Origin of the sequence: Paraburkholderia youngii (assembly GCF_013366925.1) — a bacterium.
Lineage (GTDB): Bacteria > Pseudomonadota > Gammaproteobacteria > Burkholderiales > Burkholderiaceae > Paraburkholderia > Paraburkholderia youngii.
This window is the reverse complement of sequence record NZ_JAALDK010000001.1, coordinates 3,270,672-3,326,270: the sequence shown is the minus strand read 5'-3', so window position 1 is coordinate 3,326,270 and position 55,599 is coordinate 3,270,672. Positions and strand designations below refer to the sequence as shown.

General features: G+C 65.7%; 57 protein-coding genes (2 of these 57 running past the window's edge). 25 read left to right on the top strand and 32 right to left on the bottom strand.

Translation table 11 applies throughout. From position 1 onward, the window contains the following. The 3 genes in view from G5S42_RS15250 to G5S42_RS15240 are tightly spaced (each overlapping or abutting the next) and all read left to right on the top strand, a layout consistent with a single transcriptional unit that may run on beyond the window. Positions 1 to 601 carry the 3' end of a sigma-54-dependent Fis family transcriptional regulator gene (locus G5S42_RS15250; RefSeq protein ID WP_176107503.1) on the top strand. 1,463 nt of this gene lie to the left of the window's left edge, so only the last 601 of its 2,064 coding nucleotides appear in the window; the start codon falls outside the window, past its left edge; the stop codon is at positions 599 to 601. Beyond that, complete coding sequence (locus tag G5S42_RS15245; protein WP_176107501.1) at positions 598 to 1,218, top strand: flavoprotein; 621 nt, start codon at positions 598 to 600, stop codon at positions 1,216 to 1,218. Before G5S42_RS15250 ends, G5S42_RS15245 begins: the two co-directional genes overlap by 4 nt. Continuing rightward, positions 1,197 to 2,579, top strand: a complete 1,383-nt coding sequence (locus tag G5S42_RS15240; RefSeq protein WP_176107499.1) for a DUF6513 domain-containing protein — start codon at positions 1,197 to 1,199, stop codon at positions 2,577 to 2,579. The genes G5S42_RS15245 and G5S42_RS15240 overlap by 22 nt, the downstream gene beginning before the upstream one ends. Positions 2,580 to 2,592: 13 nt before the next feature. On the opposite strand, the gene rpe is transcribed toward G5S42_RS15240, so the two are convergent. From rpe to G5S42_RS15200, 8 genes are all read right to left on the bottom strand, one after another. Next, positions 2,593 to 3,300, bottom strand: a complete 708-nt coding sequence (gene rpe, locus G5S42_RS15235; RefSeq protein WP_176107497.1) for a ribulose-phosphate 3-epimerase — start codon at positions 3,298 to 3,300, stop codon at positions 2,593 to 2,595. Between the two features lie 22 nt (positions 3,301 to 3,322). After that, on the bottom strand, positions 3,323 to 4,360 hold the full coding sequence (gene fba / locus G5S42_RS15230; RefSeq protein ID WP_176107495.1) for a class II fructose-bisphosphate aldolase: 1,038 nt from the start codon (positions 4,358 to 4,360) through the stop codon (positions 3,323 to 3,325). Between the two features lie 93 nt (positions 4,361 to 4,453). Continuing rightward, on the bottom strand, positions 4,454 to 5,326 hold the full coding sequence (locus G5S42_RS15225; RefSeq protein WP_176107493.1) for a phosphoribulokinase: 873 nt from the start codon (positions 5,324 to 5,326) through the stop codon (positions 4,454 to 4,456). Between the two features lie 66 nt (positions 5,327 to 5,392). After that, positions 5,393 to 6,496: a class 1 fructose-bisphosphatase gene (locus G5S42_RS15220; RefSeq protein WP_176107491.1), complete on the bottom strand. Its 1,104-nt coding sequence runs from the start codon at positions 6,494 to 6,496 to the stop codon at positions 5,393 to 5,395. A 27-nt stretch (positions 6,497 to 6,523) separates the two neighbouring features. After that, the gene (cbbX, locus tag G5S42_RS15215; RefSeq protein WP_176107489.1) at positions 6,524 to 7,519 is read right to left on the bottom strand and encodes a CbbX protein; all 996 of its coding nucleotides are present in this window, start codon (positions 7,517 to 7,519) and stop codon (positions 6,524 to 6,526) included. 59 nt (positions 7,520 to 7,578) lie between these two features. Beyond that, a complete protein-coding gene (locus tag G5S42_RS15210) occupies positions 7,579 to 8,007 on the bottom strand; it encodes a ribulose bisphosphate carboxylase small subunit (RefSeq protein WP_176107487.1) in 429 nt (142 codons plus the stop codon). A gap of 117 nt (positions 8,008 to 8,124) precedes the next feature. After that, a complete protein-coding gene (locus tag G5S42_RS15205) occupies positions 8,125 to 9,624 on the bottom strand; it encodes a form I ribulose bisphosphate carboxylase large subunit (RefSeq protein ID WP_176107485.1) in 1,500 nt (499 codons plus the stop codon). A 148-nt stretch (positions 9,625 to 9,772) separates the two neighbouring features. Next, positions 9,773 to 10,045: a hypothetical protein gene (locus tag G5S42_RS15200; RefSeq protein ID WP_176107483.1), complete on the bottom strand. Its 273-nt coding sequence runs from the start codon at positions 10,043 to 10,045 to the stop codon at positions 9,773 to 9,775. A 79-nt stretch (positions 10,046 to 10,124) separates the two neighbouring features. Here G5S42_RS15200 and pqqA point away from each other — a divergent pair, with 79 nt between their 5' ends. The 3 genes from pqqA (at position 10,125) to G5S42_RS15185 (ending at position 11,689) form a co-directional block, all read left to right on the top strand. After that, a complete protein-coding gene (pqqA, locus tag G5S42_RS45745; protein ID WP_113062024.1) occupies positions 10,125 to 10,199 on the top strand; it encodes a pyrroloquinoline quinone precursor peptide PqqA in 75 nt (24 codons plus the stop codon). A gap of 105 nt (positions 10,200 to 10,304) precedes the next feature. Next, entirely contained in the window at positions 10,305 to 10,904 is a 600-nt protein-coding gene (locus G5S42_RS15190; RefSeq protein WP_176107481.1) for a DUF447 domain-containing protein, read from the top strand. Between the two features lie 41 nt (positions 10,905 to 10,945). Then, positions 10,946 to 11,689, top strand: coding sequence for a (5-formylfuran-3-yl)methyl phosphate synthase (locus G5S42_RS15185; protein ID WP_176107473.1), 744 nt, complete (start codon positions 10,946 to 10,948; stop codon positions 11,687 to 11,689). A gap of 7 nt (positions 11,690 to 11,696) precedes the next feature. On the opposite strand, the gene G5S42_RS15180 is transcribed toward G5S42_RS15185, so the two are convergent. The 3 genes from G5S42_RS15180 to G5S42_RS15170 all read right to left on the bottom strand — a co-directional run bounded on the left by G5S42_RS15180 (position 11,697) and on the right by G5S42_RS15170 (position 14,599). Continuing rightward, entirely contained in the window at positions 11,697 to 12,287 is a 591-nt protein-coding gene (locus G5S42_RS15180; RefSeq protein ID WP_176107471.1) for an amino acid kinase family protein, read from the bottom strand. Between the two features lie 162 nt (positions 12,288 to 12,449). Then, a complete protein-coding gene (locus G5S42_RS15175) occupies positions 12,450 to 13,559 on the bottom strand; it encodes a hydantoinase/oxoprolinase family protein (RefSeq protein WP_176107469.1) in 1,110 nt (369 codons plus the stop codon). Then, positions 13,556 to 14,599: an ATP-grasp domain-containing protein gene (locus G5S42_RS15170; RefSeq protein ID WP_176107467.1), complete on the bottom strand. Its 1,044-nt coding sequence runs from the start codon at positions 14,597 to 14,599 to the stop codon at positions 13,556 to 13,558. Before G5S42_RS15170 ends, G5S42_RS15175 begins: the two co-directional genes overlap by 4 nt. A 16-nt stretch (positions 14,600 to 14,615) precedes the next feature. Between G5S42_RS15170 and G5S42_RS15165 the strand changes: the two genes are divergently transcribed. The 12 genes from G5S42_RS15165 (at position 14,616) to G5S42_RS15110 (ending at position 26,170) form a co-directional block, all read left to right on the top strand. Beyond that, positions 14,616 to 15,365 (top strand): HisA/HisF-related TIM barrel protein, encoded by a 750-nt coding sequence (locus G5S42_RS15165; RefSeq protein ID WP_176107466.1) that lies wholly within the window; start codon positions 14,616 to 14,618, stop codon positions 15,363 to 15,365. Positions 15,366 to 15,660: 295 nt separating this feature from the next. Further along, positions 15,661 to 17,040 (top strand): molybdopterin-binding domain-containing protein, encoded by a 1,380-nt coding sequence (locus tag G5S42_RS15160; protein WP_176107464.1) that lies wholly within the window; start codon positions 15,661 to 15,663, stop codon positions 17,038 to 17,040. Next, entirely contained in the window at positions 17,037 to 18,731 is a 1,695-nt protein-coding gene (locus G5S42_RS15155; RefSeq protein ID WP_176107462.1) for a formylmethanofuran dehydrogenase subunit A, read from the top strand. Before G5S42_RS15160 ends, G5S42_RS15155 begins: the two co-directional genes overlap by 4 nt. 10 nt (positions 18,732 to 18,741) lie before the next feature. Continuing rightward, positions 18,742 to 19,713: a formylmethanofuran--tetrahydromethanopterin N-formyltransferase gene (gene fhcD / locus G5S42_RS15150; RefSeq protein ID WP_176107460.1), complete on the top strand. Its 972-nt coding sequence runs from the start codon at positions 18,742 to 18,744 to the stop codon at positions 19,711 to 19,713. Next, complete coding sequence (locus G5S42_RS15145) at positions 19,710 to 20,546, top strand: formylmethanofuran dehydrogenase subunit C (protein WP_176107459.1); 837 nt, start codon at positions 19,710 to 19,712, stop codon at positions 20,544 to 20,546. Before fhcD ends, G5S42_RS15145 begins: the two co-directional genes overlap by 4 nt. Before the next feature lie 79 nt (positions 20,547 to 20,625). Then, positions 20,626 to 21,210: a cytochrome b gene (locus tag G5S42_RS15140; protein WP_376776878.1), complete on the top strand. Its 585-nt coding sequence runs from the start codon at positions 20,626 to 20,628 to the stop codon at positions 21,208 to 21,210. After that, positions 21,207 to 22,247: an alpha/beta fold hydrolase gene (locus G5S42_RS15135; RefSeq protein ID WP_176107457.1), complete on the top strand. Its 1,041-nt coding sequence runs from the start codon at positions 21,207 to 21,209 to the stop codon at positions 22,245 to 22,247. Before G5S42_RS15140 ends, G5S42_RS15135 begins: the two co-directional genes overlap by 4 nt. Next, positions 22,244 to 23,158 carry a pyrroloquinoline quinone biosynthesis protein PqqB gene (gene pqqB / locus G5S42_RS15130; RefSeq protein WP_176107456.1) on the top strand — a complete coding sequence of 305 codons (915 nt, stop codon included), beginning with the start codon at positions 22,244 to 22,246 and terminating at the stop codon, positions 23,156 to 23,158. Before G5S42_RS15135 ends, pqqB begins: the two co-directional genes overlap by 4 nt. 76 nt (positions 23,159 to 23,234) lie before the next feature. After that, positions 23,235 to 23,993 carry a pyrroloquinoline-quinone synthase PqqC gene (gene pqqC, locus G5S42_RS15125; RefSeq protein ID WP_176110533.1) on the top strand — a complete coding sequence of 253 codons (759 nt, stop codon included), beginning with the start codon at positions 23,235 to 23,237 and terminating at the stop codon, positions 23,991 to 23,993. Continuing rightward, the gene (pqqD, locus tag G5S42_RS15120) at positions 23,990 to 24,268 is read left to right on the top strand and encodes a pyrroloquinoline quinone biosynthesis peptide chaperone PqqD (protein WP_176107454.1); all 279 of its coding nucleotides are present in this window, start codon (positions 23,990 to 23,992) and stop codon (positions 24,266 to 24,268) included. The genes pqqC and pqqD overlap by 4 nt, the downstream gene beginning before the upstream one ends. A gap of 4 nt (positions 24,269 to 24,272) precedes the next feature. After that, complete coding sequence (gene pqqE, locus G5S42_RS15115) at positions 24,273 to 25,511, top strand: pyrroloquinoline quinone biosynthesis protein PqqE (RefSeq protein ID WP_176107453.1); 1,239 nt, start codon at positions 24,273 to 24,275, stop codon at positions 25,509 to 25,511. Continuing rightward, a complete protein-coding gene (locus G5S42_RS15110) occupies positions 25,508 to 26,170 on the top strand; it encodes a response regulator (RefSeq protein WP_013091038.1) in 663 nt (220 codons plus the stop codon). Before pqqE ends, G5S42_RS15110 begins: the two co-directional genes overlap by 4 nt. On the opposite strand, the gene G5S42_RS15105 is transcribed toward G5S42_RS15110, so the two are convergent. Further along, complete coding sequence (locus G5S42_RS15105) at positions 26,140 to 27,138, bottom strand: histidine kinase (RefSeq protein ID WP_176107451.1); 999 nt, start codon at positions 27,136 to 27,138, stop codon at positions 26,140 to 26,142. The two genes, G5S42_RS15110 and G5S42_RS15105, sit on opposite strands and share 31 nt — an antisense overlap. Positions 27,139 to 27,317: 179 nt before the next feature. Between G5S42_RS15105 and G5S42_RS15100 the strand changes: the two genes are divergently transcribed. Beyond that, positions 27,318 to 29,705 carry a TonB-dependent receptor gene (locus G5S42_RS15100; protein WP_176107450.1) on the top strand — a complete coding sequence of 796 codons (2,388 nt, stop codon included), beginning with the start codon at positions 27,318 to 27,320 and terminating at the stop codon, positions 29,703 to 29,705. A gap of 284 nt (positions 29,706 to 29,989) precedes the next feature. On the opposite strand, the gene G5S42_RS15095 is transcribed toward G5S42_RS15100, so the two are convergent. From G5S42_RS15095 to G5S42_RS15085, 3 genes are all read right to left on the bottom strand, one after another. Further along, a complete protein-coding gene (locus G5S42_RS15095; RefSeq protein ID WP_176107449.1) occupies positions 29,990 to 30,490 on the bottom strand; it encodes a lysozyme inhibitor LprI family protein in 501 nt (166 codons plus the stop codon). 74 nt (positions 30,491 to 30,564) lie between these two features. Beyond that, complete coding sequence (locus G5S42_RS15090; protein WP_176107448.1) at positions 30,565 to 30,936, bottom strand: hypothetical protein; 372 nt, start codon at positions 30,934 to 30,936, stop codon at positions 30,565 to 30,567. Between the two features lie 357 nt (positions 30,937 to 31,293). Then, the gene (locus G5S42_RS15085) at positions 31,294 to 32,421 is read right to left on the bottom strand and encodes a YVTN family beta-propeller repeat protein (protein WP_217709897.1); all 1,128 of its coding nucleotides are present in this window, start codon (positions 32,419 to 32,421) and stop codon (positions 31,294 to 31,296) included. Between the two features lie 179 nt (positions 32,422 to 32,600). Between G5S42_RS15085 and G5S42_RS15080 the strand changes: the two genes are divergently transcribed. The 5 genes from G5S42_RS15080 (at position 32,601) to gph (ending at position 36,303) form a co-directional block, all read left to right on the top strand. Beyond that, positions 32,601 to 33,392: a TonB family protein gene (locus G5S42_RS15080; RefSeq protein ID WP_246392001.1), complete on the top strand. Its 792-nt coding sequence runs from the start codon at positions 32,601 to 32,603 to the stop codon at positions 33,390 to 33,392. Between the two features lie 67 nt (positions 33,393 to 33,459). Next, positions 33,460 to 34,230, top strand: a complete 771-nt coding sequence (locus tag G5S42_RS15075; protein ID WP_176107446.1) for a MotA/TolQ/ExbB proton channel family protein — start codon at positions 33,460 to 33,462, stop codon at positions 34,228 to 34,230. Beyond that, complete coding sequence (locus tag G5S42_RS15070) at positions 34,221 to 34,643, top strand: ExbD/TolR family protein (RefSeq protein WP_176107445.1); 423 nt, start codon at positions 34,221 to 34,223, stop codon at positions 34,641 to 34,643. The genes G5S42_RS15075 and G5S42_RS15070 overlap by 10 nt, the downstream gene beginning before the upstream one ends. A gap of 149 nt (positions 34,644 to 34,792) precedes the next feature. After that, the gene (locus G5S42_RS15065; protein ID WP_176107444.1) at positions 34,793 to 35,620 is read left to right on the top strand and encodes an HAD family hydrolase; all 828 of its coding nucleotides are present in this window, start codon (positions 34,793 to 34,795) and stop codon (positions 35,618 to 35,620) included. Further along, a complete protein-coding gene (gene gph / locus G5S42_RS15060) occupies positions 35,611 to 36,303 on the top strand; it encodes a phosphoglycolate phosphatase (RefSeq protein ID WP_176107443.1) in 693 nt (230 codons plus the stop codon). Before G5S42_RS15065 ends, gph begins: the two co-directional genes overlap by 10 nt. A gap of 9 nt (positions 36,304 to 36,312) precedes the next feature. Here gph and G5S42_RS15055 read toward each other — a convergent pair whose 3' ends face one another. From G5S42_RS15055 to G5S42_RS45185, 8 genes are all read right to left on the bottom strand, one after another. Further along, positions 36,313 to 36,975: an ankyrin repeat domain-containing protein gene (locus G5S42_RS15055; RefSeq protein ID WP_176107442.1), complete on the bottom strand. Its 663-nt coding sequence runs from the start codon at positions 36,973 to 36,975 to the stop codon at positions 36,313 to 36,315. Positions 36,976 to 36,990: 15 nt separating this feature from the next. Beyond that, on the bottom strand, positions 36,991 to 37,611 hold the full coding sequence (locus G5S42_RS15050) for a c-type cytochrome (RefSeq protein WP_176107441.1): 621 nt from the start codon (positions 37,609 to 37,611) through the stop codon (positions 36,991 to 36,993). Continuing rightward, a complete protein-coding gene (locus G5S42_RS15045) occupies positions 37,608 to 39,341 on the bottom strand; it encodes a pyrroloquinoline quinone-dependent dehydrogenase (protein WP_176107440.1) in 1,734 nt (577 codons plus the stop codon). The genes G5S42_RS15050 and G5S42_RS15045 overlap by 4 nt, the downstream gene beginning before the upstream one ends. Before the next feature lie 445 nt (positions 39,342 to 39,786). Beyond that, entirely contained in the window at positions 39,787 to 40,659 is an 873-nt protein-coding gene (locus G5S42_RS15040; RefSeq protein WP_176107439.1) for a VOC family protein, read from the bottom strand. An 87-nt stretch (positions 40,660 to 40,746) separates the two neighbouring features. Further along, positions 40,747 to 41,175 (bottom strand): RT0821/Lpp0805 family surface protein, encoded by a 429-nt coding sequence (locus tag G5S42_RS15035; protein ID WP_176107438.1) that lies wholly within the window; start codon positions 41,173 to 41,175, stop codon positions 40,747 to 40,749. Between the two features lie 18 nt (positions 41,176 to 41,193). Then, positions 41,194 to 42,945 (bottom strand): SulP family inorganic anion transporter, encoded by a 1,752-nt coding sequence (locus tag G5S42_RS15030; protein WP_176107437.1) that lies wholly within the window; start codon positions 42,943 to 42,945, stop codon positions 41,194 to 41,196. 82 nt (positions 42,946 to 43,027) lie between these two features. Continuing rightward, positions 43,028 to 43,987, bottom strand: coding sequence for a DUF2950 domain-containing protein (locus G5S42_RS15025; protein ID WP_176107436.1), 960 nt, complete (start codon positions 43,985 to 43,987; stop codon positions 43,028 to 43,030). A gap of 9 nt (positions 43,988 to 43,996) precedes the next feature. Next, positions 43,997 to 45,544 (bottom strand): DUF3300 domain-containing protein, encoded by a 1,548-nt coding sequence (locus tag G5S42_RS45185; RefSeq protein WP_281375096.1) that lies wholly within the window; start codon positions 45,542 to 45,544, stop codon positions 43,997 to 43,999. A 282-nt stretch (positions 45,545 to 45,826) separates the two neighbouring features. Here G5S42_RS45185 and G5S42_RS15015 point away from each other — a divergent pair, with 282 nt between their 5' ends. Beyond that, positions 45,827 to 46,300, top strand: a complete 474-nt coding sequence (locus G5S42_RS15015) for a glycine zipper family protein (RefSeq protein WP_176107434.1) — start codon at positions 45,827 to 45,829, stop codon at positions 46,298 to 46,300. 126 nt (positions 46,301 to 46,426) lie between these two features. On the opposite strand, the gene G5S42_RS15010 is transcribed toward G5S42_RS15015, so the two are convergent. The 9 genes from G5S42_RS15010 to G5S42_RS14970 form a co-directional block, all read right to left on the bottom strand. Then, positions 46,427 to 47,443 (bottom strand): hypothetical protein, encoded by a 1,017-nt coding sequence (locus G5S42_RS15010; protein ID WP_176107433.1) that lies wholly within the window; start codon positions 47,441 to 47,443, stop codon positions 46,427 to 46,429. A gap of 19 nt (positions 47,444 to 47,462) precedes the next feature. Then, positions 47,463 to 47,720, bottom strand: coding sequence for an RNA-binding protein (locus tag G5S42_RS15005; protein ID WP_176107432.1), 258 nt, complete (start codon positions 47,718 to 47,720; stop codon positions 47,463 to 47,465). Positions 47,721 to 47,740: 20 nt separating this feature from the next. After that, the gene (gene fabI / locus G5S42_RS15000) at positions 47,741 to 48,523 is read right to left on the bottom strand and encodes an enoyl-ACP reductase FabI (protein ID WP_176107431.1); all 783 of its coding nucleotides are present in this window, start codon (positions 48,521 to 48,523) and stop codon (positions 47,741 to 47,743) included. Between the two features lie 12 nt (positions 48,524 to 48,535). After that, complete coding sequence (locus G5S42_RS14995) at positions 48,536 to 49,711, bottom strand: acetate/propionate family kinase (RefSeq protein WP_176107430.1); 1,176 nt, start codon at positions 49,709 to 49,711, stop codon at positions 48,536 to 48,538. Positions 49,712 to 49,715: 4 nt separating this feature from the next. Further along, positions 49,716 to 50,651, bottom strand: coding sequence for a phosphate acetyltransferase (locus tag G5S42_RS14990; protein ID WP_176107429.1), 936 nt, complete (start codon positions 50,649 to 50,651; stop codon positions 49,716 to 49,718). A gap of 94 nt (positions 50,652 to 50,745) precedes the next feature. Then, entirely contained in the window at positions 50,746 to 53,082 is a 2,337-nt protein-coding gene (locus tag G5S42_RS14985; RefSeq protein ID WP_176107428.1) for a DUF3141 domain-containing protein, read from the bottom strand. A 178-nt stretch (positions 53,083 to 53,260) separates the two neighbouring features. Beyond that, positions 53,261 to 53,824, bottom strand: coding sequence for a PqiC family protein (locus tag G5S42_RS14980; protein WP_176110531.1), 564 nt, complete (start codon positions 53,822 to 53,824; stop codon positions 53,261 to 53,263). 92 nt (positions 53,825 to 53,916) lie between these two features. After that, the gene (locus tag G5S42_RS14975; protein WP_176107427.1) at positions 53,917 to 55,536 is read right to left on the bottom strand and encodes a PqiB family protein; all 1,620 of its coding nucleotides are present in this window, start codon (positions 55,534 to 55,536) and stop codon (positions 53,917 to 53,919) included. Then, on the bottom strand, positions 55,520 to 55,599 hold the end of the coding sequence (locus G5S42_RS14970) for a paraquat-inducible protein A (protein ID WP_176107426.1). Its footprint extends 1,201 nt past the window's final position; the window shows 80 of its 1,281 coding nt (coding positions 1,202-1,281); its start codon lies off the right edge, out of view — the gene reads right to left on this strand; it ends in the stop codon at positions 55,520 to 55,522. Before G5S42_RS14970 ends, G5S42_RS14975 begins: the two co-directional genes overlap by 17 nt.

The window sequence follows — 55,599 nt, the reverse complement described above, 5'->3', positions numbered from 1 at the left end:
CAGCGCGAGCCACCGCAATCTGATGGAACTCGTGGAGAGCGGCCAGTTCCGCGAGGACCTGTACTACCGGCTCAAGGGCGTCGAGCTGAATCTGCCTGCGCTGCGCGAGCGCGTCGACAAGCTGCCGCTGATCCATCATCTGCTCGCCAACGAAACCGACGATCCGCCCGATCTGACGCCGGAAGCCGAACACGCGCTGCTCACCTACGCGTGGCCCGGCAACATCCGTCAGCTGCGTCACGTGTTGCAGATGGCCATTGCGCTGTCCGACGGCGAGCCGATCGGCTGCGAGCATCTGCCGCCCGAGGTCACGCAACGCACGTCGGCGGTCGATCTGCCCACCGCGCTGCGCCTCGCAAACGCGGACATGGACGGGCAGCTCGCCGACGAAGCGGACATTTCTTCGCTGAACGCGATCCAGCTGAACGAGCGCGAGACGGTGCTGTCGCTGCTCGACGAGCATCGCTGGAACGTCAGCAACGTCGCGAAGGCGCTCGGCATCAGCCGCAACACGCTGTACCGCAAGATGCGCCGGCTGCATATCCGGCTGTCGCACGAAGGCTCGTCGCCGGACGGCATGCCGCTCGATCTCGACGCATGACCCAGTCGTCCCCCAACGAGTCAGCGCCCAAGGCCGCCCGCGATCTCACCGACTTCAAGCCGGATGCGCGCTTCGCGTGGTGCGTGACCGGCTCCGGTCATATGCTCGAAGAATCGATCGCGCTCGCGCGGCGCTTGCCGCGCGTCGATCTGTTTCTGTCCGCGGCGGCCGAGGAAGTGCTGCCGCTGTACGGCTGGCCGCTCGACAAGCTGCGCGAACAGTTCCGCGTGCTGCGCGACAACAGCGCGAGCGGCGTGCCGGTCGGCATGCTGTATCACGGCATCTATCACACGGTCGTGATCGCGCCGGCCACCAGCAACACGGTCGCCAAATGCGCTTACGGCATCTCCGATACGCTGCCGACCAACATGTACGCGCAGGCCGGCAAGCAATGCATCCCCGGCATCGTCTTTGCATGCGACACCGAACCGAGCGTGATCACGCATAGCCCGGATGAATGGGTCGAACTGCGACCAAGGGCGATCGAGCTCGACAACGTCGAGCGTCTGGCACGTTTCGAATACACGACGCTCGCGCGCTCGCTCGACGAACTCGAAGCGGCACTCTCCCAACGCCTCGCGACCCTCGATCTCGCATGGACCACATCCTCTTCCTGACCGGCCGGCTTGCCGAACCGAGCCTGCGGCGCGTGCTCGACGGCATGGCGCCGGCGCCGTTCAGTTGGGAGGTGCGCGACATCGGCCTGCAGGTCGCCGCGTTGATGACCGCCGACATGATCCAGCGCCGCGTGCCCACGCCGCTTGCCGCGCAGCGCGTGATCGTGCCGGGCCGCTGCCGCGGCGATCTCGACACGCTGAGCGCGCACTACGGCGTGCCGTTCGAACGCGGCCCCGAGGAGGTCAAGGACTTGCCGCAGTTTTTCGGCCACAAGGCGAAGCCGTTCGACCTGAGCCGCTACGACACGGAGATTTTCGCGGAGGTCGTCGATGCGCCGCGGCTCGACCTCGACGGCATCGCCGCAAGGGCGCGCGAGTATGCGGCCCAGGGCGCGGACGTGATCGACATCGGCTGTCTGCCGGACACGCCGTTTCCGCATCTCGAAGACGCGGTGCGCCGCCTGAAGGCCGAAGGCTATCGCGTCAGCGTCGATTCGATGCGCAACGAGGAACTGCTGCGCGGCGGCCGCGCGGGCGCCGACTATCTGATGAGCCTGAACGTCGATACGCTGTGGATCGCCGATGAAGTGCCGTCGACGCCGATCCTCGTCGCGCGCGAACCCGCTGATGCCGCCTCGCTCGACGCCGCGATCGACGCGCTAAGCGCGCGCGGCCGCGCGTTTCTCGCCGATTCGATTCTCGATCCGATTCCGTTTGGGCTGGCCGCATCGATTGCGCGCTATGTGCGCCTGCGCGAGCGCTATCCCGACATCGCGATCATGATGGGCATCGGCAACGTGACCGAGTTGACCGAGGCCGACACGAGCGGCATCAACGCCGTGCTGCTCGGCATGGCGGCCGAATTGCGCGTCAGCGCGGTGCTGACGACGTCGGTGAGTCTGCATGCGCGGCGCGCGCTGCGCGAAGCCGATATCGCGCGCCGTGTGATGCATGCGGCGCGTGATGCGCAAGTGCTGCCGAAGGGCATCAGCAGCGAACTCGCGACGGTCCACGCGAAACGGCCGTTTCCGTACAGCGCCGAAGAAATCGACGAATTCGCGCGCGCCGTGCGTGATCCGAATTTCCGCGTGCAGATCAGCGCCGACGGCATTCACGTGTACAACCGCGACGGCCATCGACGCGGCGACGATCCGTTCGCGCTGTACCCGCAGCTGAACCTCGAAACAGACGGCGGCCACGCGTTCTATATGGGCGTGCAGCTTGCACGCGCGGAAATCGCGTGGCGGCTCGGCAAGCGCTTCGATCAGGACCAGCCGCTCGACTGGGGCTGCGCGATCGACCGGCCGGAAGAAGACCTCAGCGTCTGGTGCGGGCCGGGCGAGACGATGAAAAAGCGCTGAACCCACCGCGCCGTCACTGCATGGCCGCCACGCTCGTGGGTTCGTCGACGGTAGCCAGTTCGCCGCGCATGCCGCGAATCGCCTGCGCGCGATCGCTCGCGCCGAACACGGCCGATCCCGCGACGAACACATCGGCGCCCGCCGTGGCGACAAGCGCGATGTTCGACACCTTCACGCCGCCGTCCACTTCGATCAGCAACGGCCGGCCGGTGCGCTGCATCGTCGTATCGACGCGCTCGCGCAGCAGCCGCAGCTTATCGAGCGTTTCGGCAATGAACGCCTGGCCGCCGAAGCCCGGATTCACCGACATCACCAGCACGACGTCGAGCATCTCCAGCACATGATCGAGCACCGTGAGCGGCGTGGCCGGATTCAACGCGAGCCCGGCGCGCGCACCGTGCGAGCGGATCAGTTCGATGGTCCGATGCACGTGCAGCGTCGCCTCCGGATGAAAGCTGATCAGGTTCGCGCCGGCCTCGGCAAACGCCGACACCAGCGGATCGACGGGCGTGGTCATCAGATGCACGTCGAAAGGCAGCGACGTGTACGGCCGGATCGCCGAGCACACGAGCGGCCCTACGGTCAGGTTCGGCACATAGTGGTTGTCCATCACGTCCAGATGAATCCAGTCCGCGCCGGCCGCCGTCACGTCGCGAATCTCGTCGGCGAGGCGGGCAAAATCCGCCGACAGCAGCGACGGAGCAATCAGGAATTCGCGCATTGCGTTCTCCGTACCAGTGGCGTCAGTGATAGCGGCTCGCCATCGTGTCGAGCGGCAGCGGCTTGATGCGCGCCGCCTGCCCCGCGCAACCGAACGCTTCGAAACGCTCGATGCAGATCGCGCTAGCCGCGGCGGTGGCCGCCTTCAGGGCCGCGCGCGGATCGAATTCCGAGCGCGCATTGGCGAGCGACTTGCGCATCGCGCCGCTCATCGCGAGACGGATGTCGGTGTCGATATTGATCTTGCGCACGCCGTGCGCGATGCCGCGGCGGATTTCGTCGACGGGCACGCCGTAGGTGGTCGGAATCTCGCCGCCGTACTCGCGGATCACCGCGAGCCATTCCTGCGGCACCGACGACGAACCGTGCATCACCAGATGCGTGTCCGGAATCCGCGAATGAATGGAGGCGATCCGGTCGATCGCGAGGATGTCGCCGGTCGGCTCGCGGCTGAACTTGTACGCGCCGTGCGAAGTACCGATCGCGATTGCCAGTGCATCGACGCCGGTCGCATCGACGAAGCGCCGCGCTTCGTCGGGGTCGGTCAGCAGGTGCTCGCGCGTCAGCTTGCCTTCTGCGCCGACGCCGTCCTCTTCACCCGCGGTGCCCGTTTCGAGCGAGCCGAGACAGCCCAACTCACCCTCCACCGACACGCCGACCGCATGCGCGGCGTCCACCACGCGGCGGCTCACCTCGACGTTGTAGTCATACGCGGCCGGCGTTTTCTGGTCGGGCAATAGCGAGCCGTCCATCATCACCGACGTGAAGCCCGAGCGGATCGCCTGCTGGCACACCGCCGGGCTCGCGCCGTGATCCTGATGCAGCACGAGCGGAATGTCCGGGTGCGCCTCGAGCGCGGCGAGCACCAGATGGCGCAGATACGGTTCGCCCGCGTACTTGCGGGCGCCGGCCGACGCCTGCAGGATCACCGGGCTATCGGTCGCCTCGGCCGCGCGCATGATCGCGTGAATCTGCTCCATGTTGTTGACGTTGAACGCGGGCACGCCGTAGTCGTGTTCGGCCGCGTGATCCAGCAGTTGCCGCAGGGTGATGAAGGCCATTGCGTGCTCCTCGATATGAAATGAAATCTTGTCGAGCGGCGTGCTCAACGCGCACCGTCCGCGACGCGCCGCGTCGGGTGCGCTTCGAAAACGTCAGGCGCGCGAGCGTCGATCGATCAGTTGCAGAATCATCGGCGTGAAGATCAGCTGCATCGCGAGTCCCATCTTGCCGCCCGGCACGACGATCACGTTCGGGCGCGACATGAACGAGTCGTGCAGCATCGTCAGCAGATACTGGAAGTCGATGCCTTTCGGCCGCGCGAAGCGGATAACGACGAAGCTCTCGTCGGGCTGCGGGATCTCGCGGGCGGTGAACGGATTCGACGTGTCCACGGTCGGCACGCGCTGGAAGTTCACATGCGTGCGCGAGAACTGCGGGCAGATGTAGTTCACGTAGTCGGGCATACGACGCAGGATCGTGTCCACCACCGCTTCGTGCGTGTAGCCGCGCATCGTCTGATCGCGGTGCAGCTTCTGGATCCATTCGAGATTGATGATCGGCACCACGCCGATCAGCAGATCCGCATGTCGCGCGATGTTGACCTTGTCGGTCACCGCCGCGCCATGCAGCCCTTCGTAGAACATCAGGTCGGTATTGGCCGCGACGTCCTCCCACGGCGTGAAGGTGCCGCCGTCCTGCTTGTACAACTGCGCTTCGGCCGCGTCGTGCACGTAGTGGCGAAACTGCCCGCTGCCGTTTTCGCCGTAGCGCGTGAACAGGGTTTCGAGTTCTTCGAGCAGATTTGCTTCCGGCCCGAAGTGGCTGAAATTCGGCACGCCGTCGCGTTCGCGCTCCTGCATCGCCGCGCGCATGCCGTTGCGGTCGTAGCGATGGAACGCGTCGCCTTCGACGATCTGCGCATTGATGTGCTCGCGTCTGAAGATATGCGTGAAACTCTTCATGACGGTGGTGGTGCCCGCGCCGCTCGAGCCGGTCACCGCGATGATCGGATGTTTGACTGACATGCGCTTGTCTCCGGATGACTGTGTTTCTGGTGCCGTGCGCTGTACGTCTGTGCGCTCAGTCGCCGATCACGCCGTGAAATCCGGCAGGAACAGCGAGCGCGTGCCGAACAGCGGCGACGAGAACGGCTTGTCCTCGCCGCGGTCGTATTCGCCGTGATAGCGCGCAATGCGCTCCACCTCGACCTTCGAGCCGAGGATCACCGGCACGCGGACATGCAGCGCGCGCGGCGCGAGCTCGAGAATGCGCTCGCGTCCGGTGGTCGCGAGGCCGCCCGCCTGCTCGACCAGAAAGCTCATCGGGTTCGCCTCGTAGAGCAGGCGCAGGCGCCCTTCCATCGCCGGCGTTTTCGAGTCGCGCGGATACATGAACACGCCGCCGCGCATCAGGATGCGATGCACTTCCGCGACCATCGACGCGATCCAGCGCATGTTGAAGTCGCGCGCGCGGCAGCCGCTGCGGCCGTCCTTGCACTCCTGCACGTAGCGGCGCACGGGCGGTTCCCAGAAGCGCTCGTTCGATGCGTTGATCGCGAACTCGCCGGTCTCTTCCGGAATCCGGATGTTCGAATGCGTGAGCACGAAGTTGCCGATGTCGCGCTCCAGCGTGAAGCCATGCGTGCCGTTGCCGACCGACAGCACCAGCATCGTCGAGGGTCCATACACGGCATAGCCGGCCGCCACCTGTTCGCAGCCCGGCCGCAGGAACGCGGCTTCGCTGCTTGCATCCTCCGCCGGGTCGCGCGTGCGCAGCACCGAGAAGATCGAGCCGACCACGCCGTTGATGTCGATATTCGACGAGCCGTCGAGCGGATCGAACGCAAGCAGATACTCGCCACGCGGATACTCCGGAGGAATCGGGTACACGTGCTCCATTTCCTCGGACACCATCGCGGCCAGCAATCCGTCCCACTCGCATTGCTGCACGAAAATCTCGTTGGTGGAGACGTCGAGCTTCTTCTGCTCCTCGCCGTGCGTGTTGAGCGTTTGCGCGGAACCGTAGTTGCCGCCTAGCGCTCCCTTGGTCAGCATCGCCGAGATCGATTTGATGGCGGCCGCTACGTCGATGAGCAGCGCGGAGAGTCCCGCCGTGTCCCGCGTGTCGTCCGTACACGGCGGGCGATCGAGCGTGTCGATCAGGAACTTCGAAAGTGTCGTGCGTCCGTCCTGCATGGCGTTCTCCTTCGATGGTGTCGTGATTCAGCCCGGCGGCGCCGTGACGGCGCGCGCGGTGGAAGGCGGTGGCGAGGACGGCTGCATTGGCTCGTCGAATACGCGGCTCGCGCGCACGTCGGCGGAGTCGATCAGCGTCAGCGCGGCGGCATCGATCGGCTCGCCGCCCTGCAACGCGCTCGCGAACAGGCGGTTCGCCTGGCGCAGCCGCGCGCGGTCGAGCGCATTGCGCACAGAGCGCGCGTTGGCGAAATTCGGTTGCCGGATGCGGCGCGCCAGATAGTCGGCGAACGCGCGGCGCGACGCGGCATCGAAGCGGTAATGCATGGTGTCGAGCATCCGCTCGGCGATTTCGAGCAGTTCGGTTTCCTCGTAATCGGGAAACGTGATGTGATGCGCAATGCGCGAGCGGAAACCCGGATTGCTCTCGAAGAACACTTCCATCCGCGACGCGTAGCCGGCCAGAATCACGACCAGGTCGCTGCGCTGGTTCTCCATCGTCTGCAGCAGGATTTCGATCGCTTCCTGCCCGTAATCGCGCTCGTTCTCCGGACGATACAGGTAGTACGCTTCGTCGATGAACAGCACGCCGCCCATCGCGCGCTTCAGCACATCGCGCGTTTTCGGCGCGGTGTGACCGATGTACTGGCCGACCAGATCGTCGCGCGTGACCGACACCAGATGATTGCGGCGGATGTAGCCGAGCCGGTGCAGCACCTCGGCCATGCGCAGCGCGACCGTCGTCTTGCCGGTGCCGGGGTTGCCGGAGAAGCACATATGCAAGGTCGGCGCGCTGCCCGCGAGACCCAGCGAAGCCCGTGCGCGTTCGACCAGCAGATGCGCGGCGACTTCGCGAATGCGCGTCTTCACGGGTGCGAGCCCGACCAGATCGCGTTCGAGTTCGCCGAGCACGTCGCCGATGCCCGAGTCGCGGTACAGCGCCGCGAGGTCGATGTGGGGCGTGGCGTCGTCGCTGTGCGCGGTGGACGCGGGCAGTGCGTCCACGATGGCGGCGTCAGTCATTGCTCCTCCTTGCGCGTTTGTCGTGTGCCTGTCTTGCACCCTCGTGCTCGATCAGCGGCTCAGCCCGTTGAGCCGTAGCGCTCGCCCGCCGGCCGGTCGGTCGCATAGCCCGTCATGCTGTAGCGCTGCGTGCGCCCCTGCGCGTCCTGGCGCGACAGACGGAAGCCCGGCTCCACGTCCGGGCGGTTGACGATGAACGACAGGCGCATCGTCTCGAAGGTACGCTCCGAATCGAAGGCGTTGACCTTGATGTAGTGCTGCGGCCGCGCCTCGCGACAGGCCCGGACCTCCTGCAAGACGCCTGCCGCGTCGTGCAGGTCGAACATCGGCAGGCCCCACATTTCCCAGTACGTGTTGCGCGGATGCGGGTCGTCGGTGAATTCGACCGAACAGGCCCAGCCCTGGCGCAGCGCGTAGTCGATTTGCAGGCCGATTTCCTCGTCGGTCAGTTCGGGCAGAAAAGAAAACGTTCCTTGAGTAATACGCATGACGAACCTCGTTGATGGATGTCGCGTTCAGAACGGCGTCAACGGTGCCCCGCGCGGTGCCGTAGCACCACGTTGCGGATGCGCTCGTGAAGCGCTGGCGGGTAAAGCTCGGCTCTCTTAAGCCGCAGTCGGCGTAGCGGCGAAATCGGGCGTATCGGTCGACGCGTAGTTGAAAGTGACGTCGCGCCACGTATCGAGCGCCTGCTTGAGCGGCGTGCACCAGCGCGCGGCGGCTTCGAGCACGTCGGGCCCTTCGCGCAGAATGTCGCGGCCCTCGTTGCGGGCCTTGACCATCGCTTCGAGCGCGACGCGGTTCGCAGTCGCACCGGCCTGGATGCCGGCCGGATGGCCGATCGTGCCGCCGCCGAACTGCAGGATCGCGTCGTCGCCGAACAGGTCGAGCAGTTGATGCATCTGCCCCGCGTGAATCCCGCCCGAGGCGACCGGCATCACCTTGCGCAAGCCGGCCCACGGTTGATCGAAGAAGAGGCCGCGCGACAGGTCCACCGCGTTGTGCGCGTCGCGGCACACGTTGTAGTAGCCCTGCACCGACAGTGGATCGCCTTCGAGCTTGCCGACCGCGGTGCCCGCATGCGCATGATCGACGCCCGCCATGCGCAGCCATTTGGCGATCACGCGAAACGAGATGCCGTGATTGCGTTGCCGCGTGTAGGTGCTGTGCCCCGCGCGATGCAAATGCAGGATCATGTCGTGCTTGCGGGCCCAGCGCGACATCGACTGGATCGCGGTCCAGCCGATCACCAGATCGATCATCACGATGCACGAGCCAAGCTCCTTCGCGAATTCGGCGCGCTCGTACATGTCCTCCATCGTGCCGGCCGTCACGTTCAGGTAGTGCCCTTTGACCTCGCCGGTTTCCGCCTGCGCGCGGTTCACCGCCTCCATCGAAAACAGGAAGCGGTCGCGCCAATGCATGAACGCCTGCGAGTTGATGTTCTCGTCGTCCTTCAGGAAATCGAGGCCGCCGCGCAGCCCCTCGTAGACCACCCGCCCATAGTTCTTGCCCGACAGCCCGAGCTTCGGCTTGACCGTGGCGCCGAGCAGCGGGCGTCCATACTTGTCGAGCCGTTCACGCTCGACGACGATGCCGGTCGGCGGTCCCTGAAACGTCTTCAGATACGCGACGGGGATGCGCATGTCTTCGAGCCGCAACGCCTTCAGCGGCTTGAAGCCGAACACGTTGCCGATGATCGACGCGGTCAGGTTCGCGACCGAGCCCTCTTCGAACAGATCGAGTTCATACGCGATGTACGCGAAGTACTGCGGCTCGTCGGCGCGCGACACCGGCACCGGTTCGACGCGATACGCCTTCGCGCGATACATGTCGCAGGCGGTCAGGCGGTCGGTCCACACCACCGTCCACGTCGCGGTCGACGATTCTCCGGCCACCGCGGCCGCCGCTTCCTCGGGTTCGACACCGGGTTGCGGCGTGATGCGAAAGAGCGCGATCACGTCGGTCTCTTTCGGTTCGTAGTCCGGTTGCCAGTAACCCATCTCGCGGTATTTCATCACGCCTGCCGCGTACCGCTCGCGCGGATTGTGCGGATCGCGCGCTTGATGTCCGGGCTGGATCGGCGGTTGACTGAAATCGTTCATGACGTGTCCTCGAAGGTGGCAAGCGCACTGCCGGAAGAACGAAGCGCTTGAGTTGCACTGTAGGCACGGACACGCTCAAGGGGAATTCACGATTTTATTTGGCAGACTTAATGGATCGATTATCGCTATCACATCGTTAGTTTCTTTTTCACGCCATGAAACGGCAATGGGAGCAGAATCGGCTGGTGTGGGAGACGGGCACGGGTGACAGCGCAATCGGATTGGCGAATCGCGATGGAACACTTTGCTTCGTTTCCGCCACACCGCGCGGACGCTTGCGTCTGGCAAGCCGCGCGAGCGCCAGGGCGTGGCGCAATTCGCCGAGCGCTGTATTAGCCCTCGAATGCGCGCCCGCCTGGCCGGCCGGCACACGCACGGGCATGGAGATTGCGTGATGCCGGCTGCCGTCGAGATCGGGCATGAAAATTCGCCGGGCCGGCGGCTCAGAGTAGTTCGAACCGCAGTTCCAACCGCAGTTTCAACCGAAGGAGGAAGCACGTATGCAATGGACGACTCCGAGCTACACCGACGTACGCCTCGGTTTTGAAATCGTGATGTATGTCGCTACGCGTTAAGCCCGCAACCGGGCCGCACGCCGCGGCCCCTTTGCGGTTCCCGTTTGTGTTTGACCTCTGCTGACGGCCGGCCTTCCGGCGCTGTCGGGACAAACGTTCCCAACCATGATCCACGAAACGATCGTCACCACGGCAGCGTGCGATGGCCGTCCTCATATCGCGCCGATGGGCGCGCGCTACGAGGGTGAGCGCATCATCCTTGCGCCTTTCCGACCGTCGGTTACGCTCGACAACATCGTCGCGACGCGCGCGGCCGTGCTGAATTTCACGACCGACGTGCGCATCTTCGCGGGCTGCGTCACGCACTGCGCGACCGATTGGCCGACCGTGGCCGCAAGCCGTGTCGCGAGCGTGCGGCTGGCCGAATCGCTGGCCCACGCCGAACTCGAACTCGACGAACTGCAAGACGACAAAGAGCGCCCGGTACTGGTGATGAAATGCGTGCACCGCGAAAACCACGCGCCGTTCGCGGGCTTCAATCGCGCGCAGTCGGCGGTCGTGGAAGGCGCGATTCTGGTAAGCCGGCTTTTCATGCTGCCGGCCGACAAGGTCGATCGCGAAATGGCCTATCTGCAGATCGCGATCGACAAAACCGCCGGCGACAACGAGCGCACCGCATGGGGCTGGCTCGTCGCCGCGGTCGCGCGATACCGCGCGAATCTGAAAGGGGAGGCCAATCACGCCGCCGCTTCCGCCCATCATTAGGGTCTGTTAGACCCTCAACCCGTTTGCCGCGGAGAATCCCGATGACCGCATTGCTTGCGAGCGTCCGCTCGGATGAGGAAGCATTCGATGCCGCACGCGCCGGCGCCGAGCTGATCGACCTGAAAGAACCGAACGACGGCGCGCTCGGCGGCCTGTCGGTCGGCGCCATTACGAACATCGCGCGACAGCTGCGGGCGCGCTATCCGGTCAAGCCGATCAGCGCGGCGATCGGCGACGTGCCGGCGGATGCGTTCGACGAGATCGCCACGCGCGTGATCGACGTCAGCGACGCCGGCGTCGACTATGTGAAGGTCGGGGTCGCGCGCGGACCAGCCGCGCGGCGCTGCATCGAGCAGCTCGCGAATCTGCCGGCCACTGTCGTGCCGGTGCTGCTGTGCGACGGCGGCATGGACGACGACCTCGTCAGCCACACCGCGGCGCTCGGCTTTGCCGGCCTGATGTTCGATACCGCGAGCAAGGACGGCGGCACGCTGTTCGATCACGTCGATGTCGACTCGCTCGCACGCTGGTTGCGGCTCGCGCGTCAGCGCGGCTCGATGGTGGGCATCGCCGGTGCGCTCGGCTGGGCGCAACTGCCGCAGATCCGCGCGCTGGCGCCCGACGTGGCCGGTTTTCGCACCGCGCTGTGCGCCGACGGGCGCCGCTCGCGGCTCGATCCCGAGCGCGTCGCGCAATGGGCGAGCGCGTTGCATCGGCCGGCTGGCGAAATCCGCGTCGATGGCGGTGCGCCGCTGCCGGGCTCGACGAGCGCGACGCGGCTATAGCCACCGCTCACATCACCGGAATGTTCAGCAAACGGTCGCGCATCAGCGCGACGTTGCTTTTGTCGAGCAGTTCGACCACATAGTTCGCATCCGTCACGTAGTCGACGAACTTGCGGTCGACTACGCCCGACGCGGCCAGCATTTCGAGTGGATCGTCGGCGGCGATCGGACAGGATTTGACGACGATCAGCCGCTCGGCGTTGAGCATCGTCGAAAGCCAGGCGGCAAGGCTGTCGGAGGTCGTGTCCCAGTTGCTCATCGCGTCGGGCGTGTCGCGCATCAGCGCGGTGGGCACCCACACGGCGACGTGGCCGTCGCGCAACGTGCGGCGAATCTTCGCCTCGCTCGACGCGATCACCAGTTCGGGCGACACACCTTGCATCAGCAGCGCGTATTGCGTCATCGCGAGCAGACACATGTTGTGCGCGGCCAGATCGTCGAAGTTCCATTCGCCCTGGTACTGGCGCACCTTGTCCGCGAAATCGCCGCCGCCGGGCACGATCACCACGCGTCCGCCGCCGACTTCGCATAGCTCGCTGAGCCAGTGGCGCAGTGCCGGGTCGTGACTCAGGCTGCCTCCGATCTTGACCACCCACATGACTGTTGTCCTCGCGTCCAGTTGAGTGCCCGGCTGGGTCGCGTCGTTTCGCAACCTCGTTCATCACCGAACTTGTCCCGCTCGCCCAATCGTCCCCACTGTCCCTCTTTGCGCTACTCGTGCGCTGGCGCCCCGTCTTCGGGCGGCGCCGCGCCGGTCAACTCATGCCGCGCGCGCTGCCACGCCACACGCGCTTCGCCGCTGCGCTCCCGGTTCGCGCGCCGCCAGCAGCGCGACCGCCACGCTCGGCGCGCAGGTCGCCGCCCACGCCGCGCTGGCATCGGGCACGCCCGCCAACGCGCCGAAGTCGATATAGCCGCGCGCTTCGTCGCGCGCCAAGGCGGCGACGAGGAAGCGGCCGCAGCCCGCGCCCACCAGCGGCGCGGCCGCGAGCGACGGCTGCGCGGCGACCACGCGCATCAGGTTTGCGCCGATTTCGCGCACCTGCAGCGCCCGCCAGCGCCGCGCAAACTGCAGCCATTCGAGGTCCGACGCGTCGTGCGCGTCGTGCCCGATCATGCGCGCGAGCCGCGCGCGGCTCGCCGCCTGTGTCTTCGGTCCCTGGTCGGCGCTCGGCTGCACGTCGTGCAGCGGGTCCAGTTCGCCCGTCAGCCGGTAGACGTCGGCGGTGGTCGCGAACCATTCGTTCATCACGTTCAGCGTGGCGCCGCCGAATTCGATCCGATGCGCGACGCCGCACAACGGCGTGCGCACGACGCCGTGATACACGAGTTCGCCGCTCGCGAGCCGGCCCGCATCGGTCGCGCCACGCGCGACGACCCGGCCGTCGACGATCGGAATGATGTCGGTAGTGGTGCTGCCGATGTCGATCAGCAGCGCGTTCGCCATGCGGGTAGCGACCCAGCTCGCGGTCGCGAGCCAGTTCGCCGACGCGACCTGGCGCCAGCCGGCCGGGCAGTCGTCGGCAGCGAGCCAGCCGGCGTCGCCGGCGTAGAAACGCAGTGACGAACCGAGCCGCTGCGCGAGCGCGGCCACGATCGCGCGCACGCCTTCGGCGCGGTCCGCGAACAGGTCGACCATCTCGCCGGTCATCGTCACCGCATGCTGCACGGCTTCGGTGCGGGCCTGCGGCCAGCGCTCGAAGACGAGGTCGATCGTGCGTTGCAGATGGTCGAGCCCCTGCCACAGCGGACACGGCCATTGCACGACGTCGAGCACGGCGTCGCTGCCGTCGATGAGCGACACCTTCACGTGCGCACCGCCGACGTCCCAGCCGAACCGCACCGCCGGGTTCGAACGGGCGGGGCTCAAGGACGCACCTCGAATGTGAGCGGATTGGCGCGCGCCGCGCCGCAGCGCTCGAGTCGCACGCCATGCGCGGCCAGCAGCGCGCGCGTCAGGCCGCTGCCGCGCACCGCCGACAGCCCCGCATAAGCGACCGTCAGACGCGGATTCACCTCGATCACGACCGGCCCGCGTTGCGGATGCCACACGACATCGATGCCGACGAAGCCGCGCAAACCCGGGATGGCCCGCGCGACGCGATGCGCGAGCGTGTCGAGCGCGCGGCCCATGTCGCTGTGCTGGTCGATTTGATCGACCAGCACGCCGTCGAACTCGACGATCCGCGCAACCTCGCCCGGCGCGTCGCCGCCGCTCAGCCCGATCTGCTGACGGTTGATGCTGAGCAGCTTGGTCGCGTCGCCGCGGCAGATCAGCGACAGGCTCAACGGCTCGCCGTCGACCCACGCCTGCAGCACCGGATTGCGCGCCGCGGCCGCGCGCGCCTCGTACTCGGCGCAGGCATCGGCGAAGCGCTCGTAGACGATCGTGTCGAGGCCGCCCGCGCCGTCGTCCGGTTTGACGACCCAGCGGCCGCCGTGCTGCGCGGCTGGGTCGCCGGGTTCGAGCGCCGGCGTCGTCGCAATGCCATGCGCGGCAAGACATGCCGCGGTCGCGCTCTTGCTCGACGCGACGCGGATCGCTTCCTTCGCGCAGCCGAGCCACCGGGCGGTGCCGACCGCATCGTGAAAGCGCAGCAGCAGGCCGTCGCATTCCGGCGCGACGACCCACGCGTAGTCGTGCTCGCGCGCGACGCGCGCGACGAACGCCGTCATCGATTCGCCGGGCGCGGCCATACAATGAGCGTCGCCCGGCGCTCGTGTTTCGAAGCGCGAGGTCGCGAACGTGACCTGCACGCCGTCCAGTTCACGCAGAGCGGCGACCAGCGCGTCGCGCATCACGCGTCCTTCGACGATCAGCGCACTCAAATCGGCGAGACTGCCTGCGCCGGCGAGCGCGGGGTCGATGCCGCCGCCGGTGAGATACTCATAAACAAAGATCTTGGTCAAAGGAAAGCGCCCCTCTATGCAGGTGATACCTGTTCTCGATCTGCTCGACGGCCAGGTCGTCCGCGCGGTACGCGGCGAGCGGAACGCCTATCGGCCCATCCAGTCCCGCCTCGTCGCGACGAGCGACCCACTTGCTACCGCCCGCGCGCTACTCGAAGCCAGCGGCGCGCGCACGCTCTATATCGCCGATCTCGGCGCCATCCTGCAGCGCGGCGCGCATGCTTCGACGCTCGCCGCGTTGCGCGCCGCGCTGCCCGGCATCGAACTGTGGCTCGACGCGGGCTTCGCGGACTACGCATCGATGCGCGCGCTGTTCGAGCGCATCGACGCTGCTGTTGATCAACCCGACCGCCGTGCCGCCAATTCCAGCCTCGCGACCGTCGTGCCTGTCTTCGGCTCGGAGACGCTTCGCGAAATCCATGCCGTGCACGCGGCGCAGCGCGCCGGCCTCGCGCCGATCCTGTCGCTCGATCATCGCGCCGGCGAACTGCTCGCCGCGACCGCGCTCGATTGCTCGTCGGCATGGTGGCCGTCGCGCGTGATCGCGATGACGCTCGACCAGGTCGGCAGCTACGCCGGCCCCGACCTCGCGACATTCGAGCGCCTGCGCGCGCAAGCCGCCGCGCACACCACGCTGATCGGCGCGGGCGGCATCCGCAATCAGGCCGATCTGGCCGCCGCGGCGGCCACCGGCGCAAGCGCCTGGCTGGTGGCGTCCGCGCTGCACGACCGGCAGCTCGACTGCGCGCCTTCCGATTCAGCGTAGGCCTTCCATACAATTTCCATGCCACACGTTCTGACAGCGCTGTCTGTAAACGCAACACAAGCCGGACAGTTTGCGTGTGACACTCTGCTCCAGAACGGCACACATTTTGTATGGCGCAGCGGGCCCTTGAACCCGCGCGCCGACGCACGATCGGGCACGCTTGCCGCCGGTACTTCGCGCAGGTCGATCCGCTGAATGCAAAGCGGCATGACCGTAAGCGCGGCCCGCTTCGGCGCGGCGCTCGCCCGCCGATGCGTCGTCCAAAGATCGGCATGGAGCTTGCTAAACCTGGCCCATGCATAGTCCCGCCATCGATCCATCGCCCCCTAGCCCGAGCGCAACGCGCGCCGCGACGCTCACACGCGACTGGATCTGTCCGTTCTGCCCATTGCTATGCGACGACCTGGTCGCCGCTTCCCACGACGACGGCACGCTCGAAGTACCGGACACCGAATGTTCGCGGCTCGCTCACGCACTCGCGCAGTACGGCGCGGCGGATGCGCAATGCGGATGCGTGGTCGATGGCAACGAAGTCGACATGGATACCGCGCTGGCGAGCGCCGCACAGTTGCTCGCGAACGCGCGCCGCCCGCTGTTCGGCGGCCTCGCCACCGACGTCGCCGGCACCCGCGCGCTGTATCCGCTTGCCGCCTCCTGCGGCGCGATCCTCGATCATCTGCACGGCGATGCGCTGACGCCCGCGACGCTCGCGTTGCAGGATCGCGGCGCGTTCTTCACGACGCTCTCCGAAGTGCGCGCGCGCGCCGACCTGCTGGTGTTCTTCGGCTGTCAGCCGTCGCTGCGCTACCCGCGCTTCTTCACGCGCGCGCTGGCGGGCACCGAGCTCGCGCGCGAACTGGTCTTCGTCGGCTGCGAAGCGGACCCGGCGGCGGCCGGTTTCGCGCAAACGCGTATCGACTCGCTGCTGCGCGACAGTGATCCCTATGACACGCTTGCGCTGTGGTCGGCGCTCGCCGAAGGACGCGATGCGGCCGCGCTAAGTCACGGCAATGGCAACCACGCCAACGTGGCAACCGCGCTCGCGTCACTTCAGGCACGCATCGCCAGCGCGCGTTACGCCGTGGTCGTCTATGAACCGGCCGCACTGCCCGCGCCGCACGCGGCGCTGCTGATCGAAGCGCTGAACCGGATCGTCAAGGCCGTGAATCGCACGACGCGCGCGGCATGTGTCGCACTCGGCGGTGACGATGGCGCGCTGACGGTCAATCAGACCGTCACGTGGCTGTCAGGCTTGCCGCTGCGCACGCGCGTGTCGATGCCGGCGCGCGTCACCGGCGCGGCGCCGCTCGATCATGATCCGTACCGCTATCGGACGGCGCGGCTGCTCGCCGAACGCGAGGTCGATGCGCTGCTGTGGATCGCGGGCTTCGCGCCGCACGCGTGGCCCGCGTCGCTCGATCCCGCGCTTGCGCTGATCGTGCTCGGTCATCCGGCGCTCGCGGCTGCCGCCAGCGCACGCGGCGCGAACACCGTGTTCGTGCCGGTCGCGACACCGGGCATCGATAGCGGCGGGCATCTGTTTCGCGTCGACGGTACCGTCGTGATGCCGCTCACCGCCGCGCGTGGGGTGGCGCTGGAAACGGTGGCGTCGATTGCCGCGCAGTTGAACGAACGAGTGAGCGGCCGACTGAATCCGCGCGAGGATCAGCCATGACTCTCGTTCGGCTCAAGGGCGGCACGCTGTTCGACCCGATCAACAACGTCAACGGCGAGCGGCGCGATCTGACGTTTCGCGACGGCCGCATCGTCGATGTTCCCTCCACCATGCCTGTCGATCGTGAATACGACGCGACCGGGATGATCGTGATGGCGGGCGGCATCGATCTGCATTCGCATATCGGCGGCGGCAAGACCAATCTGTCGCGCCTGCTGCTGCCCGAGGACCATCGCGCCGACGCGCTGGGCGAGGCCGCCTACGAAGCCACGCGCGACGACAACGGCCGCTATCTGCGTCTGCCTTCGTGCGGCGTCTGCGCGCCGGGCACGCTCGCGACCGGCTACCGCTACGCCGAAATGGGCTACACGGCCGCGTTCGAACCGGCGATGATGCCGTCGAACGCGCGCCACACGCACCTCGAAATGGGCGACACGCCGATCATCGATCACGGCGCGTACGTGATGCTCGGCAACGACGAACTGTTCCTGCAAATGCTCGCCGCACGCGACGACTTCGAACGTCTGCGCGACTACGTCGGCTGGACCATCGACGCGAGCAAGGCGCTCGGCGTCAAGGTGGTGAACCCCGGCGGCATCTCCGCGTTCAAGTTCAACCAGCGCTCGCTCAACGTCGACGAACCGCACGCGCACTACGGCATCACGCCACGCGACGTGCTGCGCACGCTGACGCGCGCGCTGACCGAACTGCGCGTGCCGCATCCGCTGCACGTGCATACGAGCAACCTCGGCGTGCCCGGCAACCTCGCATCGACGATCGCGACGATGGACGCCGCCGACGGCCTGCCGATCCATCTGACGCATATCCAGTTTCACAGCTATGGCACCGAGGGTACACGCAAGTTTTCGTCGGGCGCACGGCAGATTGCCGAGGCCGTGAACGCGCGGCCGAACGTGTCGATCGACGTCGGGCAGATCATCTTCGGACAGACCGTCACGGCCTCCGGTGACACGATGATGCAGTTCCGCAACGCGCCGCTCGCGCGGCCGCACAAGTGGGTGGTCGGCGATATCGAGTGCGACGCGGGTTGCGGGGTGGTGCCGTTCCGCTATCGCGAACAGAGCTACGTGAACGCGCTGCAATGGATCATCGGCCTCGAAATCTTCCTGCTCGTCGACGACCCGTGGCGCGTCGCGATGACCACCGATCATCCGAACGGCGGACCGTTCACGAGCTATCCGCATTTGATCCGCCTGCTGATGGATAAAGCGTTTCGCGATGAGCAGCTGGCGAAGCTGCATCCCGAAGCGCAGGTCGCCAGCGCGCTGCCGGAACTCGAGCGCGAATTCTCGCTGTACGAGATCGCGATCATCACGCGCGCCGGTCCCGCGCGGCTGCTCGGTCTGCGCGATCGCGGCCATCTCGGCGCGGGCGCGGCGGCGGATATCGCCGTCTATCGCGACGAGCCGGACCGCGAGCGGATGTTCACGTCGCCCGCCTATGTGTTCAAGGACGGCGAACTGGTCGCGCGCGACGGCACACTGATCGCGACGCCGACCGGCGGCATCCATTTCGTCGCGCCCGAATTCGATCGCGGTATCGAGAAAACGCTGCGCGCGTATAGCAACGCGAATCTCGCGAGCAACTTCGCGCACGCCGCGATCAGCGACGACGAAGCCTGCCGCTGCTGCCGCGGCGGCCGGCTGTTGCCCGTCGAATGTCTAACCTGACGCGGCCACGATGAACGCTCCCGCCCCGCTCGAAATCAACGGCACCGCGATCGACGCGACCTTCGCCGAAGCCTTCCCGATGAAGGCGACCCGGCTCGTGATCACCGCGCACACGCCAACGTGGGCGATGCACGCGGCGAACTCGCTGTCGGGCTTCGCGACCTCGGTGATCGGCTGCGGCTGCGAGGCGGGCATCGAGCGCATGCTCGCGCCCGAGGCAACGCCCGACGGCCGTCCCGGCGTCGCGGTGCTGCTGTTCGCGGTGTCGACGAAGGAACTGGCGAAGCAGATCGGGCGGCGTGTTGGCCAGTGCGTGCTCACCTGTCCGAGCACCGCCGTATACAGCGGCATCGATCCGGCCACGAGCCGCGCGCCGCTATCGGACCCCGCGCCGCTCGGCAGCGGGCTGCGCTTTTTCGGCGACGGCTGGCAGATCGCCAAGATGATCGACACGGGGAACGGCCCCACCCGTTACTGGCGCGTGCCGGTGATGGACGGCGAGTTCGTCTGCGAAGACACGGCGGCGACGGTCAAGGCCGTCGGCGGCGGCAACCTGCTGCTGCTCGCGCGCGACCAGGGCGCGGCGCTCGCCGCCGCCGAAGCCGCGGTCGAAGCGATGCGCCGGCTGCCGAACGTGATCATGCCGTTTCCCGGCGGCATCGTGCGGTCGGGCTCGAAGATCGGCTCGAAGTACGCGGGCGCGACCGCATCGACCAACGACGCGTTCTGTCCGAGCCTGATCGGCCTCGCATCGCGCAGCGAGCTGAGCGCGGACGTGGGCTGCGTGCTGGAGATCGTCATCGACGGTCTGACCGACGCCGACGTCGGCGCGGCGATGACGGCCGGTATCGGCGCGGCGACCGGACTCGGGCGCGCGGCCGGCGTGCTGCGCATTTCGGCGGGCAACTACGGCGGCAAGCTCGGGCCGTACCACTTTCATCTGCACGAGCTGGCGGCGGGACTCAACGGGGGACGCGCATGAGCACGACCACGTTGCGCGTGAAAACACCGCCCGGCTTTCGCGTCGATGCGGCCGCACTGTCACCGGCGGCGCTGGCGAGCATGAGCGTGGCCGAGATCGAGCGCAGCGTGCTGCCGGCCGGCAACGAGCGCTGCGTGGTCGGCGACGTATTCGAGGTTTCGCGCGATGACGCGCCCGCATCCGGCGACGACCTGGCCACGCTGCTGATCGACGGCGCCGCGCGGTGGCTCGACCGGCTCGGCGCGCAGATGGACGGGGGACGGCTCGTCGCGCGCGGCCCGGTCGGCGACTACAGCGGCTTCAGGATGAGCGGCGGCTTGCTTGAAATCGACGGCGACGCGGGGCACTTCACCGGTTGCGAAATGCGCGGCGGACGCGTGACGGTGCGCGGCGACAGCGGCGACTTCGCCGCCGGCGCGCTGACGGGCGAGATGGAAGGCATGAGCGGCGGCACGCTGACGATCCACGGCAACGCGGGCGCTCGGCTCGCCGACCGGATGCGGCGCGGCCTCGTGCTGGTCGGCGGCAACGCGGGCGACTTCGCGGCGTCGCGGCTGGTGGCGGGGACCGTCGGCGTGGCGGGGCAACTGGGCGCACACTATGCGTATGCGATGAGGCGCGGCACGCTGCTGCTCGCGCAACGACCCGAGGGTTTGCCGCCCCCGACGTTCACCGGCGGCGGGCACGGTTTCGACGTATTCTGGTCATTGCTCATACGCAGCCTCGCGGCCGAAATCGCGCCGTTTTCGCAGTGGCGCGCGGACCGTCTGCCGGTTCGTTTTACGGGCGACCTCGCGGTCGACGGCCGCGGCGAAATACTGATCGCCGGCTAAGGCAGCTATGTCGCCCAGGACTGAAACGCTATTCGGCAAAAAAGAAACGTCCCGCCACGATGTTGCATGGAGACAGGGCATGACGACAGCGGATTCTCGAAACGCGAAGCCTGATATCAACGTCAACGCAACTGCCAGCGCCGGCGCCCCGCGCTATGCCGGGCTGCTGATCGCGCTGCACTGGCTGATCGCGCTCGGCATCATCGGTCTGCTCGCGCTCGGCCTCTATATGGTCGGATTGCCGAAGGGCTTGCCTGTCAAAGCGACGCTGATCAATCTGCACAAGTCGCTCGGACTGACGGTTTTCCTGCTGGTGCTTTTGCGCATCGTCGCGCGGGTGGTCCTTCACCGGCCTGCCCTGCCGCCGATGCCACCGTGGCAACGCGCCGCCGCGCGCACTACGCAGGGTCTTTTATACGTCTGTATGGTGGCGATGCCGCTCGCCGGGTATCTCGGCTCGTCGTTCAACCGCTACGGCTCGCGCTTCTGGGGCATCCTGCTGCCGAAGTGGGGCTGGGACGACGCGCATCTGCGCGAGCTGTTCTTCGGCCTTCATCATGCGATCGGCTATGCGCTGATCGCGCTGATCGTGCTGCACGTGGCGGGCGCGTTCAAGCATCAGTGGATCGATCGCGACAACCTGCTCGCGAGGATGCTGCCATGACGATGCGAAGCTCGTCGCACCCCACGCAGGCAGCCGCGGCGCTCGAAGTGCATACGCTGCGCACGCGCGATGGCCATCGCGTGTGGTATGCGCTCGCCGGCGCGCGCGACGGCGTGCCGGTCGCGGTGCTGCACGGCGGCCCCGGCAGCGGCAGTCAGCCCGGCGTGCTGCGGCTCTTCGATCTGCAGCGCTTTCGCGTCGTGCTGATCGACCAGCGCGGCACCGGTGCGTCGACGCCGCATGGCAGCGTGCGCCACAACCGCACCGACTATCTGATCGCCGATCTGGAAGCGATTCGCGTGCGGCTCGGCTTCGCGCGCTGGGGCGTGCTCGGCGGATCGTGGGGCGCGGCGCTCGCGCTCGCGTATGCGGGACAGTGTCCGCAGTCGGTCACGGGCGTCGTGCTGCGCGGCCTGTTTCTAACATCCGCGCGCGAAGTGCGCGGTTTGTTCATCGCGTCGCGCAAGCGCGCGCCGCGTGCGTGGTCGAGACTGCGTGCCGCTGCCCGCTGCGACGAGCCTGCAACGCTAGCCGCGCGATGCGGCTCCGGCTTGCAATACGGCGCGCGCGAAGCGCGGCAACGTGCGGTCGCGCTGGCCTGGCGCGGTTATGAAAACGCGGTGCTGGCGAGTGCATCGCCGCGAGGCGCCGCGGCACAACAACGCGGGGCCCAGCGAAACGCACACGATTGCGAACGCCATGCCGCTCGCAAGTTGATCGGCAAATACCGGATTCAGGCGCACTACCTCGCGCATCGCTGCTGGCTCGGCGAAACGCGTTTGCTGTCGCTCGCGCGGCGCGCGGCCACGGCCGGCGTATCGATCGCGGCCGTGCATGGCTCGCGCGATCCGGTGTGTCCGCACGGCAATCTGCGGCGTCTGTCGCGCGCGGTTCCTTCCGCGCGTGTCGAGTCCGTGAGCGCGGCCGGCCATCTGGCGAGCGACCCCGCACTGCATGCACGCGTCGCGAGCGCGCTCGCCGCGATGTTCATTCCCACCATCGACGAGGAGCGCAGCAGCATGCGTCACGCGGCATGAAGATCAAGGTACTCGGCTCGTCGGCGGGCGGCGGTTTTCCGCAGTGGAACTGCAATTGCCGCAATTGCGACGGCGTGCGTCGCGGCACGGTGAAGGCGACGCGCCGCACGCAGTCGTCGATCGCGGTCAGCGCGAACGGCGAGGACTGGCTGCTCGTCAATGCGTCGCCCGATCTGCTCGCGCAGATCGCCGCGCATCCCGAGCTTCAGCCGGCCCGGCGCGCGCGCGACAGCGGCATTGCCGCGGTGCTCGTGATCGACGCGCAGATCGACCACGTGACCGGCCTTCTGATGCTGCGCGAACGCGACACGCCGCTGCCGCTGTACGCGACCGATGCGGTCTGGCAAGACCTGCGCTCCGGCTTTCCGGTCGCGCCGATCCTGTCGCACTACTGTGGTGTCGAGCATCGCCGCATCGCGCTAGACGGCGCGCCGCTCGTCGTCGACGCATTGCCCGGCATCCGCATCGACGCGCTGCCGCTATCGAGCAAGGCGCCGCCGTACTCGCCGCATCGCGAGGCGCCCGAGCGCGGCGACAACATCGGGCTCGTGCTGACGAACCTGCAATCGGGCCAGCGCGTGTTCTACGCGCCGGGCCTTGGCGCGATCGAGCCGCACGTGCTCGCGGCGATGCGCGAGGCCGATCTGCTGCTCGTCGACGGCACGCTGTGGACCGGCGACGAAATGATCCGCCTCGGCCTGTCGAAGAAGACCTCGGCGGATATGGGCCATCTGCCGCAGAGCGGCGCGGGCGGCATGATCGAAACGCTCGATTCGCTCGGCGCGAAGCGCAAAGTGCTGATCCATATCAACAACACAAATCCGATCCTGATCGAAGACGGCCCCGAGCGGCGCATGCTAGGCGAGCATGGAATCGAGGTCGCGTACGACGGAATGAGCTTCGAGCTTTGAAGTGCGCAGTAAAGAGTGCGAAGAGATGAGGTAGCCAGGCGCGGCTGTGAACGACGATAAAACGGAGACGGACGGCATGAACGCGAAAGACATTCAGGACACGATACCGACACGCGATGCAAGTGCGGCGGGAACCCAGCTCATCGACCGGCCCGCCTGGAGCCGTGAGGAATTCGAAGCGCAGTTGCGCGCGAAGGGCACCGCCTATCACATCCACCATCCGTTCAACGTGAAGATGAATAGCGGCGGCTGCTCGCTCGAGCAGATTCGCGGCTGGGTCGCGAACCGCTTCTACTATCAGATCAACATTCCGCTCAAGGATGCGGCCATTCTGTCGAACTGTCCGGACCGCGCGACGCGCCGCCGCTGGGTGCTGCGCATTCTCGATCACGACGGCTACGAAGGCGCGGAAGGCGGCATCGAAACCTGGGCGCGTCTTGCGGACGCGGTCGGCCTCACGCGCGACGAATTGTGGTCGCTCGAACACGTGACGCCGGGCGTGCGCTTCGCCGTCGATGCCTATGTGAATTTCGCGCGCCGTGCGCCGTGGCAGGAAGCGGTGTGCTCGTCGCTGACCGAGATGTTCGCGCCGCAGGTGCATCGCGACCGGCTCGCGAGCTGGCCCGAGCACTATCCGTGGATCGAGCCCGAGGGCCTCGCGTACTTCCGCTCGCGCATTTCGCTCGCGCAGCGCGACGTGCAGCACGGACTCGAAGTCACGCTCGCGCATTTCACGCGACGCGATCAGCAGGAACGCGCGCTCGAAATCCTGCAGTTCAAGCTCGACATTCTGTGGACCATGCTCGACTCGATCGAGAAGGCGTTTCCGCAATGAACGACACCACACGCGCCGACCCCGCCACGCCGCTCACGATCGCGAAGCCGTTCCGCCTGCAATGGGAGCCTGCGCAGAACGCGCACGTGCTGCTCTACCCGGAAGGCATGGTGAAACTCAATCAAAGCGCGGGAGAAATCCTCAAGCGCTGTGACGGCACACGCGACATCGATACGCTGATCGCCGAGCTCGAACAGGCGTTCAACGCGACCGGCATCGGCAACGAGGTGCGGGCTTTCATCGCCGACGCGCATGGGCGCGGCTGGCTGGAGTAGTGCGATGACCGATCTTTCTCAACCAGGCTCTCAACCCGGCGGGCAACCGCAAAGCAGCGCGGCCGCCGCGGTGCCGCCGCCGCTGTGGCTGCTCGCGGAGCTGACCTATCGCTGTCCGCTGCATTGCGCGTTCTGCTACAACCCGCTCGACTACACCGATCACAACCGCGAACTGACCACCGGCCAATGGCTCGACGTGCTGCGCGAGGCGCGCGCGCTCGGCGCGGTGCAACTCGGCTTCTCGGGCGGCGAGCCGCTGGTGCGCGACGACGTCGAAGTGCTGGTCGAAGAAGCGCACGGGCTCGGCTTCTACACGAACCTGATCACGTCGGGCGTCGGTCTCACCGATCAGCGCCTCGGCGACCTGAAGGCCGCCGGGCTCGATCATATCCAGTTGTCGTTCCAGGACTCGACGCAGCAGTTGAATGATTTCCTGAGCAGCACCCGCACGTTCGAGCTGAAACAGCGCGTCGCCGCCGCGCTCAAACGGCACGGCTTTCCGATGGTGATGAACTGCGTGCTGCATCGCTACAACCTGCCGCACGTCGACAAGATCATCGAGATGGCGCTGGCTCTCGGCGCCGAATATCTGGAGCTGGCGAACACGCAGTACTACGGCTGGGCGCGCGAGAACCAGGCGCAACTGATGCCGACGCGCGAGCAGCTCGAAGAAGCCGAAGCGGTAGTCGCGCGTTATCGCCGGACTCATGGCGAGCGCTGCAAGATCTTCTTCGTCGTGCCCGACTACTTCGAGCGCCGCCCGAAGCGCTGCATGAACGGCTGGGGCGCGGTGTTCCTCGGCATCGCGCCCGACGGCGCCGCGCTGCCGTGTCACGCGGCGCGCGGCTTGCCCGGCCTGACGCTGCCGAACGTGAAGGAGATGCCGTTGCGCGAGATCTGGTACGACAGCGACGCATTCAATCGCTTTCGCGGTTTGCAGTGGATGAAGGAGCCGTGCCGCAGTTGCGACGAAAAGGAACACGACCTCGGCGGCTGCCGCTGCCAGGCCTACCTGCTGACCGGCGACGCGGCCAACGCCGATCCTGTCTGCGACAAGTCGCCATTTCACGAGAACGTGGTCAAGATCGTGCGGCACGCGGCGTCGGAATCCGCGGCGACAGCAGCGGCGCGCGAACAGCCGATCCTGTTCCGCAACGACGCCAACTCGCGCAAGCTCGCGGCGGCTGCCCGCGAGCCCGACACCGCCGGCGACAACCGAGCATCACCCGGAGCCCAATCATGAGTGCCGACACCATCTCCGTTCTGCTCGTCGACGATCACGCGGTCGTGCGCGAAGGCTACCGGCGTCTGCTCGAATTGAACGACGACGTCGAGGTGTGCGGGGAAGCGGCCGACGCCGCGCAGGCCTACCAGCGTTTTTGCGCGTTGCGGCCCGATGTGGTCGTGATGGACGTGTCGCTGCCGGGCGCGAGCGGCATCGAAGCGATGCGGCGCATGCTCGCGCGCGAGCCCGATGCGCGCGTGCTGATCTTCAGCGTGCACGAGGAATCGATCTTCGTGCGCCGCGCGCTCGACGCAGGCGCGCTCGGCTACGTGACCAAGGCGAGCGCGCCCGACGTGCTGGTCGAAGCGGTGCGCTCGATCGCCCGACGCGCCGGCTATCTGAGCCCGGACATTTCGCAGGCGCTCGCGCTGCGCACCGCGTTCAACGAAGGGCCGCCGGGGCGTCAGTTGTCCGCGCGCGAGTTCGAAGTGCTGCGGCTGCTCGTGCAGGGCTACACGCTGCCGAGCATCGCCGAAAAGCTCGGCTTGAGTCAAAAGACGGTGGCCAACCATCAATCGGTGATCCGGCAGAAGTTCGGCGCCGACAACGGCGTGCAGCTCGCGCAGATGGCAAGCCGCCTCGGACTTCAGTTCACGGGCTCGGCCAGCCCCGCTTGAGCGGATACGCGCGCGCAGAACAGAAAACCGCGCTGCGGCTCGCTCGCGACGTGAAACTCGCCGCCGAGCGCCTCGACGCGCTCGCGCATGCCGATCAGCCCGAGCCCGCTGCGCGGCTTCGTCAGATCGGTGCCGGGGCCGTCGTCGGCCATCGTGACGACAATCTCGTCGATCTGCGTGCCGTTGTCTTCGCGCGGCGCGCGCACCATGAACAGTTCGACGCGCGAGCGGCGCGCGAACTTCGACACGTTCGTCAGTCCTTCCTGCACGAGCCGGTACAGCGTGATCGTCAACGCATCGCTGAGGCCGCTGAAATCGCCTTCGATCGTCACCGAGAATGACGCCTCGGGCAAACGCTCGCGCCAGCCGTCGACGCAATGTTCGAGCGCGGTCGGCAAGCCGAATTCGTCGAGACCGATCGGCCGCAGGCGGCGGATCATGCCGCCGATCTCCCGGTACACATGCGTCGCGCTTTGTATCAGCCCGAGCGCGATGCGATGAATCTCCGGCTCGCGCTCGCCCGATAGATCGCGGATGCGCGCCGCGTCGAGCGACATCGCGTTAAGGTATTGACCCAGCTCGTCGTGCAGCTCGCGCGCCATATGGCGGCGCTCGAGTTCCTGCGCCTGCAGCGCCTGACTGGCGAGGCGCCGGTTGTCGGCGAGCAGTCGTTCGGCCTGTTCCTCGAGCATGCGGCGATGGCGCGCTTCGCGGCGCGCATCGCTATAGCGTCGCCACGCGAACCATGCGAGCGCGATCGAAAGCACGAACAGCGTGCCCGGCAACTCATCGAGCTGGAAGCGCTCCATGCCGCGCGTGAACCGGTAGATCTTCTCGCTCAGATCGAAGGCGGCGCCGAGCGCCGCCGCGAGCACGGTCACGGCGACGACCCAGCCGAGGTCGCGCCATATCGGTGACGATGGCGGTGGACGGCCAGCAGAGGAGGAATGGATCGGTTCGCTTGACATGACGCTTGCATTCTACTCAGCGCCGGCACGCGCAGCGGGTTTCGCGCGAGTTTGGGAACGCTTCCCCGGCAGATCGGGAAAAGCTCCCGCGCGGCTTACAGACGTGTATGCGAAGCTTTACACCAACGTCGAACAACGCGCGACACGCGCGCATAACAAGCCGGCAGGAGACAACAACGATGAGCATGCGATCTCAAGCACGCCGCAAACGCCGGCTTCAGCGGCGCGCCGGCATCACCTTCTGTGTGGGGGGCGCGCTCGCCGGTTTGTCCACGGGCGTATGGGCGCAGGGGCAAGCCGAGCCGCCGGTCGCGGCGTCGGCGTCGGCGCCGGCTTCGGCGTCTTCCGCGGCGCCTTCCAAGGCCGCCGACGACAACGCCACCAACAACACGACACCCACCACGACCCTCGCGCCGATCGTCGTCGTAGGCACCACGCCGTTGCTCGGCATCGGCACGCCGCTGACGCAAGTGCCGGCCAACGTGCAGACGGTCCATGCGGCCGATATTCAACGACAGGGACGCCAGACGCTTACCGATTACCTCGCGGCGAATCTGCCTAGCGTCTCGATCTCCGACGCTCAGGGCAATCCGTATCAGATGAACCTGTTCTATCGCGGCTTCACTGCATCGCCGCTGCTGGGCACGCCGCAGGGCTTGTCGGTATTCGTCGACGGCGTGCGCGTGAACGAGCCGTTCGGCGACGTCGTGAACTGGGACCTGATACCGCAACAGGCAATCGACACGATGCAGCTGATCCCCGGCTCCAATCCGACCTTCGGCTTCAACACGCTCGGCGGCGCGCTGGCGATCACGACGAAAAACGGCAAGGACAACCCGGTCGGCGAGGCCGAAATACAGGGCGGCTCGTGGGGACGCAAGGCCGCGCAGATCGAACAGGGCGGCACGATCGGCCAGAACCTCGATTACTACTTCACCGCCAACGCCGCGAACGACAACGGCTGGGCCGAGCAGAACGAGAGCCGCATCCGCCAGGCATTCGGCAAGCTGCGCTATACCGACGCCGACACCACGCTGTCGTTGTCGGCCGGTGGCGCGGACAACGATCTGCACGGCGTGCAAACTATTCCGCGCTCGTTCCTCAACAACCCGAAGCAACCGTACACGTATCCCGACCGGAATCAGAATAGCGTCGGCTACCTGACGCTGTCGGGCGATCATTACTTCAACGACAACGTCGAGCTGAGCGGCAACGCGTATTACCGACACTTTCGCAATGCCAATACCAGCAGTAACGTCAACGAAAACTTCGGCAAGATCGGGGACGACGGCGACGTCGATACGTTGCAGGCGACCAACGTGCAATCGACCGTGACGACCGACAGCTACGGCGCGAGCTTGCAACTGACGCTGCTCGGCAAGCTCGGCGGCATGAAGAACCAGTTCATCGCGGGCATGGCCGTCGATGCCGCCAATTCGCACTTCACGCAGTCGTCGCAGGACGCGATGTTCACCGATTCGCGCGCGACGGTCGGCATCGGCAATTTCGAACCGCAAACCAACGCGAACACGCACAACACGAACTACGGCATCTACCTGACGGACACACTGTCGCTGACGCCGCAGTGGTCGCTGACGCTGTCGGGCCGCTACAACTGGGCCGATGCGACGATCGGCGACGAATCCGGCACGCAGCCGCAGCTCAACGGCCACCATACGTTCTCGCGCTTCAATCCGGCGGTCGGCATCAACTGGAACCCGACGCCTGCCTTCACCGCCTATGCGACCTACAACGAGGGCATGCGCTCGCCGACCGCGATCGAACTGGCCTGCGCCGATCCGAACGCGCCATGTTCGCTGCCGAACGACTTCATCTCCGATCCGCCGTTGCAGCCGGTTATTTCGAAGACCTATGAAGTCGGGGCGCGCGGCAGGATCGGCGGCAACACGACATGGAGCGCCGCCGCTTACAGCACGACGCTCGACAACGACATCCAGTTCATCAGCAGTAACGGTGCGGGCAGTTCGCAGGGTTTTTTCCAGAACGTCGGGCGCACGCGCCGGCAAGGCGTCGAACTGGCAGGGCAGACGAAATATGGTCCGCTCACGGTGACCGGCAGCTATAGCTACGTCAACGCGACCTACCAGTCGACATGGGTCGAAAGCAGCCGCAGCAATTCGAGCGCCGACGCGAACGGCAACATCACCGTGCATCCCGGCGACCACATCCCGAGCATTCCGGCGACGACCGTCAAACTACGGCTCGATTACGCGGCCACCTCGAAATGGCGAATCGGCACGAACCTGACGTGGCGCGGCAGCATCTACGCGCAGGGCGATGAGAACAATCAGGACGTGAATGGCAAGATCTCCGGCTATCTGCTGATCGATATGGACACTTCGTATCAGGTGACGAAACAGTTGCAGGTGTTCGCATCGGTGTCGAACCTGCTCGATAAACGCTATGCGAGCTTCGGCGCGCTGGGGGCGAACTTCTTTACCGGGCCGGGGAATACGTTCAACGGCGCGAATCCGGTCAACGAGCAGTTCGTCGGGCCGGGGGCGCCGAGGGGGTTTTGGGTGGGGATGAGATATGGGTGGAAGTAGAGGTGGATTGCGTGGTGGGATCGGATGGCTTCGGTCTTGCGGTCGCTTGGGGGTTCTGCACGAGCGCAATGCCGGCAAAGCGGCGCGGACCAGTCGTCTTCGCTATAAAGCAACCAGTTCGCCTGCGCCTTTTTTAAATAGGGTAATGCTGCAGGCTCCCCATAGGCATCCATAGATGGACTGTGAAGAATAGGTCGCCTGCGACATAATGAATAGCAGAAAAACATACTAGTGCTGCGCATCATAAATTCCCGTTTCAAATAGCTTCGCCGAAACGGGACTTTTTAGTGAACACTCCAATCTTTGAGCAATTTCGCCAACTCGTTTACGCGCGTTTGCGTAATGTCAGTCATACATCCCCAAAAATATATATCGCGCTCTGCCGCCTCGCCCATCATATATGTTTCGGCATAACATTGACTGTCACGGAACTTCATCCAAGAAACTTGCGCCGAAACGAAATATGGCATCGCCAATGGTTTCTCATCATAGGTTTTTAAAAAATTATCTCCCCGCTCAAATCGCGCCGTAACAGCCTTAAGCTTGTCATCCAGTCGCACCTTTGCACGCTCAAATTCCCGGTGTTGGCATTGAGCTAGATCATCATTCGTCGCATGCTCTCCGCTCTTGCACAAACGATCAATTTCCTTTTCCGAGTGGCCGGAGAAATACGTCGCCGATGATTGGATCTGCTTGTAATCGAACTCCCCCGAATAAACGGTGGCCGCTATTGAGAAGATCGGCCAGAATGCAATCGCCGCGATAAGTTTAGTGTGATGAGTCATAGATCCCTGCCTCGAACATTTCTGCCTCACGGTGACGACGCCTGAGCAAGCCCTTAACTAAGCGACCCTGATGGTCATGGCTGTAAGTTCTCATCTTGTCGCCAACCATGCTTCAACTCGCCCGATGGGAATCGGACCGTATAGAGAGTATCGGAAAGCGCGCGCCCGTTCGGGTCCCAAAGCGTGAACTGTTCATCGAAACGCTTCTTTGATCGTTCGCGACAATTGCACGCCCATGCAACGCCCAGCGCTTCTGCCATGGCATAACCGCTTTTCAGCTTACGAACCCTCTCAAACGGAAAGAACTCCCCGGTTTCCATGTTCAAGGCCTGTGCGGACGGCATCGGCGGGAACTTGGAATAAATAGAAAAGATAATGCTGCAAACTCCGCATTCTTCCTCGACTGTCCAATCCGTCCCACTGCTTTGCTGCATCTGTTCCTCCATTGCACTCCTCATGAGTTTTCTGGCATTGCTACGAGAATTAACCATCGAAACGGACCACGGCCAACGACTTTAATTCGGGATAAGCCCGTTTTTACAAAAATTGACGCTATTGGTTTCGGATAACTCGTTTCTATTGCATATTTCTGCGTGTGCGGAATCGGGATTTAGGCAGGACAGGAGACTTGCCCCCGAGCTGTTGAGCATGCCCGGCACACGTAAAAAAGCCGCCCCTCTCAGGCGGCTCATTTGTGCCCGTTCTCGTAGAGCGGTACAAGACAGGAAGTCAATACCAACTCAGCAACGCAAAGCCAACAGACCTCGAAAAGATCTGCAACAGCCTCTTCGCCAGCATCCCACTCAATGCGATTCGATCGACCCATCGCTATGCGGATACGTGACGATGCCCCACGCGAGCGGCAGTTCACCGATCTGCTTGAGCGGCTGATAGCTCTTCGCGTCGAGCACGTACACCGCGTCGGAGCGCCCGCACGCGACCATCAGCTTCGAGCCGTCCGGCGTAAAGCTGAAATGCCAGCAGCGCTGGCCGACCGGCACATCGGCGACATGTTCGAAGGTGTGGCCGTCGAACACCTGCACGACCTTGTCGCGCGCAGCAGCCACGAAAAGCCGATGACCGTCCGGCCCGAACGCGACGCCATAGGGCCCAAGTTTGGTATCGACGGTCTTGACCACCTCGAACGTGTGCGCGTCGATCACGACGAGCTTGCTGAGCGACTCCAGCGTGACCACATAGTGCTTGCCATCGGGCGACAGCCGGATGCCGCGCGGCCGCCCGCCCGCCGCGAGCTTCACGGTCCTGATCGGCGCGCCGGTTCGTGCGTGATAGATCGACACCGTATCGTCGCCTTCGTTGGTGACCAGCATCATCTGACCGTCGCGCGAGAATTCGATGCCTTCGGTTTCGTGGCCGCTCGTGACCGAGCGGATCACGTGCCAGTTCTTCATATCGATGATCGCGATTTCAGCGGGCGGCTTGTTCGCGTCGTCGTCGTCCGCGCCGGGCTTGCCGCCCGCGTTCGCTTCGGGCTTGTTGTCCCCTTTCGCGTCGGGTTTGCCTTCCGGTTTCGCTCCCGGCGGCCCGCCATCCTCGCCGGGCTCGTAGGTCACGTACGCGTAGCCGTTGCGCACCCGCACATATTCAGGGTTTTTGCCGATCTTCACGCGCTTGACGACCTTGCCGGTGGCGGTGTCGATCACCGCGAGATCGTTGGTGTTCTTGTTGGCGACCAATAGACGCGTGCCGTCGGCGTTCAGGCTCAGGCCGCGCGGGCCGTCCGCGCCGACCGGAAAGGTCTGCGCAAGCGTCATCTGGTCGAGATCGATCACGCCGACGCCGGCCTTCTCGCTCGTCACGTAGGCGAGCGGCGCGGCCGTGGCATGCGCGGCGCTCGCGGCCAGCACGAGCGCGCAAGCCAGCGCGAGGGAACGGCGTGGCGGTCGGGGGGGAATCCGTGTCTCCAGCATCGTTGTACTCCGTGTTGATATGGCGGCGCCGCGATGGTTCGCGTCATCGTTTCAAGGTAGCCCACCGGGTGATTGTTTGACAACGCGGATCGGCGGGAGATTTTCCCGAATTGCTTCGCGCCGTCCGTCGCGGGTTTGAAAAGCGGGGTCCACGGAGGACAATGACCGCGGAGGTGGCGATGATGCTGCAAGTTGCCGTGGTGCACCCAGCAAGTTCTGCGAATCCCGCGGCCGGCTACCGTCGCGCGGCGATCGTGCTGGGCGCCGTGATCGTCGCGCACCTGCTGCTGCTTGCCATCGCATTGAGCGCACGCAACCGGATCGTCGAGCGTCCGGTCGAGCCGCGCACGATCACCGCGTTGCTGCTGAGCCCCGAGCCTCCCGCTCCGGTTGTTTCATCACCCACGCCGCCCCCGCCAGCCGCTGTCGTCCCGCCGGCACCCACGCCAGCCGTCACGCATCCCGCCGTGCACCCCAAACCGGCGCCGCAGCCGCGCGCGCAGGTGCCGCATAGTGTGGAAAAGCCTGTGCCGACACCGTCTCCGACACGCGAAAGCACCACGCAGCCCGTCACGCAAACCGCCGCGCCATCGGCGGCGCCGCAGGCCGCCGTGCCCGCCACGCCAACGGCCGCCGCGCCGTCGGCCGCATCCGCTCCCGCCGCTCATCCGGCGGTGCCCGCGTCGACCGAGCCGCGCAACGTGGCGCATGTCGACTGCTCGATTCCGAAGCCCGACTATCCCGACGTCGCGAAGCGGCGCGGCGAGCATGGCACGGCGATCGTGCGCTTCGTCGTCGGTCTGAGCGGGCATATCGAAACAGCGCAATTGCAATCCAGCAGCGGCTCGGCTCGGCTCGACGACGCGGCGCTCGCCGCCGTGCATGCGGGTGCCTGCCAGCCCTACACCGAAAACGGCACGCCGGTGCGCGCCGCGTATTCGCAGTCGTTCGTATTCGGACTGACCGAGTGACCGAGTGACCGAACCGATGTAACCGAACCGCCAAACAGACCACCGACACCAACCGAAGGAACTCGCCATGCAACATTACGGAATCGCAAACGTATGGGATTCGGGTGATTTCGTCACGCGCGGCATTCTGTGCGTGCTCGTGATCATGTCGGTGCTGTCGTGGACGGTGATCATCGTGAAGCTGTGGCAAGTGGTCCTCCTCAGGCGCGTGACCAGCCAGAGCGACGCGCGCTTCTGGAGCGCGGACCGCTTCGACGACGGGCTGCACGCCCTCGGCTACCCGGATTCGAGCGCGCACGACAATCCGTTGCTCGCGCTCGCGCTGGCGGGCCATGAAGCCGCGACGCATCATCGGCAGACGCAGCAGCAGTTGCACGACCGCATCGATGTGTCCGACTGGATCACCCGGCGTCTGCAGGACACGATGGACGAAACGATCGCACGTCTGCAAAGCGGCCTCGCGATTCTTGCTTCGATCGGCAGCACTGCGCCTTTCGTTGGGCTGTTCGGCACCGTATGGGGCATCTACCATGCACTGATCGTGATCGGCGAGACCGGTCAGACGTCGATCGATCATGTCGCCGGCCCGGTCGGCGAGTCGCTGATCATGACGGCGTTCGGGCTCTTCGTCGCGATACCGGCCGTGCTCGGCTACAACGGACTGACGCGCGCGAACCGCTCGATCGTCGCGCGCCTGAAGCGCTTCGCGCACGGCTTGCATGCGTACTTCGTGACCGGTGCGCAATTGCCGTCGAGCGCCGGCCCGCAGATGCGCGTGGTACCGCGCGGCACCAACGCGACGAACGCAACTCGCGACGGAGACCTCGAATGGCAATGAGCCCTTTCTCCGACGACGACGATCAAGGTCTGATGAACGAGATCAACATGACGCCGCTCGTCGATGTGATGCTGGTCCTGCTGATCATTTTTCTCGTCACCATTCCGGCGCTGCAACACGCGGTCAGGATCGATCTGCCGCATGCGAGCAGTCAGCCGGAAGCGGTCAAGCCCGCGCATGTGGACGTCGCGGTGCAAGCGGACGGCACGGTGCTGTGGGACGGTCAGCCCGTGACCGACGACGGCTTGCGCGCGCGCATCGCGCAGGCCGCCCTCGCGACGCCGCAGCCGGAGCTGCATTTGCGCGCCGATCGCAAGGTGCCGTACGAGCGGGTCGCGATCGTGATGTCGGCGGCGCAAAGCGGCGGGCTGACGAAGCTGGGCTTCGTGACCGATCCGCAGCTGGGCAAATGACGCGGCGCGGCGCGCATGTTGCGGCGTGCTCGTCGGCACATAATGCAATGCTTAGCGACGGCGAAAGAATCTTTGAATTTGAGTCGGCGGATGGCTCGGCTATCGTGGTGCGTGTCTGAACGGCACCCCACCCTCGCGAGGACCGCACGATGCAAGCCCTTATCTTCGACGTCGACGGCACGCTCGCCGACACCGAGACCGCTCATCTGCAAGCGTTCAACGCCGCGTTTGCGGAAGCGGGCCTCGACTGGTTCTGGGACGAAGCGCTCTATTCGGGCCTGCTGAAAGTGGCGGGCGGCAAGGAGCGTCTGCTGCATTACTGGCGCACGGTCGCGTGCGAGGAAGCCGCGGGCCCGCGAGCGCGAGAGGCCGTCGACGCGCTGCACGCACTGAAGACGCGCCACTACACCGAGCGCGTGCGCGAGCGCGGCGTGCCGCTGCGACCCGGCATCACGCGTCTGATCGACGAGGCGAACGAGGCCGGCCTGCGCGTGGCGATCGCGACGACCACGACGCCCGCCAACCTCGACGCGCTATTGCACGCGCATTTCGGCGCCAGCTGGCGCCATCGCTTCGCGGCGATCGGCGACGCCGGCACCACGCCGGCGAAAAAGCCCGCCCCCGACGTCTATCGACACGTGCTCGAACAGCTCGGCTTGCAGCCCGCAGCCTGCCTCGCCTTCGAGGACTCGCGCAATGGGTTGCTCGCGGCGCGCGCCGCGCGCGTGACGGTCGTCGTCACGCCGAGCACTTTTAACGCGCATGAGGACTTCGATGGCGCGCTGGCCGTGTTGCCTCATCTCGGCGATCCGCATGCGCCGATCGTTCCGATGGTGCGCGGCGAATGGCATCGCTGGGTGGATCTGGCGACACTGCGTCGCTGGCATGAAGACGCCACACGGCGTCCCGATTCGGCCGCGCGCGGCGCACTGAACGCGGACCAGGCGAACGCGAACGCGAGCGCGTCATGGCGATGAACCGCGGCTACCACGCTGTCCTGATCGATCTGGATGGCACGATGGTCGATACCGCGCCGGACATCGTCGCGGCCACCGGCCTGATGCTGAAAGACTTCGGCGCCGAGCCCCTGCCGTCAGGCATGGTGACCGGCTTCATCGGCAACGGCGTGCGCAAGCTCGTGCAACGCTCGCTGAACGCGGCGGGCCTCGGCCAGCATGTCGAACTGGAGCACGCGCAGCACATATTCGAGCGGCATTACGCGGTGACCAACGCGGAGCTGGGTCGGGTATATCCCGGCGTGATGGCCGGGCTGCACGCGTTGCGGCAGCACGGGTACCGCTGCGCGTGCGTGACCAACAAGCCGCAGGCGCTGGCGGCGGCGCTGCTCGACAAAACGGGGCTCGCCGCTCATCTGGACGGGCTGATCGCGGGCGACACCGTGGCGAGCATGAAGCCGTCGCCCGAACCCCTTTGGCACGCGTGCCGGCTGCTCGACGCCGAGCCCGAACGTTGCGTGCTGGTCGGCGATTCATCGGTCGATGTCGCGGCGGCGCGCGCGGCCGGTCTGCCGGTCTTTATCGTCAGCTATGGCTATGGCAGCGCGAGCGGCGCCGACATGCCGCGTTGCGACGCGCTGATCGATTCGTTCGAGGCGTTGCCGGCGATTCTGGCGCAAGCGCGGCCGGCATTGCGCGCTTGATTCCAGCCGCTAACTCGCCGACAACAACCCCGCGACCCGCGCCGACTTCGTCTGTACCGCGATGTCTTTCGCCGTCATTCCCCGGTTGTCCTTCAACGACCGGTTCGCGCCGCGCGCGAGCAACAGCTGGGCAGTCTCCGCGCGATCGTAGCCGGCCGCCCACATCAGCGCGGTCAGATCGTTCTTGTAGGTCCGGTTCACGTCGACGCCGGCATCGAGCAATTGACCGACGACCTTCGTTTGCCCCTCGCCCGCCGCGTATTCCATCGCGGTCTTGCCGACGCGATCGGTCGCGAGCGGATCGGCGCCATGCGCGAGCAGCAGCGCGACGATCTCGTCGAAGCCGCCGTAGGCGGCGGCCATCAGCGGTGTATCGCCCGGCGCGTTCGCATGCTGGACGTTCGCGCCGCGCTCGATCAGCGTGCGCGCCATCGCCGTATCGCCCTTCTTGCACGCGGTGACGAGCGCGGTGTCGCCGATCCGGTTCATCGCATCGACCGACGCGCCGCGCTGCAGCGCCGCGACGACCGACTGCTGATCGTCGTCCTTCGCGGCCGCGAGCAGTTGGCGGTTGATTTCCCCCTGGTCCTGCGCGAGCGCCGGCACGCAAGCGCCGAACGCGGCGGCGAGCAGAACGGCGGCCACAAGTGGCCGAGTGATCATGTCTGTCATCGTCTCTTCCCCCCGCTACTGCAGATTGTTGATATAGGCGGCCAGATGATGGATGTCGTCGTCGGTCAGATTACGCGTCACGCTGGTCATGTTGCCCGCATCGTTGGTGCGCGTGTGCGAGCGAAAGTCCTGCAACTCTTTGACGATGTACTGATAATGTTGGCCCGCGACGCGCGGAATCTCGTTCTGCCCGGAAAAGCCGCCCAGGTGGCACATCGTGCACAGCACCTCGGCGGCCTTCCTGCTGCCCGCTTCTATGCTGGCGCCATCCGCTTTGAACTGCACCGATATGGGCTTCTGCGCGGCGAAGTAGTCGGCGAGGTCCTGCATGTCCTCGGCCGACAGGTTCGCCGCCATCGGCGACATGCGCGGATCGCTGCGCCGTCCCTGCTTGAAGTCCTTCAGTTCCAGATATATATAGCGCGCGGTTTGGCCGGCCAGAATCGGATAGTCCGGATTGGTCGAATTGCCCATCGGTCCGTGACAGGCCACGCACACCTGCGCTTTCGCCTTGCCCGCCTCGGCGTCGGCGCGCGCGCCCGACGGCAGCCATGCGGCGATCAATCCGCCGCACAGCAGCGCCGCCCATGCAGCGCGCGCCCCACCCGGCGCTCCCCGCGGCGCCGGCCCCCTCATGGCACCGCGAACACGATGACGCTATTGCCGCGCTTGTAGTCGAGCTGCGTATTGCCGCCCGCCGCGACCGCCACGTATTGCTTGCCGTCGAGCGTGTACGACACGGCCGGCGCGTTGACGCCCGCGCCGCACTGGAACTCCCACAGCTTCTTGCCGTTCGCGGCATCGAACGCCCGGAACAGGCCGTTGCCCTCGCCGTTGAACACAAGGCCGCCCGCCGTCGCGAGTACGCCGCCGATCAGCGGCTGGTCGGTCTTGTAGTCCCACGCGACCTTGCCGGTGTCGACGTTGACGGCCGACAGCTTGCCCCATTGCGCCTCGGACGGGATCACCTTGAACGCGCCGCCGAGCCACAGCTTGCTGCCGCCCGGATAGGCGGCGTCCTCGACCTGGTACGTCATCGGCTGATGCAGGTTGGCCGCGTAGACGAGACGCGTCTGCGGATCGAACGCGATCGGGGACCATTCGACGCCGCCGTTCGCGCCCGGCAACATGCGCGCGCCGGCCGCGGTCGGCAGCGTCCACATGTTTTCCTGCGGAATCATCGCCTGCGAGAAGCGGATCAGACGGCCGGTCGCACGATCATGCACGTACACGTGACCGGTCTTGCCCGCATGCACGATGCCGGGGATCATCTTGCCGTCGTTGTCGCGCACGTCGATCAGCACCGGCGGGCTCACCGCGTCGAGGTCCCAGACGTCGTGCGGCACGTACTGGTAGTGCCATTTGTACTTGCCGGTGTCGAGATCGATCGCGACGAGCGAGTCCGTATAGAGGTTGTCTCCCGGCCGGATCGCGCCATACAGGTCCGGCGACGGGTTGCCGACCATGAAGTACACCGTGTTCGTTTTCCGGTCGATCGCCGGCGTCATCCACACGCCGCCGCCGAGCGTCTTGTAGAAGTCGCCGCCCTTGTCGGCCAGCTGCTTCTTCTCTGCGTCGATGTCGCGCTTCTCGTCGCGGCCGGTCGCGTCTTTGGTCGCCCACACGCCTTCCTGGCCGGTTTCGGGAATCGTGTAGAAAGTCCACAGCAACTGGCCGGAATTCGCGTCGTACGCCTTCACGAAGCCGCGAATGCCGTACTCGCCGCCGTTCGTGCCGATCAGCACCTTGCCGTCGACGACCGCCGGCGCCATCGTTTCCGAGTAGCCCTGGTCGGGATCGGCGATCTGGGTTTGCCACAGCACGTTGCCGGTTTTGGCGTCGAGCGCGACGAGCTTGGAGTCGAGCGTGCCCATATAGAGCCGGTCACCCGAAATCGCGACGCCACGGTTGTTGGGTCCGCAACAGAACGTCGTGACCGGACCCATCTTGTGCTTGTAATGCCAGTACTCCTTGCCCGTCTTCGCATCGATCGCGTACACATGATTGAACGACGTGGTCAGGAACATCACGCCATCCTTCACGATCGGCGCCGTTTCCATCGATTCGTTGACAGCCGTCTGGAAGATGAACACCGGTTTGAGCTTCGCGACGTTCGTCCTGTTGATCTGCGAGCCCGGGTAATAGCGCGTCTGCGCATACGAGCCGTTCGAATGCAGCCAGACCGCCGTCATGCTGCCGGCGCGATCGAGCTGATCCTGGGTGACGGGCTGAAGCGTCGATGGCACCGGCGCGGCGGTGGTGGTCGCGCTGTTCTGTACTTCGTCGGCGGCATGAGCCACGGGCAAGCCGAACGCGATGGCGAGCAGTGGCAGGCCGACAATTCCCTGAATACGGTTGAATGGCATGAGCGTCTCCTAGCTTTTTACATTCCTATGAATTGCAGCGCAGGAGTGCGACATGGATCCACGCGGACGACAGCGTGAAAAAACACGGTGGCGCAACCCTCGCAGACAACAAAAGCGTACGGCTTCGAATCGTTGTTCAGCTCTGTCAGGACGGGTCGGCTTCGCAGAGGGGAGAAGTGATGCACGGGTCCGCGGCAAACCGGCTCGATTAAGGGTAGCCGATGTGTTGTGGATTTTCTAGAGTAAAGCGTTAAGGAGTGGCAAGCGATCGGCGCGCACCGTTGTCGCCAGTCACTGCCGCCCTGGTCATCGTTTTCACCTACGTTGCGGCGTTTCCCACGGGATCTGCCGCCGCAGTCGGATCGAACACGTGGCAATGGCAGTCGATCTTGTCTCCGAATACGCTCATGAGTTTTTCCACTGAATAGACCGCTCATTGAGCCGATCAGAACCGCCCGCCGCGCCAATCGGCGCCCTGCAGATAGTTCCGGTCGGTCTGTTCCGGATTGCGGTTTACCAGAGGTCGCGCGTAAAGCGGGTGATGCAGGCTGCGCACTTCGTGCTCGAGCCTGAAGCAACGCTGCCCGGACGCCAGATCGACGAGGTCGGCAAACCGGTATTGATGCGGCTCCTCTCCATACACGAGGCCTTTTTCGGCGAGCCGCCTGAACGGCTCCGAAAAAGCCGCCGTGTAAATGGCGATGTGGTGCCCGTCGTATTCAGGAACGGGCTCGGTTGTCTCCGCATACAGCAGTTGCTGATGCGTGCCGATGTCGATGATCGCGCGGTGCAAGCCATGCTTCTCTTCGATGTCGACGGGCGCATCGAACATATCGCGGTAAAAGCGCGCGATAGGCAGCGCGCTGCCGACCGGCACATCCATCTTCACGAACGCGATGCCCAGATCGATTTGCGACCACGGAGCCGACGCGGATCGATCGACGGGATCGAGGCACTCGTAGCGATTGCCCCATGGACACGTCACTTCGACACTGCCTGCGCGCTCCGTCCAGCCGAACCCGGTGCCGGCGAGCAGCGGCTCGACCGAGCGCAAACGCTTCACCAGCGCGTCGAGTTCGCCCACCACGAGACCGACACTGCCGCGCAAACGTTGCGCCGCCCCGTGCGGCAAGTGAATCTGCGAGCGGCCGATGTTGATCCACATATTCTCGACCCCAGTCATCACGAACGGATCGCGCGTGAGCCCGAGGCCGGTGACGTAGAAGGCGGTCGCGAGAATCTGGTTGGGGATTTTCAGGTTGACGTGTTCGAGCAGGATCAGATTGCCGGTATCGTCGTTAGCGTAAGAGTGTTCCATGTGTCTGCCTTGTGCATGAGCCGCGAAACGCTGGGCAAATTATGCATCAACAGCGCAAATGGTTCGTATCGAGCGACGCGCAGGTGCTTATCTCTTCAGTACCTTCCACGGTCCATCGCCGGTTTTGCAGACGATCGGCGTCCAGGTTTGGGTCTGTCCTTTCGCAACCGCGGTCAGCGTCGCGGTCCGGCAGGTTCGATCGCCGTCCTTCGTCGTATCCTGCGGCGTCACCGTGCCCGTGATCGAAACGGAATTGCCGGTGCCCGCATTGCTCCACTCGTACGATTCGCCATCCTTTTTCGTATCGAGCGCCTTTTGCGCCGCATCGTTGAGCGCTTTACGGTCGGCTTCGTGCATGTAGGCGACGGGCGTGTCTTTCAGAAAGTTCAGGTTCGCTGCATGGCACAAGACGGGGCTGGCGAGCAGCGCCGCTGCCGCCAGCCACTGCGTGATCGTGAGGGAGTGCACGGCGTCGTGTGTGAGCGCGCGCGCGCCAGGAAGCAATTGACGTGACATTTGGTTTTCTCCTCGAGATCATCCGCGACCCGCTTCGTCCGCGAGATCGCCGTTTTGCTGGAATGCGTCGACGAGGTCGGCCACCGAGCCGCGTCGGCTGATGTGGCCGACACGAACCTCGAGCCCCTCGGCGCGCAGCAGGTCGCGCACGTCCGCGTGAGCGCCGACGACCTTCATCCCGGTGCCCGCCGCCTGCAGCGCGACGTGCATCGCCTTGAGCATGCGCGCGCCCGCCAGATCGACGACCGGCGACGCCGACAGATCGCAGATCACGAGCCGCACCGGCTCGGGAGCCGCGCGGATCATGCGCCAGATCGTCTCGCGCACGTGCTCGACGTTGAAGTACAGCAGCGACGCCTCGACCCGCACCGCCAGCACATGCGCAATCGTCTCGTTCTCGGCATGACGTTCGAGATCGGAGAAATAGCGCGTGCCGGGAATACGCCCGAGCATCGCGACATGCGGATGCGCGGCGCGGCGGATGATCAGCAGCATCGACACCAGCACCGCGACGATCACGCCCTTCAGGATGCCCAACAGCAGCACCGCCGCGAACGCCACCATCGAAATCGCGAATTCGAAGCGGCTCACGCGCCATACATGACGCAATTCGCGGACATCGACGAGGCCTTTCACGGCCACGAGCACGATCGCCGCCAGCACGACGTTGGGCAGATTCGCGAGCAGTCCGGTGAGGAACATCAGACAGAAGCCGATCGCCAGCGACGCGAAGACCAGCGCCAGCGGGCTTTTCGCGCCGGCCTTGTCGTTGACCGACGATTGCGACAGCCCGCCCGCGACCGGAAACGCCTGGAACAATCCCGCGGCAAGATTGGCCGCGCCGAGACCGAGCAATTCCTGGCGGGCGTCGATCTCGTCACCATGTGCCTGCGCGAGCGCGCGCGCGGCCGACACGCTCTCGACATAGGCGAGCAACAGGCACGCGAACGCGAGCGGGATGATGCCATCGACATCGCTTACCCGCAGCCCCGGCAGACGGAATTCAGGCAAGCCCTGAGGCAGCGCACCCACCAGCGTAAAGCCGCGGCTGCCCAGCGACGTGACGGACAGCGCGACGATCGACGCAGCGACCACGGCGAGCGCCACCGGACGCCCCGGCAGAAGCTTTTCGCCGAGCAGCAGCAACGCGATGCAAACGAGACCGAAGGCGAACACGCTGACATTGGTCAGCGGAAGCTGCCCCCACAGCACGGCGATCCGTTCGAAGAAAAATTCGCCGCCGCCTTTCACGCCGAACAGCTTCGGCAACTGGGTCATCGCGATCGTCAGCGCGGCGCCCGCCTTGAAGCCGAGCAGAATCGTCTCGCTGATGAAGCTGACGAGCGAACTTAGGCGCAGCAGCCAGCCGATCACGCACATGCACGCGATCAGCACCGACGTGAGCGCGGCGATCGAAGCCCAGCGCGCCGGATCACCGTCGGCCATCGTCGCAACCGTCACGCCGACCAGCATCGAGATCGCCGAGGTCGGGCCGACCGCGAGCTGGCGCGACGAACCGAACAGCGCGTAACAGAGGCCGCCCACCAGATAGCCGTAGATGCCGTATTGCGGGGGCACGCCGGCGAGCGACGCATACGCGAGCGATACCGGAATGCCATAGGCCGCGAGCGTCACACCGGCGACCGCGTCTTTCGCGAGCCAGCGCGGCTGATAGCTTCGCAGCCATTGCGCGGGCGGAAACGCGGAGCGCCACCCGCGCGCGGGTGGCGTGGCTGACGCGAGGCCGGTGAAGCCAGGTGGGTGGTTCAACGTAGCGCCTCGAGTACGAAAGCGGAGCCGACGGAAGCACGGGCGCGCGGCGCGGGCGTGGCCACTGCCGACCCCGAGCGGTTCAGAGCGAATCCTTGACGCGCTGCCACGTGTGATCCGGGTTGAATTCGGTCACCGGCGGCGCATGCGGGCCACGGTCCTTCTGGTAGATCACGCCGTTGTTGCTCACCACGAAGGTCATCACGCCGCTCTTGCCGTACTGCGCCGGATAAGCGACCATCGCGAACCCCGCGATCATGTGCCCGTTGATTACGTAGCTGAACGCGCCGCCCGGCGCGTTCTTGCCCTGCCGCGTCAGGATCTGGAACTGGTAGCCCCGGTAAGGATCGCCCGCCGCGTGGCCTTTCAGATATTCGGAGCTGGCGGCGACGAGCGGGCCGAACGGACTTTCCTCTTCGTCGCTGTTTTCGTCGGTATGCCAGTAGAGACCGTCCTGCTTGCCCGGCGTGCTGGCCAGCTTCTGCGCGTATTCGTGCAGGCCGTCGTGGTTGCGGTCGCGCGACGCATATTGGCGCTGCGCGTCGAGATAAGCCTCCAGCACCCTGATCGCTGCGAGTTCGTTGGAGCCGATGCGTCGATTGATCAGTTCTTCTTCGCCCTCTTCGGTCGCGAAGCGCCAGCTGCCGCCCTCCTTGACGATCGGTATCGGCATCGGCCACGCCTCGTCGCCGACCAGCAGAATCCGCCGGTTCGGTCCCCTGTCGTCGAGCAAGTGATAGGCGTCCAGCTCCTTGCTCGCCTTGGCCCAGTTCGCCTCGTTCTCCGCCTGATCCGGCGAGACCACGAGGCTCTTGTGCGTTTCGCCGAAGATCGCGACGAGCGACGCTTCGTCGTCGGTCTTCAGCGCGCTGGACAGCGCGGCGACCGCGTCTTCCGGGTTGGCGAAAGTGCGCTGCCCTGCGGCGAACGCCGCCATTGGAACCGACAGCGCGAGCACCATCGCGCACAGCCGCCGCGATGAGGTCACGCGTCGCCGCGAAACGTCGCGTGCGCGCTTTCCGGTGATGCTCTGCCCGTCCATACCATCTCCTTATCGCCGTCCGCCGCCGCGGCCGCCACCACCGGCCCGCGGCGTGAATCCGCCACCGCCACGCCCGCCGCCGGAAAATCCGCCGCCGCCACCGCCGCCGAATCCACCGCCACCGGCGTATCCGCCTCCGCCGCCACGCGCCGCCGACTGGCGGCTCGCCGCGCCGCGCGCGCTATTGGCCTGCGCGTCGCGCGCCGAGCCGTAGCCGCTGAACGCATCGCCGCCGCGCGCGCCCGTCGACGCCGTCGGACGCTGGGACGGCTGCGGCCGCCCTTGCGCGCCAGCGCCGCCCCCTGCGAAGTTGGCGCCCGCACCGCCGCCAGCACCGCCTGCGCCGCCACCCGCAAAGTTCGCGCCGGCAACGCCGCCCGCTCCGCCGCGGTTGCCGCCTGCCAACCCACCGCCCGCACCCGCACCCGCGCTGCCGCCGCGCGACGGCGGATCGCCGACCCGCTGCGTGCGCGCCGAACGATCCGAGATACCGCTGACCTGGCCCGGCTTCTTGTCCGGGGTCCATGCGGAGGTACCGCCTCCCTGCCCGCGACCGCCGCCGCGGTTGATGTCGCCGGTGTTGACATTGCCGGTGTTGATATTGCCGCGCTCGACGTTCCTATCGCCCCGGTTAACGGTTCTATCGCCGCGCTCGACGTTTCTTTCGCGGTTGATGTTGATGTTGTTGTTGCCGCCGCCCCCGTAATGCGTTTCATAGTGCCCGCCGTTCCAGGCGGCGGTAATCGCCGCGCCCCAGATCAGCCCCGTCGCGAGCGCGGCGCCGGGCGCGTACGGATAGTAGTAGGCCGGATATGGCGTGGGCGCATACGCGTAGGTCACGGGTGCACTGGCCACCACGACGGTCTGCGGGTTGTACTGCGGCACGTAGATCACCTGCGGATCGGCCGGCTGGATCTTGATCACTTCCTTCTCGACGACCACGACCTGCTTGTCGTCGGATTTCAGATGCCCCGCCGACTGCGTTTGGCGCCGGAAGCGCTGAATCGCTTCGAGCACCGAGCCCTGATCGGCGACGACGGCCTCGCCGAGATCGATCGTCCAGTCGAGATCGGTGCTCATGTTCTTGACGATGTCGGGGTAATTCAGCAGCGCCTTTATCGGATCGTGCCACGCGTCGTTGAGCTTCAGCGACTTGTTGTTCTTGTACTGGTCGAGAAACCGGTCGGCCTGCACGATTTCCACCGGATAGGTGGACGCAGGCAGGATTATCGCGATCAGGTCGTCCGGATACAGCGCGATCGGTCCGACGAGCTTATCGAGCGTCGCCGCGGGAATGGGCGCGTTGGCCGCGTTCGCCGGGGCGTTCGCGGCCGGCGCCTGCGCCAGCGACACCGCAATGGAGAACGCGCCGCAGCACGCCAGAAGCGCGGCGCCCAGCACATGGCTGACGCGTCGCGCGCGCCTCGGCTCGTCGTCGAGCGCCGTTGCAAACGGGATGGTGCGTGCGCGCGCACGCGAATCGCGGTCCATCGATGCTTCCCCTTGCGCTTCGTCAGCGGCCTCGGGCTGCATCGCTACGCGGCAGTCCACGGCCATAATTTTCGACAGACAGTTCTCCGAAGCAATGGAAACGACCTGCACCTGTTGCATGAATACAGTTTGGAAATCACAAACGATATTGCAAATACGACCTTGGTCCGATTGCGCCAAACAAGCCCGCGACGCCATGATGAAAGCGAACCTGCCATTGCTGCGCATCCACCGCGCGGCAACCGGTCCCATCAGAATTCCCATTCACGGGTGCCGGTTGCGCCCTCACGCCTGAACCGACAGGCAGCCGGCGACTCGCATCCGCGTGTGCCCACGCAAGGAGCTGTCGTGAACAAATCGACGAAATATGCCGTTATTGCTGCGTTGACGGCGTCGCTATCGCTCGAAGGCATCGCGCAATCGAGGCCGATAGCGTATCCGGCCAGAGGGCAGAGCCCGCAGCAACAGCAGCAGGACGAAGGGGCCTGCTATGCGTGGGCGAAGAACAATACCGGCATCGATCCGACCCAGGTCGCCAACGCCCCGCCCCCGCCTTCCGGCCCCGCGGTGGGAGGCGGCGAGCGCGTGCAGGGCGCGGCGCGCGGCGCGGCCGGCGGCGCAATCATCGGCGCGATTGCGGGCGACGCCGGCAAGGGCGCGGCGATCGGCGCGGCGACCGGCACGATGGTGGGTGGATCGCGCGCGCGGCAGAACCGGCGCGCGGCCGCGGCGAATTCGCAGGCGCAAACGCAGGGCGCGATGGACACGTTCAATCGCGCTTTCGCCGCATGCATGTCGGGCCGGGGTTACACCGTCAATTGACCACACAAGGGGAACAGCATGATTAACCGCAAACTGATCGTCGCGGCGGCGCTCGTGTGTGTCGCGAATACGGGGTTCGGTCAGACGGAGGCACCGGTCACGGTCAAATAGCGAGCATGGCTCGCATCAGAGCAGGCGGTGCGCTTGCGCGAGGTCGCTGAAGAGCGGCGAAAAATCAGCGCGTCGGAAACGCACCGTCGAGAAAACCCGCATCGCATTGGGACTTGCCGGCAGATGCGCAAGGCGAAACTCGATTTCGTGCGCGGGCCGTGTATCGCCGTCTTCCACGACGACGTTCATCCTGTCGAGCCGGTATTTTCTCTTGCGCACGTAGACATGCGCGTCCGGCGCCTGCAGCACACCGCACATCACGTCGAGATGCCGCTCCAGCGCCTCGGTCTTCAGGCCCAGTTGCGCTAGAGCCTGATCGTTCTCTTCGATCTGCGCCTGCAGCTTCGCCACCTCCGCGTAATTCGACGACGCGTCGCTACCCAGCAGCGAGCGCACGCCCGCCCCTTGCCGTTCGAGAATCGTCAGACGCGTTTTCAGCAGCGCCCTTTCGCGTTCCAATGCGTCCTGCCGCGAGGTCTCGGCCTCGATCTTGCCGAGGCCTTCGAGCACGAGCTGATCGACGATCCGCAACAGGATTTCACGCCGCAGCGCGGCTTCGGACTCGCCGCACACGCGCACCTGGTGATCGCTGAAGTTGAGGGTCGTCTGCGCGAGGTCGGTCTGGGTCGTCTCGCCTCTTTGGCCGACGCCGAAAACGCGCCGCTCGTCGAAGGCCATGCCGAGCACCGCGAATACCGGATCGGCAACGGGATGGTCGTTGAAGAACTGATTCAGCTCGTGGGAGCGGTTGAAGACCGGGCAGACGTCGTCGGGTGTGGCGAAAAAGGCGTGGATGTATGGGTCGGTCGCCCACGCCGCCGCGCTCGCTTCGCGCGCGGGGGGCACTTCATCGGCGAGCCGGTCCAGATAGGCGAGCGTGTGTTGCACGGCGGGCCGCAGGCGCGACGCATAGTTGCGCGCGAGCCGCAACGACGGACAGAGCCCGACGATCCGCTCGACGATTTCCTGCGCCTGCTGATCGTCGCTCTCCGGGGCAGCGCTGCGCTTCGTCAGCCACGACAACAGACCCATCTCCGGCTCCCGTCGCCCGTTACGACTCGTCGCGCTCCGGCAGCAGTTGCGCGACGATCGTGTGGTTCTTCCAGAACAGGTTATGCACGCGGCTTTGCAGTATGCGCAGCCCGTCCGTGGGCACGTCGTCGAAGACGACCACCGCACCCGGACGCGAACCCGTACCGGGCACCCGCTGGATCGAACTGAAGCGCGGGAATCCGTAGCGAATCAGGAACTCGCCGATCTCTTCGTCGGAGACGCTTTCCTCGACGTTTCCAAGAAACAGTTCAGCCATGATGCTTACTCCTCCAGACCCTAAGCGACGATGTTCAATCCGCCGTCGATATACAAGGTGGAACCGGACACTCGCCGCGCATACGGCGTGGCCAGAAACGCACAGGTATAGCCGACGTCCATGATGTCGACCAGTTCGCCGAGCGGCGCGCGCTGCACCGCTTCGTTGAGCAGCAGCTCGAAATCCCTCAGGCCCGAAGCGGCGCGAGTCTGCAGCGGTCCGGGAGAAATCGCGTGCACGCGGATGCCCCTCGGTCCCAGCTCGAACGCCAGATAGCGCGCGCAGGCTTCGAGCGCCGCCTTGACGGGGCCCATCAGGTTGTAATTCGGCACCACCTTGTTCGCGCCGTAGTAGCTCATCGTCAGCATGGTGCCGCCGTCTTTCATCAGCGGCGCGGCGAGGCGCGCCATCCGCACGAACGAATGGCAGGAGATATCGATCGCGCTCAGGAAGCCCTCGCGCGACGATTGCAGCAAGCCGCTCTGCAGATCCGCTTTGGGCGCCCATGCAACGGCGTGAACGAGAATGTCGAGCTCCCCCCAAGTTTTCTCGATCCGGTCGAACACGGCCTCCATTTCGTCCTCGCCCGTTACGTCGAGCGGCATGAAGATCTCGGCATCGAGTGCTTTGGCGATCGGTTCCACATAAGGAAGGGCCTTGTCGTTCGCATAGGTGAGCGCGACGCTCGCGCCGAGCTCGCGAAACGCCTTCGCGCATCCATAGGCAATCGAATGCTCGTTGGCGACGCCGGTCACGAGGGCCTTCGCACCTTCGAGAATCAAACGCGGTTGCTCGACAGACATGATGAAACTCCTCTATGGGGCGATAGCGCGCGTATGACGGGCAATCATCAGTTCCTCGTTGGTGGGCACGACCCAGACCGCCAGCTTGCTCGAAGCGGTCGTGATCAGCGACCCGTTCGCCCGATTGGCCGCGTCGTCGAGTTCGGCGCCGAGCCACGCGGCGTCGCGCACGATGCGCTCGCGAATCTCGACCGCGTGCTCGCCGATGCCGGCCGTCAGCACCAGCGCGTCGATACCTTGCATCGCCGCCGCGAGACTGCCGAGTTCGCGCCCGATGCGGTAGGTGTAGACGTCGATGGCAAAGCGCGCGCGCGGGTCGTCGCTGTCGAGCAGCACGCGCATGTCGCCCCCGATGCCCGACAGGCCGAGCAGCCCCGAGCCCTTGTAAATCAGGTCCGCGATCGCCTGCGAATCCATCTTCAGCTCGTCGAGCAGATAAAGAATCACGCCGGGGTCGAGGCTGCCGCAACGCGTGCCCATCGGCAGGCCTTCCACCGCCGTGAAGCCCATCGTGCTGGCCACGCTCTTGCCCGCGACCATCGCGCACATGCTCGCGCCGTTGCCCAGATGCGCGACCACGGTGCGCCCCGCCGCCGCGTCCGGTGCGATCTGCGGCAGCACGCTCGCGATGTATTCGTACGAAAGCCCGTGAAAGCCATAGCGCCGCACGCCGTGGTCGGTAATCGACGGGGGCAGCGCATAGGCTTGCGCGGTCTCGGTCTGCGTGCGATGAAACGTGGTGTCGAAGCACGCGACCTGTGGAAGGTCGGGACGCAGTTGCGCAAGGATGCGGATCGGCGCGAGGTTATGCGGCTGATGCAGCGGCGCGAGCGGGCTCAGGCTGTCCAGCTGGTCGATGACCTCGGGGGTCACGAGGACGGGGCCGACAAAGCGCTGTCCGCCATGCACGACACGATGCCCGACCGCCTTCAGTTGATTGCCGCTGCCGTGCTCGCGCAAGAAGCCGCCCAGATATTCGATCGCGCCCTGATGGCCGAGGCGATGGCCGTCGCCCCATTCGTGCGAGCTGACGTTGCCGTCGCGATCGGTCGCGCGAAAACGCGGGTTCGTGTAAAGCGCTTCGATCTGGCCGCGCAGAATCAGCTCGAGTTGCGCGTGTTGCGCGTCGAAGGCTCGGAACTTGAGGCTCGACGAGCCTGCGTTCAATACGAGGATCACATCCGACATGGCGTCACCCGACCACCTTGGCGGCCTCGCGCCTTGCCTTCGCCACCAGTGCGGCGACCGCGCACGACGCGAGACGCGTGGACAGCGAATCCGCGCGGCTCGTCAGAATGATCGGCACGCGCGCGCCTAGCACGATGCCCGCCGCGTCCGCGCCGGCCAAAAACGACAGGCTTTTCGCCAGCATGTTGCCCGCTTCGAGGTCCGGCACCACCAGTACATTGGCGCGTCCCGCCACCCGCGACTCGATCTTCTTGATGCGCATGGCTTCGAGGCTGATCGCGTTGTCGAGTGCAAGCGGACCGTCGACGAGCCCGCCGGTGATCTGTCCGCGGTCCACCATCTTGCACAGCGCCGCCGCTTCCACCGTCGATGGAATCTTCGGATTGACGCTCTCGGTCGCGGACAGGATCGCCACGCGGACTTCGTCGAATTTCAGCGCGTGCCCAAGATCGATCGCGTTCTGCAGGATGTCGACCTTCTCTTCGAGCGTCGGCGCAATGTTGATCGCGGCGTCGCTGATGATCAGCGCGTTCTCGTACGCGGGCACGTCCATCACGAAGCAATGGCTGATGCGCCGCTCGGTGCGCAGGCCGGTGTCACGGCGAATCACCTCGGCCATCAGCTCGTCGGTGTGCAGGCTGCCCTTCATCATGGCCTCGGCCTTGCCTTCGCGCACCAGTTGTACGGCTACAGCGGCAGCGGCATGGCTATGCGCTGCATCGACGATCGTGAAGTCCGAGATGTCGATGCCGTGCTCGGCGGCGATCGCTTCGATACGGACGCGCGGCCCGACGAGAACCGGCGCGATCAGGCCCATGCCCGCCGCTTCCACCGCGCCGTGCAGCGAACTCTGGTCGCACGGGTGCGCGACCGCTGTCGGCATCGCCGGCAGCGTCTGGCAGAACTCGATCAGGCGCTGATACTTCGCGTGCTTTTCCATCGGCTTATTCCTCGTGTGTACAACGCGTTAGATTCGTGACGCGCGATGCGCCGTTGCGTCACGCTTGCATCCGGCCGCGCAACGCGCCGCTCGCTCACATGCGCGTGGGGTCAGGCAAACGGGCGTCGCGCTTGCGGTTCACTCGCGAACCCAGCACCGCGCGGATGCGTTCGAACGCGTCCTTTTGCGCGGCGTCGGGCGACGCGTTCAACACGCGCTCATCGCTCGCCAGCTTGTCGAGCAGTTGCAGAAAGCGCTCGCGGTCCTCGCTATGGGAAAGCAGCTTAGGCAGCGTCGCAATCGCCTGGTCCGGTTCGAGGCTGACGATGATTTCCTGCTCGCCCCGGATGCGCCGCCAGTGATCGCTGCTGATGTCGGGCAGGTACTCCGCGTAGCTTTCGGCGATCTCCTTGCGCAGCTCGTAGCGCGCGAGCGGCAACGTCTCGCCTCTTTGCGACAACAGGAAGGCCGCGCGCGCGAGCGCCTCCGTGTAGCCGCCGTCGCCGATCGCCTCCAACGCGGTGCGCACGAACGGCAGCTCGCGCGGATCGATCGCGCCGGCCTGTGCGGGCGCGCCGTCGGCCGTGGGCTTGCTCAGGTACGTCGCATACAGGTTCGCGTACACGCTGAAGAAGCCGGCCTCGGTCACCGCGTCGCGCATCGCGCGGTAATAGTCGAGCGACGCGCTGATCATTTGCGAGCCGTTGCGTTCGAGCTTGCTCCACGGGTTATCCGCGCCGGTCCGCTGACGATTCTCACGCACCGACTGCGCCGCCGCCGGCAGCCAGCCAAGCCACGGGTTCATCGCGGAAACGGCCCAGCGCTGCCAGCGCAGCGGATGGAACTGGCGCAGCATGCGGGCGCTCGTTTCGTTCGACATCGCCTGCACGAACGGCTGCGCGAACAGTTCATACATGCGCTGATTCATATCGGACACCGCCGCGACCGCTTCGAACGGCTTTTCGTCGATGCGGCCGAAGCGGTTCAAGCGCGCGGCAATCTCCTCGAGCCGCCGCTCATGAAATTCCACTTCGTAATCGATCTCTCCGGCCGCGTTCCTCGTCTCGTTGATGGTCATGCCGTAGAGCCCGGGCGGAAACGTCTCGATGGTCTCGAGCACGGAGACGATCTGCTTGTGCTCTTTCTTCGCGACTTTGCCGGACACGAAAATGCCCAGATGACCGATGTTCTGGTGCGTCAGACCGACGATCACCTGGCCGCGCGCCTTGATCTCCTCGGTACTGCCGTACAGGTCCGCCACCCAGTTGAACGCCTGTTGAGGCGGCGTGATGTTGTCGCCCATCGACGCGAACAGGATGATCGGCGAGCGGATTTCACGCAGATCGAACGCCTGGCCGCTGCTGTTCGTCACCGCACCCGACCACAGCTTGTTGCCGACGAACAGGTTGCGCGTGATCCATTCGATCTCCTCGCGATTCATCAGGTAGTAGCTGCCCCACCAGCGCTCAAATTCCAGAAAGCGCGGCGGTTCGGTATCGACGTTCGAGTACAGGTGGTAGTACTTGTCCCAGAACGTGTTGGCGGGGTTCAGGTTTTCGAAGTTCTGCACCAGATACGCGCCGTCGAACTTGCCGTTGCCGAGATCCGCCGCGTACGACGCGAGCCACGCGCCGCCCAGCATGCCGCCCGAGTAGCGCATCGGATTGTCGCCCTCGCCTTCGCTCCAGGCCGCGCTCCAGTACGACATCGGCGCACCGTTGATGACGATCGGGCCGGTCTCCTCGGGGTCCGAGCTGGCGAGCATCATCGCCGCCCAGCCGCCCTGGCAATTGCCGATGATCGCGGGCTTCGGACTGTCCGGATGCAGCGCGCGCACCTTGCGCACGAAGCGCTGCTCGGCATTGCACACGTCGAGCAGAGTTTGACCGGGTTCGGGGTCGCGAAAGAACACCACGAAGTAGACGGGATAGCCCGCGCGCAGCGCGATGCCCGCCTGCGAATCGTCCTTGAAGCCGCCGATGCCGGGGCCGTGGCCCGCGCGCGGATCGATGATCAGATACGGGCGCTTGCGCACGTCGACGCCCACGCCTTCGAGCGGACGAAGTTGCAGCAGCGCGTAGTTGACCGGCCGCTCGAACGTGCGGCCGTCGAGCAGCATGTCGTACTCGAAATGCAGCACCGGCGTCGGACCGCTGACGCTGCGTTCGACGAATTCATTGCCGCGCCGGTATAGCGTGTCCCAGAAGAGCAGCGAACGCTGCGCGGCATCCACCGCGTATTGCCACCCGCTGAGCGGATCGAATGACGCGGGCATCGCGCTTGCAGTCGGCGCGCCGTTGTGATCCAGGCCGAGCGTTTCGGTGACTCGTTCGTTCAGATGCTGCTGCGCGATTTGCGTGCGCTTTTGCAGCACGCGGGTGATTTTCGAGGCAATGTCCTGGCTTTGTGACAACAGCGTTTCAGCGTCCATCGGAAGACTCCTGAAAGGTGCGCGTCACGATCGCTGCGGACGCACGCGCCGTGCATCGATTGAATCGTGGATTTGGCCCTGGCCTGTGGCAATCGGACCAAGGTCTTATTATGCGCGCGACCCAGCGCCGCACCCGGGGTCGGGCGCCGTGCGTGTCGACGTGACGCGCCGCGACGAGTCATTGAGCGGGATTCGCCTGCACGGCGGCGGCGATATCGCGGCTCACCGAGGCGAGCGCGCGATCATGCGCGGCGATGATCGGCTCGAAGCCGGGACCGGACACGCTCTCGCGAGCGACCGAGCGGCCGGTGACGGCGCGGATCTTGCCGGGCGGGCGCACGGCCCAAAGCACGTCGACGGTGACGTCGCGCCCCGGCACGGACTCGAAGCGCATCACGTCGATCCGCACGCGCCAGACGACGGACGGATCGCGTACCGCATCGAACACCGAAACCTGCTGCGAGTTCAGCAGTGCGCCGAGGTCGGCCGCGATCACACGGCCGATGTCGCCACCGAGCGGCTGCGCCCAGCGGTCGAACTCGTTGACCTCGACCTCGTTGTTGCCGATCCGCGTGACGATCTGCGGCCGGTCGACGATCTCGGGAATCGTGACCGGACCGATCACGGCCGCGATCGGCCGGCTCGCGCCGGTGCCGCTCAGCGATTCGTCGGGGCTCAGCGTGTAGAAGTTCGTCGCCGGCGACTTGCAGGCGCCGAGCAGAGCGGCGGCGAGCGCGAGCATCAGGCAGGCTGTGAGGCGGACCGTGAAGCGGGCCGAAAAGCGGGCCGAAAAGCGGGGCAATAAGCGGGGCAACAAACGGACCGTCGCATCTGTCATGGCTTCTTGCCCTCCGACTTGCCGCGCACGAGCGATTCCGGATGCTGCGCCAGATAGTCGGCCAAGGTGCGCAGCGACGCCGCGGTGCGCGTCAGTTCACGCATCGCGTCCTCCGTCGACTGCTGCAGCGACGAGTCCGGCTGCAACGCGGCATTCGCCGAATCGAGCGTGGATTGCGCCGACAGCAGCGTGTCGAACGCTTTCGGCACGACCTGGGTGTGAAGCTGCCCGAGCATCGCGTTGGTGGTGCGCAGCGTCGAGCGCGCGTCTTTGCCGATATCCTCGAACGGGATGTTGTTGATCTTGGTCAGCAGTCGCGAGACCGAGTCCTGCAGCGATTGCAGCGTGCGCGGAGTCGCGGGCATTTCGGGCGGCGTCTTGCTCCAGTCGATCGACGCCTTCGGCGCGTCGGGGAAAAAATCCACCGCGAGATAGAGCTGGCCCGTCAGCGGATTGCCGCTTCTCAACTGGAAGCGCAACCCGCGCTCGACGAGGAAGTTCGCAAGCGCGCGCGGGTCCGCGGTAAGCCGTCCGCCGTCGCCGGCGCCGTCGTTCCGATAGCGCGACGTGAACCGCTCCGGATAAAGATTGATTTCGACCGGAATGCTGAACTGGCGCGTCTTCGGATCGAAGCGCGTGTAGATCGCCGTCACTTCCCCGATCACGACGCCGCGGAAATCGACGGGCGCGCCGACCGTCAGACCGCGTACCGAATCGGTGAAATTCACCACGTACTTGTCGACGATGCGATCGTGCTGCTCCATCGCGTCGGCGCGCCTCGGGTACAACTCGAACCGGGTGCCGCTATCGGCGCTCGTCTCCACCTGCGATCCTGGCGGCGATTCGAACGCGATCCCGCCGATGATGATCGACACGATCGACTGCGTTTCGAGGCGCAAGCCGTTGCTGTCGAACGACATGTCGACACCGCTCGCGTGCCAGAAACGCGTGTCGGTTCTCACGAACCGGTCATAGGGCGCGTTGACGAACACCTTCACCGTGACGCCACGGCCGTCCGGGTCCAGGTGGAACGACGAGACCTGGCCCACCTGGATTCTGCGGAAAAAGACCGGCGTGCCCACGTCGAGCGAGCCGAGTCCAACTCCGTGCAACGTGTACTCCTGCCCCGGCACGTCGCTCGCGATCGCGGGCGGCTCCTCGAGGCCGACGAAGCTGCGGCGCGCTTTCGGCGAATTGCCGACATCGACGTCGATATACGAGCCCGACAGCAGCGTGCCGAGCCCCGACACCGTGCCGCCCGAAATGCGCGGACGCACGACCCAGAAGCGCGTGTTGTCGACGAGCAGGTCCGACACGTCACGCGTCACCTCGGCCTTGGCCACCACGCGCTTGTGATCCGGCGTCAGCGATACCGCTTCGACCACGCCGATGTCGACGTCCTTGAACTTGAGCTTCGTCTTGCCTGCTTCGAGACCGTCACCGGTCTTGAAGCTGATGCTGATCTGCTCGCCGCGCTCCATCACCGCCTTCACCGCGAGCCAACCGCCGATCAGGATCGCGACGATCGGCACGAGCCAGACCAGTTGCATCCGCCAGCGCGAGCGCGGTACCGGCTCGGCGGCGGGCAGCTCGGGCTCTTCAGTCGGAGTGGACACGTTCGGTCTCCATAGCGTCCCACATCAGGCGCGGATCGAAGGCCATCGCGGCGAGCAAGGTCA

What these genes read in the sequence shown, in the direction of transcription:
- cbbX (WP_176107489.1), bottom strand. Translation starts at nt 7,519, where the DNA reads ATGACTGACGCCGCCATCGTGGACGCACTGCCCGCGTCCACCGCGCAC.
- G5S42_RS15050 (WP_176107441.1), bottom strand. Translation starts at nt 37,611, where the DNA reads ATGAGGGGGCCGGCGCCGCGGGGAGCGCCGGGTGGGGCGCGCGCTGCA.
- G5S42_RS15035 (WP_176107438.1), bottom strand. Translation starts at nt 41,175, where the DNA reads ATGTCACGTCAATTGCTTCCTGGCGCGCGCGCGCTCACACACGACGCC.
- gph (WP_176107443.1), top strand. Translation starts at nt 35,611, where the DNA reads ATGGCGATGAACCGCGGCTACCACGCTGTCCTGATCGATCTGGATGGC.
- G5S42_RS15210 (WP_176107487.1), bottom strand. Translation starts at nt 8,007, where the DNA reads ATGCGTATTACTCAAGGAACGTTTTCTTTTCTGCCCGAACTGACCGAC.
- G5S42_RS15070 (WP_176107445.1), top strand. Translation starts at nt 34,221, where the DNA reads ATGGCAATGAGCCCTTTCTCCGACGACGACGATCAAGGTCTGATGAAC.
- G5S42_RS15055 (WP_176107442.1), bottom strand. Translation starts at nt 36,975, where the DNA reads ATGACAGACATGATCACTCGGCCACTTGTGGCCGCCGTTCTGCTCGCC.
- G5S42_RS15205 (WP_176107485.1), bottom strand. Translation starts at nt 9,624, where the DNA reads ATGAACGATTTCAGTCAACCGCCGATCCAGCCCGGACATCAAGCGCGC.
- G5S42_RS15190 (WP_176107481.1), top strand. Translation starts at nt 10,305, where the DNA reads ATGATCCACGAAACGATCGTCACCACGGCAGCGTGCGATGGCCGTCCT.
- G5S42_RS15045 (WP_176107440.1), bottom strand. Translation starts at nt 39,341, where the DNA reads ATGCCATTCAACCGTATTCAGGGAATTGTCGGCCTGCCACTGCTCGCC.
- G5S42_RS15085 (WP_217709897.1), bottom strand. Translation starts at nt 32,421, where the DNA reads ATGCTGGAGACACGGATTCCCCCCCGACCGCCACGCCGTTCCCTCGCG.
- G5S42_RS15185 (WP_176107473.1), top strand. Translation starts at nt 10,946, where the DNA reads ATGACCGCATTGCTTGCGAGCGTCCGCTCGGATGAGGAAGCATTCGAT.
- G5S42_RS15165 (WP_176107466.1), top strand. Translation starts at nt 14,616, where the DNA reads ATGCAGGTGATACCTGTTCTCGATCTGCTCGACGGCCAGGTCGTCCGC.
- G5S42_RS15145 (WP_176107459.1), top strand. Translation starts at nt 19,710, where the DNA reads ATGAGCACGACCACGTTGCGCGTGAAAACACCGCCCGGCTTTCGCGTC.
- fabI (WP_176107431.1), bottom strand. Translation starts at nt 48,523, where the DNA reads ATGTCTGTCGAGCAACCGCGTTTGATTCTCGAAGGTGCGAAGGCCCTC.
- fhcD (WP_176107460.1), top strand. Translation starts at nt 18,742, where the DNA reads ATGAACGCTCCCGCCCCGCTCGAAATCAACGGCACCGCGATCGACGCG.
- G5S42_RS15075 (WP_176107446.1), top strand. Translation starts at nt 33,460, where the DNA reads ATGCAACATTACGGAATCGCAAACGTATGGGATTCGGGTGATTTCGTC.
- G5S42_RS15100 (WP_176107450.1), top strand. Translation starts at nt 27,318, where the DNA reads ATGAGCATGCGATCTCAAGCACGCCGCAAACGCCGGCTTCAGCGGCGC.
- G5S42_RS45185 (WP_281375096.1), bottom strand. Translation starts at nt 45,544, where the DNA reads ATGGCCGTGGACTGCCGCGTAGCGATGCAGCCCGAGGCCGCTGACGAA.
- G5S42_RS14990 (WP_176107429.1), bottom strand. Translation starts at nt 50,651, where the DNA reads ATGGAAAAGCACGCGAAGTATCAGCGCCTGATCGAGTTCTGCCAGACG.
- G5S42_RS15200 (WP_176107483.1), bottom strand. Translation starts at nt 10,045, where the DNA reads ATGCCCGATCTCGACGGCAGCCGGCATCACGCAATCTCCATGCCCGTG.
- rpe (WP_176107497.1), bottom strand. Translation starts at nt 3,300, where the DNA reads ATGCGCGAATTCCTGATTGCTCCGTCGCTGCTGTCGGCGGATTTTGCC.
- G5S42_RS15065 (WP_176107444.1), top strand. Translation starts at nt 34,793, where the DNA reads ATGCAAGCCCTTATCTTCGACGTCGACGGCACGCTCGCCGACACCGAG.
- G5S42_RS15160 (WP_176107464.1), top strand. Translation starts at nt 15,661, where the DNA reads ATGCATAGTCCCGCCATCGATCCATCGCCCCCTAGCCCGAGCGCAACG.
- G5S42_RS15155 (WP_176107462.1), top strand. Translation starts at nt 17,037, where the DNA reads ATGACTCTCGTTCGGCTCAAGGGCGGCACGCTGTTCGACCCGATCAAC.
- pqqB (WP_176107456.1), top strand. Translation starts at nt 22,244, where the DNA reads ATGAAGATCAAGGTACTCGGCTCGTCGGCGGGCGGCGGTTTTCCGCAG.
- G5S42_RS15180 (WP_176107471.1), bottom strand. Translation starts at nt 12,287, where the DNA reads ATGTGGGTGGTCAAGATCGGAGGCAGCCTGAGTCACGACCCGGCACTG.
- G5S42_RS14985 (WP_176107428.1), bottom strand. Translation starts at nt 53,082, where the DNA reads ATGGACGCTGAAACGCTGTTGTCACAAAGCCAGGACATTGCCTCGAAA.
- G5S42_RS14995 (WP_176107430.1), bottom strand. Translation starts at nt 49,711, where the DNA reads ATGTCGGATGTGATCCTCGTATTGAACGCAGGCTCGTCGAGCCTCAAG.
- fba (WP_176107495.1), bottom strand. Translation starts at nt 4,360, where the DNA reads ATGGCCTTCATCACCCTGCGGCAACTGCTGGATCACGCGGCCGAACAC.
- pqqD (WP_176107454.1), top strand. Translation starts at nt 23,990, where the DNA reads ATGAACGACACCACACGCGCCGACCCCGCCACGCCGCTCACGATCGCG.
- G5S42_RS15140 (WP_376776878.1), top strand. Translation starts at nt 20,626, where the DNA reads ATGACGACAGCGGATTCTCGAAACGCGAAGCCTGATATCAACGTCAAC.
- G5S42_RS15090 (WP_176107448.1), bottom strand. Translation starts at nt 30,936, where the DNA reads ATGGAGGAACAGATGCAGCAAAGCAGTGGGACGGATTGGACAGTCGAG.
- G5S42_RS15025 (WP_176107436.1), bottom strand. Translation starts at nt 43,987, where the DNA reads ATGGACGGGCAGAGCATCACCGGAAAGCGCGCACGCGACGTTTCGCGG.
- G5S42_RS15240 (WP_176107499.1), top strand. Translation starts at nt 1,197, where the DNA reads ATGGACCACATCCTCTTCCTGACCGGCCGGCTTGCCGAACCGAGCCTG.
- pqqE (WP_176107453.1), top strand. Translation starts at nt 24,273, where the DNA reads ATGACCGATCTTTCTCAACCAGGCTCTCAACCCGGCGGGCAACCGCAA.
- G5S42_RS15080 (WP_246392001.1), top strand. Translation starts at nt 32,601, where the DNA reads ATGATGCTGCAAGTTGCCGTGGTGCACCCAGCAAGTTCTGCGAATCCC.
- G5S42_RS15040 (WP_176107439.1), bottom strand. Translation starts at nt 40,659, where the DNA reads ATGGAACACTCTTACGCTAACGACGATACCGGCAATCTGATCCTGCTC.
- G5S42_RS15110 (WP_013091038.1), top strand. Translation starts at nt 25,508, where the DNA reads ATGAGTGCCGACACCATCTCCGTTCTGCTCGTCGACGATCACGCGGTC.
- G5S42_RS14980 (WP_176110531.1), bottom strand. Translation starts at nt 53,824, where the DNA reads ATGCTCGCGCTCGCCGCCGCTCTGCTCGGCGCCTGCAAGTCGCCGGCG.
- G5S42_RS15135 (WP_176107457.1), top strand. Translation starts at nt 21,207, where the DNA reads ATGACGATGCGAAGCTCGTCGCACCCCACGCAGGCAGCCGCGGCGCTC.
- G5S42_RS15245 (WP_176107501.1), top strand. Translation starts at nt 598, where the DNA reads ATGACCCAGTCGTCCCCCAACGAGTCAGCGCCCAAGGCCGCCCGCGAT.
- G5S42_RS15105 (WP_176107451.1), bottom strand. Translation starts at nt 27,138, where the DNA reads ATGTCAAGCGAACCGATCCATTCCTCCTCTGCTGGCCGTCCACCGCCA.
- pqqC (WP_176110533.1), top strand. Translation starts at nt 23,235, where the DNA reads ATGAACGCGAAAGACATTCAGGACACGATACCGACACGCGATGCAAGT.
- G5S42_RS15010 (WP_176107433.1), bottom strand. Translation starts at nt 47,443, where the DNA reads ATGGGTCTGTTGTCGTGGCTGACGAAGCGCAGCGCTGCCCCGGAGAGC.
- G5S42_RS15220 (WP_176107491.1), bottom strand. Translation starts at nt 6,496, where the DNA reads ATGCAGGACGGACGCACGACACTTTCGAAGTTCCTGATCGACACGCTC.
- G5S42_RS15005 (WP_176107432.1), bottom strand. Translation starts at nt 47,720, where the DNA reads ATGGCTGAACTGTTTCTTGGAAACGTCGAGGAAAGCGTCTCCGACGAA.
- G5S42_RS15225 (WP_176107493.1), bottom strand. Translation starts at nt 5,326, where the DNA reads ATGTCAGTCAAACATCCGATCATCGCGGTGACCGGCTCGAGCGGCGCG.
- G5S42_RS15095 (WP_176107449.1), bottom strand. Translation starts at nt 30,490, where the DNA reads ATGACTCATCACACTAAACTTATCGCGGCGATTGCATTCTGGCCGATC.